The organism is Roseomonas alba (genome assembly GCF_019430885.1).
In the GTDB taxonomy this organism is placed as follows: Bacteria; Pseudomonadota; Alphaproteobacteria; order Acetobacterales; family Acetobacteraceae; genus Neoroseomonas; species Neoroseomonas alba.
Genome location: NZ_JAHYBZ010000008.1, coordinates 279,882 through 336,382 on the forward strand (window position 1 = coordinate 279,882; position 56,501 = coordinate 336,382).

Annotated in this window: 50 protein-coding genes (2 of these 50 cut by a window edge); 17 read left to right on the plus strand and 33 right to left on the minus strand. The window is 69.6% G+C overall.

Annotated features, from left to right (window positions below; translation table 11 throughout):
• The 5 genes in view from KPL78_RS22705 to KPL78_RS22725 are tightly spaced (at most 9 nt apart) and all read left to right on the plus strand, a layout consistent with a single transcriptional unit that may run on beyond the window.
• Positions 1-668, plus strand: the 3' portion of a protein-coding gene (locus KPL78_RS22705) for a F0F1 ATP synthase subunit A (RefSeq protein WP_219765243.1). The gene continues 34 nt to the left of window position 1, outside the view; only the last 668 of its 702 coding nucleotides appear in the window; its start codon lies beyond the left edge, outside the window; it ends in the stop codon at positions 666-668.
• Positions 665-913 carry a F0F1 ATP synthase subunit C gene (locus KPL78_RS22710; RefSeq protein WP_219765244.1) on the plus strand — a complete coding sequence of 83 codons (249 nt, stop codon included), beginning with the start codon at positions 665-667 and terminating at the stop codon, positions 911-913. The genes KPL78_RS22705 and KPL78_RS22710 overlap by 4 nt, the downstream gene beginning before the upstream one ends.
• 9 nt (positions 914-922) lie before the next feature.
• The gene (locus tag KPL78_RS22715) at positions 923-1,663 is read left to right on the plus strand and encodes a F0F1 ATP synthase subunit B (RefSeq protein ID WP_219765245.1); all 741 of its coding nucleotides are present in this window, start codon (positions 923-925) and stop codon (positions 1,661-1,663) included.
• Positions 1,660-3,183 carry a F0F1 ATP synthase subunit alpha gene (locus KPL78_RS22720; RefSeq protein WP_219765246.1) on the plus strand — a complete coding sequence of 508 codons (1,524 nt, stop codon included), beginning with the start codon at positions 1,660-1,662 and terminating at the stop codon, positions 3,181-3,183. The genes KPL78_RS22715 and KPL78_RS22720 overlap by 4 nt, the downstream gene beginning before the upstream one ends.
• The gene (locus KPL78_RS22725; RefSeq protein ID WP_219765247.1) at positions 3,180-4,037 is read left to right on the plus strand and encodes a F0F1 ATP synthase subunit gamma; all 858 of its coding nucleotides are present in this window, start codon (positions 3,180-3,182) and stop codon (positions 4,035-4,037) included. The genes KPL78_RS22720 and KPL78_RS22725 overlap by 4 nt, the downstream gene beginning before the upstream one ends.
• 18 nt (positions 4,038-4,055) lie before the next feature.
• Here KPL78_RS22725 and KPL78_RS22730 read toward each other — a convergent pair whose 3' ends face one another.
• Positions 4,056-5,627, minus strand: a complete 1,572-nt coding sequence (locus KPL78_RS22730; protein ID WP_219765248.1) for an ABC transporter substrate-binding protein — start codon at positions 5,625-5,627, stop codon at positions 4,056-4,058.
• Between the two features lie 104 nt (positions 5,628-5,731).
• Between KPL78_RS22730 and KPL78_RS22735 the strand changes: the two genes are divergently transcribed.
• Positions 5,732-7,165: an amidase gene (locus tag KPL78_RS22735; RefSeq protein ID WP_255569323.1), complete on the plus strand. Its 1,434-nt coding sequence runs from the start codon at positions 5,732-5,734 to the stop codon at positions 7,163-7,165.
• Positions 7,166-7,293: 128 nt separating this feature from the next.
• Here KPL78_RS22735 and KPL78_RS22740 read toward each other — a convergent pair whose 3' ends face one another.
• The 7 genes from KPL78_RS22740 to KPL78_RS22770 all read right to left on the minus strand — a co-directional run bounded on the left by KPL78_RS22740 (position 7,294) and on the right by KPL78_RS22770 (position 11,978).
• Complete coding sequence (locus KPL78_RS22740) at positions 7,294-7,692, minus strand: Zn-ribbon domain-containing OB-fold protein (protein ID WP_219765249.1); 399 nt, start codon at positions 7,690-7,692, stop codon at positions 7,294-7,296.
• Between the two features lie 5 nt (positions 7,693-7,697).
• Positions 7,698-8,870 carry a thiolase family protein gene (locus KPL78_RS22745; RefSeq protein WP_219765250.1) on the minus strand — a complete coding sequence of 391 codons (1,173 nt, stop codon included), beginning with the start codon at positions 8,868-8,870 and terminating at the stop codon, positions 7,698-7,700.
• A gap of 469 nt (positions 8,871-9,339) precedes the next feature.
• Positions 9,340-9,930, minus strand: coding sequence for a GNAT family N-acetyltransferase (locus tag KPL78_RS22750; protein ID WP_219765251.1), 591 nt, complete (start codon positions 9,928-9,930; stop codon positions 9,340-9,342).
• Entirely contained in the window at positions 9,927-10,586 is a 660-nt protein-coding gene (hisH, locus tag KPL78_RS22755) for an imidazole glycerol phosphate synthase subunit HisH (RefSeq protein ID WP_219765252.1), read from the minus strand. Before hisH ends, KPL78_RS22750 begins: the two co-directional genes overlap by 4 nt.
• 13 nt (positions 10,587-10,599) lie before the next feature.
• The gene (locus tag KPL78_RS22760; RefSeq protein ID WP_219765253.1) at positions 10,600-10,917 is read right to left on the minus strand and encodes a DUF2628 domain-containing protein; all 318 of its coding nucleotides are present in this window, start codon (positions 10,915-10,917) and stop codon (positions 10,600-10,602) included.
• A 59-nt stretch (positions 10,918-10,976) separates the two neighbouring features.
• Positions 10,977-11,591, minus strand: a complete 615-nt coding sequence (gene hisB, locus KPL78_RS22765) for an imidazoleglycerol-phosphate dehydratase HisB (protein WP_219765254.1) — start codon at positions 11,589-11,591, stop codon at positions 10,977-10,979.
• A 60-nt stretch (positions 11,592-11,651) separates the two neighbouring features.
• A complete protein-coding gene (locus KPL78_RS22770; protein ID WP_219765255.1) occupies positions 11,652-11,978 on the minus strand; it encodes a PilZ domain-containing protein in 327 nt (108 codons plus the stop codon).
• A 547-nt stretch (positions 11,979-12,525) separates the two neighbouring features.
• Between KPL78_RS22770 and KPL78_RS22775 the strand changes: the two genes are divergently transcribed.
• The 3 genes from KPL78_RS22775 (at position 12,526) to hslU (ending at position 15,211) form a co-directional block, all read left to right on the plus strand.
• Positions 12,526-13,032, plus strand: a complete 507-nt coding sequence (locus KPL78_RS22775) for a hypothetical protein (RefSeq protein WP_219765256.1) — start codon at positions 12,526-12,528, stop codon at positions 13,030-13,032.
• 296 nt (positions 13,033-13,328) lie between these two features.
• Positions 13,329-13,889, plus strand: a complete 561-nt coding sequence (gene hslV, locus KPL78_RS22780) for an ATP-dependent protease subunit HslV (protein ID WP_219765257.1) — start codon at positions 13,329-13,331, stop codon at positions 13,887-13,889.
• Positions 13,886-15,211 (plus strand): ATP-dependent protease ATPase subunit HslU, encoded by a 1,326-nt coding sequence (gene hslU, locus KPL78_RS22785; RefSeq protein ID WP_219765258.1) that lies wholly within the window; start codon positions 13,886-13,888, stop codon positions 15,209-15,211. The genes hslV and hslU overlap by 4 nt, the downstream gene beginning before the upstream one ends.
• 122 nt (positions 15,212-15,333) lie before the next feature.
• On the opposite strand, the gene KPL78_RS22790 is transcribed toward hslU, so the two are convergent.
• On the minus strand, positions 15,334-15,567 hold the full coding sequence (locus KPL78_RS22790; RefSeq protein ID WP_219765259.1) for a hypothetical protein: 234 nt from the start codon (positions 15,565-15,567) through the stop codon (positions 15,334-15,336).
• Positions 15,568-15,747: 180 nt separating this feature from the next.
• On the opposite strand from KPL78_RS22790, the gene KPL78_RS22795 reads away from it, so the two are divergent.
• Positions 15,748-16,194, plus strand: coding sequence for an NUDIX hydrolase (locus KPL78_RS22795; protein WP_369412826.1), 447 nt, complete (start codon positions 15,748-15,750; stop codon positions 16,192-16,194).
• 324 nt (positions 16,195-16,518) lie between these two features.
• Here KPL78_RS22795 and KPL78_RS22800 read toward each other — a convergent pair whose 3' ends face one another.
• The 4 genes from KPL78_RS22800 to KPL78_RS22815 all read right to left on the minus strand — a co-directional run bounded on the left by KPL78_RS22800 (position 16,519) and on the right by KPL78_RS22815 (position 21,074).
• Positions 16,519-17,343, minus strand: coding sequence for an EF-hand domain-containing protein (locus tag KPL78_RS22800; protein WP_219765261.1), 825 nt, complete (start codon positions 17,341-17,343; stop codon positions 16,519-16,521).
• A complete protein-coding gene (locus KPL78_RS22805) occupies positions 17,340-18,791 on the minus strand; it encodes a hypothetical protein (protein WP_219765262.1) in 1,452 nt (483 codons plus the stop codon). Before KPL78_RS22805 ends, KPL78_RS22800 begins: the two co-directional genes overlap by 4 nt.
• 100 nt (positions 18,792-18,891) lie before the next feature.
• Positions 18,892-19,860: an OmpA family protein gene (locus tag KPL78_RS22810; protein ID WP_369412827.1), complete on the minus strand. Its 969-nt coding sequence runs from the start codon at positions 19,858-19,860 to the stop codon at positions 18,892-18,894.
• Complete coding sequence (locus tag KPL78_RS22815) at positions 19,857-21,074, minus strand: cupin domain-containing protein (protein ID WP_219765264.1); 1,218 nt, start codon at positions 21,072-21,074, stop codon at positions 19,857-19,859. Before KPL78_RS22815 ends, KPL78_RS22810 begins: the two co-directional genes overlap by 4 nt.
• A 107-nt stretch (positions 21,075-21,181) precedes the next feature.
• On the opposite strand from KPL78_RS22815, the gene KPL78_RS22820 reads away from it, so the two are divergent.
• Positions 21,182-25,864: an NAD-glutamate dehydrogenase gene (locus tag KPL78_RS22820; RefSeq protein WP_219765265.1), complete on the plus strand. Its 4,683-nt coding sequence runs from the start codon at positions 21,182-21,184 to the stop codon at positions 25,862-25,864.
• Between the two features lie 343 nt (positions 25,865-26,207).
• On the opposite strand, the gene KPL78_RS22825 is transcribed toward KPL78_RS22820, so the two are convergent.
• The 3 genes from KPL78_RS22825 to KPL78_RS22835 form a co-directional block, all read right to left on the minus strand.
• Positions 26,208-27,179, minus strand: coding sequence for a Bug family tripartite tricarboxylate transporter substrate binding protein (locus KPL78_RS22825; RefSeq protein ID WP_219765266.1), 972 nt, complete (start codon positions 27,177-27,179; stop codon positions 26,208-26,210).
• A gap of 34 nt (positions 27,180-27,213) precedes the next feature.
• On the minus strand, positions 27,214-27,783 hold the full coding sequence (locus KPL78_RS22830; protein ID WP_219765267.1) for a carboxymuconolactone decarboxylase family protein: 570 nt from the start codon (positions 27,781-27,783) through the stop codon (positions 27,214-27,216).
• Positions 27,784-27,926: 143 nt separating this feature from the next.
• Positions 27,927-29,369: an alpha/beta hydrolase gene (locus tag KPL78_RS22835; RefSeq protein ID WP_219765268.1), complete on the minus strand. Its 1,443-nt coding sequence runs from the start codon at positions 29,367-29,369 to the stop codon at positions 27,927-27,929.
• 81 nt (positions 29,370-29,450) lie between these two features.
• Here KPL78_RS22835 and KPL78_RS22840 point away from each other — a divergent pair, with 81 nt between their 5' ends.
• Both KPL78_RS22840 and KPL78_RS22845 read left to right on the plus strand, forming a co-directional pair.
• Positions 29,451-30,461: an AI-2E family transporter gene (locus tag KPL78_RS22840; protein ID WP_219765269.1), complete on the plus strand. Its 1,011-nt coding sequence runs from the start codon at positions 29,451-29,453 to the stop codon at positions 30,459-30,461.
• Between the two features lie 14 nt (positions 30,462-30,475).
• Complete coding sequence (locus KPL78_RS22845) at positions 30,476-31,693, plus strand: patatin-like phospholipase family protein (protein WP_219765270.1); 1,218 nt, start codon at positions 30,476-30,478, stop codon at positions 31,691-31,693.
• 450 nt (positions 31,694-32,143) lie between these two features.
• Here the strand turns inward: KPL78_RS22845 and KPL78_RS22850 are convergent, their stop codons facing one another.
• A complete protein-coding gene (locus tag KPL78_RS22850; protein ID WP_219765271.1) occupies positions 32,144-32,614 on the minus strand; it encodes an MmcB family DNA repair protein in 471 nt (156 codons plus the stop codon).
• Between the two features lie 103 nt (positions 32,615-32,717).
• Here KPL78_RS22850 and KPL78_RS22855 point away from each other — a divergent pair, with 103 nt between their 5' ends.
• Complete coding sequence (locus tag KPL78_RS22855; RefSeq protein WP_219765272.1) at positions 32,718-33,833, plus strand: PQQ-dependent sugar dehydrogenase; 1,116 nt, start codon at positions 32,718-32,720, stop codon at positions 33,831-33,833.
• A 131-nt stretch (positions 33,834-33,964) separates the two neighbouring features.
• Here KPL78_RS22855 and KPL78_RS22860 read toward each other — a convergent pair whose 3' ends face one another.
• From KPL78_RS22860 to KPL78_RS22880, 5 genes are all read right to left on the minus strand, one after another.
• On the minus strand, positions 33,965-34,768 hold the full coding sequence (locus KPL78_RS22860; RefSeq protein WP_219765273.1) for a crotonase/enoyl-CoA hydratase family protein: 804 nt from the start codon (positions 34,766-34,768) through the stop codon (positions 33,965-33,967).
• Complete coding sequence (locus KPL78_RS22865) at positions 34,765-35,775, minus strand: acyl-CoA dehydrogenase family protein (RefSeq protein WP_219765274.1); 1,011 nt, start codon at positions 35,773-35,775, stop codon at positions 34,765-34,767. Before KPL78_RS22865 ends, KPL78_RS22860 begins: the two co-directional genes overlap by 4 nt.
• Complete coding sequence (locus KPL78_RS22870) at positions 35,775-36,914, minus strand: acyl-CoA dehydrogenase family protein (RefSeq protein ID WP_219765275.1); 1,140 nt, start codon at positions 36,912-36,914, stop codon at positions 35,775-35,777. The genes KPL78_RS22865 and KPL78_RS22870 overlap by 1 nt, the downstream gene beginning before the upstream one ends.
• Before the next feature lie 43 nt (positions 36,915-36,957).
• On the minus strand, positions 36,958-37,860 hold the full coding sequence (locus KPL78_RS22875; RefSeq protein WP_219765276.1) for a DUF808 domain-containing protein: 903 nt from the start codon (positions 37,858-37,860) through the stop codon (positions 36,958-36,960).
• A 293-nt stretch (positions 37,861-38,153) separates the two neighbouring features.
• Positions 38,154-39,362: a CaiB/BaiF CoA transferase family protein gene (locus KPL78_RS22880; RefSeq protein WP_219765277.1), complete on the minus strand. Its 1,209-nt coding sequence runs from the start codon at positions 39,360-39,362 to the stop codon at positions 38,154-38,156.
• Positions 39,363-39,468: 106 nt separating this feature from the next.
• Between KPL78_RS22880 and KPL78_RS22885 the strand changes: the two genes are divergently transcribed.
• Positions 39,469-40,146: a lysozyme inhibitor LprI family protein gene (locus KPL78_RS22885; protein WP_219765278.1), complete on the plus strand. Its 678-nt coding sequence runs from the start codon at positions 39,469-39,471 to the stop codon at positions 40,144-40,146.
• A 349-nt stretch (positions 40,147-40,495) separates the two neighbouring features.
• Here the strand turns inward: KPL78_RS22885 and KPL78_RS22890 are convergent, their stop codons facing one another.
• The 9 genes from KPL78_RS22890 to KPL78_RS22930 all read right to left on the minus strand — a co-directional run bounded on the left by KPL78_RS22890 (position 40,496) and on the right by KPL78_RS22930 (position 53,343).
• The gene (locus KPL78_RS22890; RefSeq protein ID WP_219765279.1) at positions 40,496-41,578 is read right to left on the minus strand and encodes a DUF1513 domain-containing protein; all 1,083 of its coding nucleotides are present in this window, start codon (positions 41,576-41,578) and stop codon (positions 40,496-40,498) included.
• Entirely contained in the window at positions 41,578-42,615 is a 1,038-nt protein-coding gene (locus KPL78_RS22895) for an imelysin family protein (RefSeq protein ID WP_219765280.1), read from the minus strand. Before KPL78_RS22895 ends, KPL78_RS22890 begins: the two co-directional genes overlap by 1 nt.
• Positions 42,615-43,982 (minus strand): di-heme oxidoreductase family protein, encoded by a 1,368-nt coding sequence (locus tag KPL78_RS22900; RefSeq protein WP_219765281.1) that lies wholly within the window; start codon positions 43,980-43,982, stop codon positions 42,615-42,617. Before KPL78_RS22900 ends, KPL78_RS22895 begins: the two co-directional genes overlap by 1 nt.
• A 4-nt stretch (positions 43,983-43,986) precedes the next feature.
• Positions 43,987-45,261 (minus strand): imelysin family protein, encoded by a 1,275-nt coding sequence (locus KPL78_RS22905; RefSeq protein WP_369412828.1) that lies wholly within the window; start codon positions 45,259-45,261, stop codon positions 43,987-43,989.
• Positions 45,262-45,358: 97 nt separating this feature from the next.
• Positions 45,359-47,617 (minus strand): hybrid sensor histidine kinase/response regulator, encoded by a 2,259-nt coding sequence (locus KPL78_RS30895; RefSeq protein ID WP_219765282.1) that lies wholly within the window; start codon positions 47,615-47,617, stop codon positions 45,359-45,361.
• Positions 47,618-47,741: 124 nt separating this feature from the next.
• Complete coding sequence (locus KPL78_RS22915; protein ID WP_219765283.1) at positions 47,742-48,959, minus strand: MFS transporter; 1,218 nt, start codon at positions 48,957-48,959, stop codon at positions 47,742-47,744.
• Position 48,960: 1 nt separating this feature from the next.
• A complete protein-coding gene (gene polA / locus KPL78_RS22920; protein ID WP_219765323.1) occupies positions 48,961-51,795 on the minus strand; it encodes a DNA polymerase I in 2,835 nt (944 codons plus the stop codon).
• A gap of 43 nt (positions 51,796-51,838) precedes the next feature.
• A complete protein-coding gene (locus tag KPL78_RS22925; RefSeq protein ID WP_219765284.1) occupies positions 51,839-52,066 on the minus strand; it encodes a zinc-finger domain-containing protein in 228 nt (75 codons plus the stop codon).
• Positions 52,067-52,503: 437 nt separating this feature from the next.
• The gene (locus KPL78_RS22930; RefSeq protein WP_219765285.1) at positions 52,504-53,343 is read right to left on the minus strand and encodes an SDR family oxidoreductase; all 840 of its coding nucleotides are present in this window, start codon (positions 53,341-53,343) and stop codon (positions 52,504-52,506) included.
• Between the two features lie 136 nt (positions 53,344-53,479).
• Here KPL78_RS22930 and KPL78_RS22935 point away from each other — a divergent pair, with 136 nt between their 5' ends.
• A complete protein-coding gene (locus tag KPL78_RS22935; protein ID WP_219765286.1) occupies positions 53,480-53,848 on the plus strand; it encodes a winged helix-turn-helix transcriptional regulator in 369 nt (122 codons plus the stop codon).
• Positions 53,849-53,982: 134 nt separating this feature from the next.
• On the opposite strand, the gene KPL78_RS22940 is transcribed toward KPL78_RS22935, so the two are convergent.
• On the minus strand, positions 53,983-54,456 hold the full coding sequence (locus KPL78_RS22940) for a hypothetical protein (protein ID WP_219765287.1): 474 nt from the start codon (positions 54,454-54,456) through the stop codon (positions 53,983-53,985).
• Between the two features lie 83 nt (positions 54,457-54,539).
• Complete coding sequence (locus KPL78_RS22945) at positions 54,540-55,274, minus strand: SDR family NAD(P)-dependent oxidoreductase (protein ID WP_219765288.1); 735 nt, start codon at positions 55,272-55,274, stop codon at positions 54,540-54,542.
• A 128-nt stretch (positions 55,275-55,402) separates the two neighbouring features.
• Here KPL78_RS22945 and KPL78_RS22950 point away from each other — a divergent pair, with 128 nt between their 5' ends.
• Positions 55,403-56,501 carry the 5' portion of a glycosyltransferase family 4 protein gene (locus KPL78_RS22950; protein WP_219765289.1) on the plus strand. 161 nt of this gene lie beyond the right edge of the window, so 1,099 of the gene's 1,260 nt are visible here — the first part of the coding sequence; it begins with the start codon at positions 55,403-55,405; its stop codon lies off the right edge, out of view.

The window sequence follows — 56,501 nt, forward strand, 5'->3', positions numbered from 1 at the left end:
ATATCGGCCCGGTGCCGATCACCGAGCCGGTGCTCGTCACCTGGGCGATCATGGTCGTGCTGTCCCTTGTCGCGCATCTCATGACGCGGCGGCTCTCGCTACATCCCTCGCGCAGCCAGGCGGCGCTCGAAGCGATGGTCAGCGCCGTCGACAGCCAGATCGCCGACACGATGCAGGCCGATCCCGCCCCCTATCGCGCGCTGATCGGCACCATCCTGATCTATGTGCTGCTCGCCAACTGGTCTTCGCTCATCCCCGGCGTCGAGCCGCCGACCGCGCATCTCGAAACCGATGCCGCGCTCGCCGTCATCGTCTTCTGTGCCACGATCTTCTATGGCGTGCGCAGCCTGGGCGCAGCGGGCTACCTGAAGACCTTCGCGGAGCCGAGTTGGGTGATGATCCCGCTCAACCTGGTCGAGCAGATCACCCGCACCTTCTCGCTGATCGTGCGCCTGTTCGGGAACATCATGAGCGGCGTCTTCGTCATCGGCATCATCCTCTCCCTGGCCGGATTCCTGGTGCCGATCCCGCTCATGGCGCTCGACCTGCTGACCGGGGCGGTGCAGGCCTACATCTTCGCCGTGCTGGCCTGCGTCTTCATCGGCGCGGCGATCAGCGAGGGGCGGCCACCCCGCCGCGCCGAGGCAGAGCAACAGGAGACACGATGAACAACCTGATCGAGGCCGTCAGCATCATCGCGGCGGCGATGGCCGTCTCCTTCGGCGCGATCGGCCCGGCGTTGGGCGAAGGGCGCGCCGTCGCGGCCGCGATGGATGCCATCGCGCGGCAGCCGGAATCCGCCGGCACCATCTCGCGCACGCTCTTCGTCGGCCTCGCCATGATCGAGACCATGGCGATCTACTGCCTGGTGATTGCGCTGCTGGTGCTCTTCGCCAACCCCTTCGTGAGGTGAGCGGGGTCGATGCGGATCGACTGGTGGACGCTCGGCCTGCAGACGGTCAATGTCCTCGTCCTCATCTGGATCCTGAGCCGCTTCCTCTTCCGACCGCTGGCCGCGATGATCGAGGCACGGCGCGCCGCGGCGACGAAGCAGCTCGATGAGGCGAACGCCGCGCGGGCTGCCGCGGAGGCCGAGCGGCAGAAGGCGCAGCAGGAGGCGGCGGACATCGCCGCAACGCGCGCCGACGCCCTGAAGCGCGCCGCCGAGGATGCCGAAGCCGCGAAGCGCAGCAGCCTCGCCGCCGCGCGCGAGGAAACGGACCGCCTGCGCGCCGCCGCCGCCGCCGACATCGCGCGGGACCGCCAGCAGGCGGCCGCGGACGCCTCCAACCGCGCAAGCCGGCTGGCCCTCGACATCGCAGCCAGGCTGCTGTCCCGGCTGCCGGAGGAGGCGCGCGTCGCCGGCTTCCTCGACGGCATCGTCACCGGGCTGGCGGACCTGCCGGCGCCGGTGCGCGCGACCCTGGGTGCCGATGGCGCACCGATCCGCCTGAAAGCACCCCGCGCCCTGACGCCCGAAGAAATCGCCACCTGCCGCGCGCGACTGACAGAGGCCCTCGGCCGCCCGATCGACATCGCGCCGGTCGTCGAGCCCGACCTGATCGCCGGCCTTGAGATCGACATGCCGCATGCGGCCGTGCGCAACAGCCTGCGCGCCGATCTCGACCGCATCGCGGCCGGGCTGATGGAACCGGCGCCGTGACCGCCGACCCCGCCGCCGAGGCCTGGCTGGCCCGCAGCCGCGAGAGGTTGGCGCAGACGCCGCTTGCGCCGGAGGCGATGTCCGTCGGGCGCGTCGAACGCATCGCCGATGCCATCGCGAAGATCTCCGGCCTGCCGGAAACGCGCCTCAACGAGCTGCTGCATTTCGAAGGCGGCCAGACCGGCTTCGCCCTGACCCTCGATGCCGAGACCATCAGCGCCGTCATCCTGGACGAGGCCAGCACGATCGAGGCCGGCACGCGCGTCGCGCATACGGGCAAGGTGCTCGAAGTGCCGGTCGGCCCGGGCCTGCTCGGGCGGGTGGTCGATCCGCTCGGCCGGCCGCTCGATGGCGGCAAGCCCATCGTCGCGGAGGCGCATCACCCGGTGGAACGCCCGGCGCCGGCGATCATCGCGCGCGACCTGGTCTCCGAGCAGGTGGATACCGGCATCCTGGTGATCGATGCGCTGTTCACGCTCGGACGCGGGCAACGTGAACTGATCATCGGCGACCGCGCGACGGGCAAGACGGCGATTGCCGTCGACACCATCATCAACCAGAAGCACTCTGACCTGATCTGCATCTATGTCGCGGTCGGCCAGCGCGCGACCGCGGTGGAACGCGTGATCGAGGCGGTGCGCGAGCACGGCGCGCCGGAACGCTGCATCTTCGTCGTCGCCTCCGCGGCGTCGTCGGCGGGGCTGCAATGGATCGCGCCCTTCGCCGGCATGACCATCGCCGAGTATTTCCGCGATCGCGGCGAGCATGCGCTAATCGTCATCGACGACCTGACGAAGCATGCCGCGACGCATCGCGAGCTCGCGCTGCTGACGCGCGAACCGGTCGGCCGCGAGGCCTATCCCGGCGACATCTTCTATCTGCATGCGCGGCTGCTGGAGCGCGCGGCGAAACTGTCATCGCAGCTCGGCGGTGGGTCCCTGACCGCGCTGCCGATCGCAGAGACGGATGCCGGGAATCTCTCCGCCTATATCCCCACCAATCTGATCTCGATCACCGATGGGCAGATCGTGCTCAACACGCAGCTCTTCGCGGCGAATCATCGGCCCGCGGTGGATGTCGGGCTCAGCGTCAGTCGCGTCGGCGGCAAGGCGCAGCATCCGGCGCTGCGCAAGGTGTCCGGGCGGATCCGGCTCGACTACTCGCAGTTTCTCGAACTGGAGATGTTCACCCGCTTCGGCGGCATGACGGACACGCATGTGCAGGCGCAGATGGCGCGCGGCGAGCGCATCCGCGCGCTGCTCTCCCAGCCGCGCTTCGCGACGTTGCGGCCGGCGGGTGAGGTCGCGCTTCTGGCCGCACTCGCCGCGGGCGTCCTCGATACCCTGCCGGTCGACGCCGTGCCGGCCCTGCGCGCCCGCCTGTCTGGCCATCTCGACACGACCGTGCCGGAGCTGGTGAAGAGCCTCAGCGGCGACGCGCCGGTCGATGAGGCGCAAAGCGCGGCCCTCGTCGCCGCGGTACGTGCCCTGGCCGAGAGCCTGAAGGGCGGCAGTGGATGACGGAGCGGCTCAGCGACGTCGCCGTCCGCATTCATTCCGTGCGCCAGCTTTCGGCGGTAATCACGGCCATGCAGGGCATCGCCGGGGCGCGCTCGCGCGAGGCGCGCAGCCGGCTCGCCGGCGTGCGGGCCTATGCGCAGACCATCGCCACGGCCATCGGCCAGGCCCTGGCCTTCCTGCCGGCGCCGCCCGCCGCCGTCGCCGCGCCAGCCGACCGCCATCACGCCATCGTGGCGTTCTGCGCCGAACAGGGCTTCGCCGGGGTCTTCAACGAACGCGTCCTTGATGCCGCCGAGAGGCTGGTCTCGCCAGCGCCGGGTGCGACGCGCCTGCTGATCGTGGGCGATCGCGGCCTGATGGCGGCCGAGACGCGGAAACTCACCGTCGCCTGGTCGTCGCCGATGGTCGCCCATATCGGGCAGGCGACCGCGCTGGCCAGCCGGATCGTTGAGGAGCTCTATGGCCGGATCGACCGGGACGGCGTCTCCCGCGTCACCATCGTCCATGCGGTTCCCGGGTCGTCGGAGGGATTCGACATCCGAGAGAAGATCCTGATCCCCTTTGATTTCCACCGTTTCCCGGCCTCGCGCCGCGCCCAGTCCCCGCTGATCACGCTGCCGCCGGAACGCCTGCTCGCGCGGCTCGCGGAGGAGTACGTCTTCGCCGAATTGTGCGAGGCGGTGATGCTGTCCTTCGCCGCTGAGAACGAGGCGCGCATGCGGGCGATGATCACCGCCAAGAGCAATGTCGCGCGGACGCTCGACGATCTCACGGCCAAGTCCCGGCGGCTGCGCCAGGAGGAGATCACCAACGAGATCCTGGAACTCGCCGGCGGACAGGGGCCGGCGCCGTAGCGCGCGGCCCCTCGCGGATCAGGCCTTCTCGACGTTCCAGAACATCGGGAAGGAGGATTCGATCAGCCCGTTCAGCGACGTCCGATAGGCCGCCGGGATGGTGAACTGCCCCCACATGACGGAGGGCGTCAGCGCATAGGACAGGCGCTGGATCTCCGCGGCGATGCGTTTGCGGTCATCCGCGCTCTCCGTATTCACGAAGTTCCGCATCAGGGCCGGGATGCGCTCGTCGCAGGACCAGCCCGGGTAATCGGCGCAGGTATTGGCCGTGTAGAAATGCGTCAGCGGCGACATCATGTCGACGCCGTTGGAATAGACCGAGAACATGCTCCAGCCGTCCTTGCGGGCACGGCGGGCGAGCACGGTGCCCCAATCCATCACCTGCTCATCCACCGTGAAGCCGGCATCCTTCATGTTCTGGAGCAGCACCGCCCCGGCGATCTGCGAGATCGACCCGCCGACGCCGAGGAAGATCACCGGCTGCCCGCGATAGGAGGTCCGCGCGAGTTCCGCCTTGGCCTGCTCGACCGACAGCCTCGCCACCTCGGCGCCCGCATCGGTGGTCAGCGGCGTGCCGCACATCCAGAAGGAGTCGCAGGCGGTGCGGAAGCGCGGCGGAATGCCGATCGCCTGCAGCGCACCGTCCTGATCCGCGAGCTTCCACAGCACGCGTCGCACCGCCGGATCGTCGAACGGCGGAGAGGCGTGGTTGAGACGGTAATTGCCCTGGAACTGGTGCAACCCACCCAGCGACAGCAGCTTCACGTTCCGCGCGCGTTCGAGCCGGTCGATCATGTCGAACGGCACGTATTGCTGATAGTCCACCTCGCCCGCGATCAGCGCGGTCGCTGCGGTGATCTGGTCGGTCAGGACCCGCAACGCGATGCTGTCCACCTTCACGCGCTTGCCGCCGGCGAGAAAGTCGGGCGCTTCCTCACGCGGCACATAGCCGTCGAACCTGTCGAGCACCATGACATTGCCCGGCCGCCACAAGTCGGGTCGGAAGCGGAAGGGGCCTGAGCCGATGATCTCGGTGATGCGCTGGTCGCCCGGCGTCCGTGCGATGCGTTCGGGCAGGATGAAGGGCACCGGCGCATTGGGCTTGCCGAGGATCTCGAGCACCAGCGGGAAGGGGCGCGTCAGCGTCAGCTCGACCGTGCGTGCATCCTTCGCGACCAGGCCAGCCTTGGCATCGCGCAACATGCGGCCCAGCGCGTCCTTGGGCATCCAGCGTTCGAGCGAGGCGACGACATCGGTCGCCGTCACCGGCTGCCCGTCATGGAACTTCAGCCCTGGCCGCAGCGTGAAGGTCCAAGTCAGGCGATCGGTCGAGACTGTGTGCCCCTCGACCATCTGCGGGCGGATCTGCCCCCCGCTGTCCATGGCGAAGAGCGTATCGAAGATGTGGAAGCCGAAGGTCCGCGTGATCGCGGCGGTCGTCATGTAGGGGTCGAGGATGACGACCTCGGATTCCAGCACGAGCTGAAGCTGCGTCGCGGCGCGCGCCTCGCGCGGGCGGATGATGCCGGCAGCGGCGATCGCAGCACCGCCCGCGAGCATGCCACGACGGCCCAGATGGATCAGGGACATTGTCAGTTCCTCTCCGCGGCGGCGGGTTCGGGGCCTCGCCTTTCGATATATCCTATGCCAGCCTGCACCCGCACGTTGTGACCACGCAAGGAGGAATCGCGACGATGGTGGATACCGAGCTGCTCTTCATGCCGGCCACGCGCGCCGCTGCGCTGATCCGCCGCAAGGCGCTCTCGCCGGTCGAGCTGACGCGCACGGTGCTGGCCGCGATCGACCGCGAGCAGCCACGCCTGAATGCCTTCGTCACCGTGCTGCACGATGCCGCCATGGACGCGGCGCGTCGGGCGGAACAGGCGGTGATGGAGGGCGTGCCGCTCCCGCCGCTGCATGGCGTGCCGGTGCATGTGAAGGACCAGGTGGACACGGCGGGCATCCGCACCACGCATGGCAGCGCCATCTTCGCCGACAACCTCCCCGCCCGCGACGACATCACCGTCACGCGGCTACACGAGGCCGGCACCATCCTGCTCGGCAAGACCACCATGCCGGAGTTCGGCCACAAGGGCCTGACCGACGGGCCGGCCTTCGGGACCACGCGCAATCCGTGGGACCTGTCACGTACCGCGGGCGGGTCGTCGGGCGGCGCGGCAGCCGCGGTGGCGGTGGGGCTCGGGCCGCTGGGGCTGGGCACGGACGGCGCCGGATCGGTGCGCATCCCGGCGGCCTGCTGCGGCATCGTGGGCGTCAAGGCGACGCTTGGCAGCGTGCCCTGGGAAGCCTCGGCGGATACCTTCGCGAACAACGTCTATGCCGGACCGATGACGCGCACCGTGACGGATGCGGCGGTGATGCTCTCGGTCATCGCCGGGCCCAGTCCACGCGACGCGCAGAGTCTGCGTGGCCCCGGCATTGCGCCCGTCTCGCCGGCGCTGATCGGCGGCGACCTGCACGGGCTGCGCATCGGCTACATCCCGCGCGCCTGCAACGCGAAGGTGCAAGCGGAAATGGCCGCCAACACGATCGCCTCGCTCGACGCCTTCGCGGCGCGCGGCGCGCTGATCGAGGAGGTGACGGACGCGATCGACTGGATGGAGTTCCCCGGCCGCATCATGTACCAGGCCGGCTTCGCCGTGAGCTGCGCCCAGTACCTGCCGGACTGGCACAACCGGATGGATCCGGTGCTGCTTGCCTTCATGGAGCGGGGCGGAAAGTTCTCGCTGGCGCAGTTCCGCGAGGCGCAGTTCGCGCGCACGCGCCTGTTCCGCACGATCCAGGATCTCTTCACGCGCTACGACGTGCTGGTGACGCCGACCCTCACGCGCACCGCGCTGCCCGCCGATTTCGACGCCGCGCATGACGAGGTGGAAATCGACGGGGAAAAATGCGGCATCACCCGCCAGGGGTGGAGCAGCTACATGTACCCCTTCAACCTGACCGGCCATCCGGCCGTGACCATCCCATCGGGCTTCGCGCAGGACGGCCTGCCGACCGCGGTGCAGCTCGTCGGGCCCTGGGGTGGCGACATGGATCTGCTACGGCTCGGCGCCATTCTGGAACAGGACCGGCCCTGGGCGCAGCATCGGCCGCCCGCGGGGTGAAACAGAGGGAGCCTCGCCCTCGGACCTGAAGAACGCGGCGAGGGCAGAGCGGGGACGGACACCGCCCTCCCCCGCTCCGCCGTCACCTAACCTCTTTGCGCGATGGGGCTGGCCCCTCCGGCAAGCGCTCAAACCGGCGTAAACATCGGCACCGGGGCGCCGCCTTCCTCGGTCGGCTTGAAGACGAGCTTCACCTTCTGGCCGATCTTCAACGTATCGAGGTCGCAATCCACGATGTTCGTGAACATGCGCGGGCCCTCGTCGAGTTCGACATAGGCCGGCGCATGCGGCTCCTTCGACCGCATGACGGTGAAGGAATAGATGGTCCCCGTCCCCTTCGCCTCGACCAGCTCGACATTGTTCGAGAGGGTGAAGGGTGAGCAGCCGCGCGGATACCAGAAATGCTTCCCGGTATCCTTGCACAGCCCGATCAGGAACTTGCCCTGGCGGGCGGCGTCCCAGAACGGCTTGGTGGTGGGGTCTTCTTTCGGCGCCGGGATGGCGCGGTTGGCAGCTGGGGTCGCCATGATGATCACTCCCGCTCCATGATGAGGGTGGCGCCGCCGTGGCGATGGCCCAGCAGGCCGCCCACGCCGTTCGCCAGGGCCAGCTTGCAGCCCGGTACCTGGACCTTCGGGTGGGCTTCGCCGCGGAGCTGACGCACCGCCTCGATCACCTTGGTCATGCCGCCGCGGTTCGCCGGGTGGTTGTTGCACAGCCCGCCGCCATCGGTGTTGAAGGGCAGCTTGCCGACGCCGCTGATCAGGTTGCCGTCGGCGACGAAGGCACCGCCCTTGCCCTTCTCGGCGAAGCCCAGGTCCTCGATCTGCATCAGCACCGTGATGGTAAAGCTGTCGTAGATCGAGGCGTATTGGATGTCCTTCGGCGTGACCTTGGCCTCGGCGAAGGCCGCCGCGCCGGACTGCTTCACGGCCGAATAGGTCAGGTCGGTCGCGCCGCCGGCCTGGTTCTTGGTGGCCTCGGCGCAGCCGAGCACCTTCACCATCGGGCGCTTCAGTGACTTTGCGATTTCCGGCCGCGCGACGATCAGCGCGCCGCCGCCGTCCGAGATGACGCAGCAATCGAGCCGGTGCAGCGGGTCCGCCACCATCGGCGAATTCACCACGTCCTCGACCGTCACGACCTTCGGCAGCATGGCGTGCGGGTTGTACTGGGCATGGGTGGAGGCGGCGACCTTGATCCAGGCGAGCTGCTCGGAGGTCGTGCCGTATTCATACATGTGGCGCTGCGCGACATTCGCGTAGGAGGTCACGACGGTACGCGCCATCGGGATCTCGAACGGATCGTCCGGGATGTTCGGCGCCCAGGACCGCGGCACGGTGCCGGTCGCCATGCCTTCCGCGCGCGGCCGGCCAGCCAGGGTGATGAGCGCGATGTTGCAGCGCCCTTCCTTGATGGCCTGCGCCGCGTGGCCGACATGCATGACGTAGGAGCAGCCGCCCATGTCGGTGGAATCGACATGGCGCAGCTTGGTCAGCCCCATGTAGTCGGCCTGGTTGATCGGCCCGAGGCCGGGGGCGGCACCGGTGCAGAAGAAGCCGTCGACGTCGTCCTTGGTCAGCCCGGCATCCTGCAGGGCGCCATAGGCGACCTCGGCATGGAGCTGGGCGACGGATTGGCCCTCGGCCTTGCGCGTCGGATGCTCGAAAGCCCCGACGATATAGGCTGCGCCGTTGATGCTCATGGCGGGGGCGGTTCCTCCTGCTGGTTCCAGTCGGCCGGCAGGGAAGCAGCGCAGCGCCCTGCTGTCGAGGGGGCCGGAGCCACTTTCCCAACCGATCGGTCAGCGGAAGGGCGTGAGGCGGAGGGTCATACCAGCGGCCCCGGGGCATGACTGAAGATGGCGCAATTGGAGGGACGCCGCCCCTCCAAACCACCCCGCCATCGCGGTCCCATTGACGTTGCTTCGCAACGCCAATGGGTGCCCCTGGATGCTGGGCATCCTGGACCGCAGTCTCTTGGCGTTGGGCGCCACGGCCATGCCCGGCCCGCACAGCGCCCTTGGTGCGCAAGTGCGGGCTTCGGCGCCGTTCTGCCCGTGGCGCACAGCACCAGGTGAAGGTTTGCAAAGGCCCTTCGGCCTTTGCTGGGGAGAGCCCGAGAGGAGCAAAGCCCCTCTCGGTTCCACAGGTCAGGACATGGGGCCGCCGGTATCAGCCCGCCCCGTCGATCAGCGTGCCCGTGCTGCGCCCGCGTCCCGGTTCCAGCGTCTTCATGTAGTACCGCCCGGCGACCGTCTGCCCGGCCACGCGCGCGTAGAAGGGGTGCGTCCCCCAATGCTGGTAGCCGAGATTCTCGAACAGCGAGATCGCGGTCGTCTGCGTCTCCCGCACATCGAGGTTGATGACGCGGTGCCCCAGCGCCGCCGCCCGCTCCTCGACCTTGCGCACCATCAGCCGCGCCAGGCCATGGCCGCGGGCATAGGGCGCGATATAGGCGTGGGTCAGGGTCGCGGCGAAAGCCTGGGCCTCGTTGTTGCGGGGCGGGCGGACGAGCAAGGCGGACCCCACCACATGCCCGTCCAGCCGCGCGACGAACAGCTCGCGTTCCGGCACCAGCAGCACGCCGCGGAAATGGCGTTCCAGCGCGGCGCGGCCCTGGGGTTCCACCCAGCCGAAGCCGCCGCCCTCGATGATGGCGGCATCGGTCGCCTCGGCCAGGTCGGCGAGGTCGGCCTCGGACAGGCGCTCGACCCGTTCGACCGCGAGCTGGCGGGCATTCTCGACGGCGACGGAGCTGTTCACGGTTCCCACCGCAGGAAATTGGCGAGCATGGTCAGCCCGATCGGGCCGCTCTTCTCGACATGGAATTGCAGCCCGGCGAGGTTGCCCCGCGCAATGATCGCGGTCACCGGCCCGCCATAGTCGGTCGTGGCGATGACATCCTCGGGCTCCTCCGCCTCGAAGGCGTAGGAGTGGACGAAATAGACCTGGTCGCCCGGGCGGATACCGTCGAGGACGGGGTGGAAGCCTTCCTCGAAGGACAATGCGTTCCAGCCCATCTGCGGCAGGGGCAGCGGCTTGCCATCGACCCCGAGCGGGTCCATCGGCGCCACCACGCCCGGGATCCAGCCGAGCCCGGGCGTCTCGCCGTGCTCCAGCCCCTTGTCGCCCATGAGCTGCATGCCGACGCAGATGCCGAGGAAGGGGACGCCCTGCCCGCGCACGCGTTCCTCCAGCGCCTCCACCATGCCGGGCAGGGCATCGAGGCCGCGCCGGCAGGCCGCGAAGGCGCCCTGGCCAGGCAGCACGATGCGATCGGCCAGGCGCAGGTCGGCCGCCGCCGTGACGACCTTCACCACCGCCGCGATGTCATGATCCTCGGCCGCCTTTTCGAAGGCACGGACCACAGAGGCCAGGTTGCCCGACCCCGGGTCGATCACCGCGACGCGCTGCACCATTCCCGCTTCCCCTTCAGGCCGCCAGCCGCGCCAAGTCAGGGCGCCCCGAGGCGAGCGTCAGGAAGGCCGCCTCCGCCGAGCGGCCCATGACCACCGCCTCGGTCCTCCACCCACGCAGGCCGAGCCACCAAGCCCGCAGGGCGCGAGCTTCGAATCCGATGAAAAGCTGCAGACCGAGCGTCAGAATCCCCACCGCCGCCGGCGGCAGCAGCGCGCCCATCGCCACCATGGCCGCCAGGGTCAGCCCGGCGAGCGCGAAGCAGCGATGGAACAGGAACCACAGCACGGGCGCGACGAAGGCCCAGAAGGCGAAGCCATCCCGCAGAATCACCGCCCGGGGCGGCCTTGCGCCAGCGGGGGGCCTGACCTGCACCGTGTAGACGCGCATCTTCAGGCCTCCAGCACCCCTTTGGTGGAGGGGATTGCCCCCGCCGCGCGCGCGTCAGGCTCAACCGCCTCACGCAGGGCGCGGGCGGCAGCCTTGAAACACGCTTCCGCGACATGGTGCGCGTTGGTGCCCGCCTTCAAGGTCATGTGCATCGTGATGCCGGCATTGAAGGCGAGGGCGCGGAAGAACTCCTCGAACAGCTCGGTGTCCATCTCGCCCACCTTGTCGCGGACAAAGGGGACGGACCAGGCGAGGAAGGGGCGGCCGGAGATGTCGATGGCGCATTCGGCCAGCGCCTCATCCATCGGCAGCAGGGACGCGCCGTACCGACGAATGCCGCGCTTGTCCCCGAGCGCCTTTCGGAGCGCCTGGCCGATCACGATGCCGACATCCTCGGCGGTATGGTGGAAGTCGATATGCAGGTCGCCGGTCGCGGCAATGTCCATGTCGATCATCGAATGCCGCGCCAGTGCGGTCAGCATGTGATCGAGAAAGCCGATTCCCGTGGCGATCCCGGCGCGGCCGGTGCCGTCGAGGTGAATGGCAACCCGGATATCCGTCTCGGCGGTCTTGCGGGTGATCTCGGCGCGGCGCGCCGGGGTCGGGGGGACGTCCATGGGGCGCTTCCTACGCCCCTATCGCCCAGTCCCGCAATCATGCCGGGCAGGCGGGCCGCGTCACGCCGCGAGGGCGCGTCCCGCATCCGGCGCCAGCAACCGATTCACGACCGCCGCGGCGCCTGGCGAGAGGGTCTGGAAGGCGAGATGGAAGCACCCATCCTCTGCCGCGACGACTCTGGCCGGCAGCAGGGCGGTATCGAGCATCAGCGCGGCCGGCGTGCCCGGGGCCGCCGCAAGCCCTTCGACCTGCACGGCCGCGCCGCCCTCGGACAGGTCCAGCAGGTTCACGGCGGTCCGGCGCCCGGCGAGTTCCAGCATGGCCGCGCGACGGAGCGGCACACGGTCATGGGCGCGGCGGTCGGAGACCTTGGTCCGTGCCGGCAAGCCGGGCTGCCCTCCAGGCAGCGGTGAAGCGCATTGCTGGGTCATGAATGGGGTCACTCGCTCGACGGATAGACAGAGCGCAAAGCAAACCACGGCAATCCTTTCCCATTCGTCATCGCGGCAATGGGTCTGGGACCGCAACGCCTCGGGGAGCTGCCCATCCCCGTTGCAGGCCTTACGCAATCCGCCGGCCGTCCACACCAAGCGGCAGGTCAAGCCGCCACGAAAGAATTGCTGATGTTGACCGGCCGAGACGTCCAAGCGCGCATTCACGGGACGGCAGGTCTTCAGGCATGCCGGAGGCCGGCGCGCACCGCCTGACCGTGACAATGCGCAGGGTCTCGCAGCGCTCCCAGGATCCGCCTGAATAGATGAATGGCTCCAGCGCCGCAGAAGGGTCGCCTTCTGCGGCACCGGCATGACTTCTGAAGCTCAAGCCGATCGGATGTGAGATGGTTCACAGATGCCTCGAAACGGCACCGCATTTGATTTGCCTGCGTGTCGACCAACCTCATATTTTGATTTAAATCGAATTGGAGAAACAAACATGAGCGGCCTGGATCTTAAAGGTCTGACGGCGGAAAAACTGTCAGCATTCGAAGGAAAGAACATTGCCCTCATCTGCGACAGCGGACTCACCGACGCATCCTTGAATCATTGCGCACATTTTGTATGCCACGCCCTGGATGTCGGAATAGGCATGAAATGTGGAGATATGACTTTTAAGACGCGCGGGAAGGGCGCATCCATTCGCGTCGATGATGTCTTTAATTATTGTATACTTCGCGGAGAGTGGGACGATAAGAACAGCAGCATGGAATCATGCCTTATATTTGTAACCCCGGAAAATAATGTTAAATCGAAGACCGATCATTTGATCATGGGAAATATCAGCAAGAAACACATCGGCATCCATCTCAATGGTAAGGTTTGGCATTACTCAAACGGGAAGGATAAAGTGATTTGTGAAAGTGTCGCCGATTTCAAGAATAGATTCTATCGAAATTACGGATCAGATATCGGTCTATATTATGGGTATCGGCAAGATATATGATTTCATAGACCGAATCATTCATCCCATCCGCAACTGCCAACCGCACAGAAACTGGACGCCGATGGGCCGCAGCGTCTTGATGCCCCTAATCCGGGCTTCCCTTCGCACCACAATCCGGATGTTCTGCCCACGTCCGCTGCCACCTCGAGCGGGTATTTCACTTGGGTCAACGGCCCAGCGAGATTGCCTGCTCCTGCCGCTGCGTTCAAGGAGCCGGCCGGCCAGTGGGTCGGCACCCCTGCGCTCTCCTCCACCCCATTGAGTCCGCGCGCCCCTGAGCCCATTTTCGGGCCACCATGACCTCCTCACAACATGATCCCCTCGGGTGGCACGGCACCACCATCCTGTGCGTGCGCAAGGACGGCCGCGTCGCCATGGCCGGCGACGGCCAGGTTTCGCTCGGCCAGACGGTGGTGAAGGGCAATGCCCGCAAGGTCCGCCGCATCGCCGGCGGCAAGGTGCTCACCGGCTTCGCGGGCGCGACGGCCGATGCCTTCACCCTCCTCGAACGCCTTGAAGCCAAGCTGGAGCGCTTTCCCGACCAGCTCGAACGCGCCTGCGTCGAACTCGCCAAGGATTGGCGCACCGACCGCTACCTCCGCCGCCTCGAAGCCCTGCTGGCCGTGGCCGATTCGAAGCGATCCCTGCTGCTGACCGGCCAGGGCGACGTGCTGGAGCCGGAAGACGCCATCATCGGCATCGGGTCGGGCGGCAACTATGCGCTCGCGGCCGCACGTGCACTTCTCCCCGTCGAAGGCATCGACGCGGAAGAGATCTGCCGCCGTGCGATGAAGATCGCCGGTGACATCTGCGTCTACACCAACGGCAATATCGTTCTCGAAAGTCTCGACTCGTGAGTGAAGCCATCAACCTGAGCCCGCGCGAGATCGTCAGCGAGCTCGACCGTCACATCGTCGGCCAGCAGGACGCGAAGCGCGCCGTCGCCATCGCCCTGCGCAACCGCTGGCGCCGCCAGCAGCTCCCCGAGGGGCTGCGCGAAGAAGTCGTGCCGAAGAACATCCTGATGATCGGCCCGACCGGCGTCGGCAAGACGGAGATCGCGCGCCGCCTGGCGAAGCTCGCCAACGCGCCCTTCCTCAAGGTCGAGGCGACGAAGTTCACCGAGGTCGGCTATGTCGGCCGCGACGTGGAATCCATCGTGCGCGACCTGGTCGAGGCCGCCATCACCATGGGCCGCGAACAGGCCCGCCGCACCGTGCAGGCCAAGGCGGAACTGAGTGCCGAGGAACGCCTGATCGCCGCCCTCGTGGGTGAGGCCGCCTCGGGCGAGACCAAGATGAAGTTCCGCCGCATGCTGCGCGACGGCGAACTGGAATCGCGCGAGGTGGAGGTACAGATCGCCGACGCCGCCGGCGGCATGCCGATCGGCATGATCGACCTGCCCGGCAACCAGGGCCTGCAGATGCAGAACATGCAGGACATGCTCGGCAAGATGTTTGGCGGCCGCCAGAAGCCGCGAAAGATGTCCGTCGCCGAGGCCCGCATCGCCCTGACGAAGGAAGAGGCCGACAAGCTGCTCGACCAGGATGCGCTGGTGCGCGACGCGGTGTCGCATGCCGAGAACAACGGCATCGTCTTCCTCGACGAGATCGACAAGGTCTGCGCCCGCACCGGCGAGGGCGGCTTCCGCGGCGGCGACGTCTCCCGCGAGGGCGTGCAGCGCGACCTGCTGCCGCTGATCGAGGGCACCACCGTCACGACGAAGCACGGGCCGGTGAAGACGGACCACATCCTCTTCATCGCCTCCGGCGCCTTCCACCTGGCGAAGCCGTCCGACCTGCTGCCCGAATTGCAGGGTCGTCTGCCGATCCGCGTGGAACTCGCCGCCCTGACCCGCGACGATTTCCGCCAGATCCTGACCGAGCCGGAGCATTCGCTGCTGAAGCAGTACACCGCGCTGCTCGGCACCGAAGGCGTGACGCTGGACTTCACCGCCGATGCGGTGGATGCGCTGGCCGACCTCGCGGCGGAGATCAACGCGACGGTGGAGAACATCGGCGCGCGGCGCCTGGCCACGGTGCTGGAACGGCTGCTGGAGGAAATCTCCTTTACCGCCTCCGACCGCGGCGGGGAGACGATGCGCGTCGATGGCGACATGGTGCGCGGGAAGGTGGCGCCACTCGCGGGCAATGCCGACCTGTCGCGCTTCATTCTGTAGATCCCGGCAGCCGGCGCGCCTCGCGCCGGCCAGCCCCCCGGTTGGTTCGGCACTAGGGAGCGCGACTGCGCGCCCAGGCACCGCGTTCCTTGCCGGTGAGGTATCACCGGCAAGGCCGGGCATCAGGGCAGTTCGGTCATGCCGACGTCCCGGTGCAGGCGCCGATCGATGCGCTCCCGCGCTTCAGCCAGCAATTCCTCGAGGCCGTTCGGCACGTGATTCCGCAACACCTCAGGTCGGGCGTCGCTGCCCGGCGCATGGACGAGGAGGCGCCAACCGCCGCCGATCTCGTCGAAGACCTCGATCCGGTAGTGCCGGTGGTTCACCACCCTGACCCGTAGCGATCGCCGTCCCACGAAAGGCCCTCGTGCCAGCACCGTTCGCTGCATCACAGCGCGGCCTCGCGCACCATGCCACAATATGAGGCAACTCGCCCAGCCTGAATGCGTCCTTGCTCTGGACTTGCGAAGGTGGAAGCTGCGATTCTGCTGGCGGGGGATGGTCGATTCGCGGCCATGGAATAGGGGAAAATTCGCGTGTCACGTCCGAGATCTGCGGATTGGGGACGCAGACGTCGCCAGCAATGCGCCGCCTTGCCCATCAGGGAGCGTGACGGCGAAATCCATGTCATGCTCATCACCACGCGCGGGCGTGGCCACTGGGTCATCCCGAAGGGCTGGGCCGAGAAGGGCGTTGCGCCGCACGACCTCGCCGCGCGCGAGGCCTATGAGGAAGCGGGACTGCTGGGCCGCGCGCAGGAAGAGCCACTCGGCGTCTATTGCTCGCGCAAGCGCCTGCCGAATGGGCGCCGCGTTACCTGCCAAGTCGAAGTCTACGCGCTTGCGGTGGAAGCACGCGCCGAGGACTGGCCCGAGCGTGGCCAGCGGCGCAAGCGCTGGGTCCCGGCAGAGGAAGCCGCCGAGTTGGTCTTCGATCCGGGCCTTGCCGATTTCCTGCAGGGGTTGCGCCTGACGGCGGTCTGATCGCTCCGCCCGGCCGTGCGCCCTTACGCGAGCGGCCCCAATTCATGTCCTGTGGAACCGAGAGCGGCTATGCCCCTCTCGGGCGCACCCCAGCAAATGCCGAAGGGCCTTTGCAAACCTCAACCTGACATCGTGCGCCGTTGCCAGAATACTGCGCCGAGACCCGCACCTGTGCACGGAGCGCGCCTGAGGGGCACAGCATGCCCATGCTGCCCGGCGCCAAACGACTGCATTCCAAGTGCGCCAGGCGCTTGGCGGAGTGGTTTGGAGGGGCGCCGCCCCTCCTATTCCGCCCGCATCGGTCATCTCCAAGGGCCGCTCGGATCATTCCGACGCGACCCGTTCGATCAGGCTCCGCAACAGGCCAGCGCCCTCCGCCAGGGCCTCGATCGTACCTGGCTGCCCGTCCGGGCTGCCGGCAGCGGGCGGGAAGACCAGCCGGTCCTGCCCCAATTCCCCCACCGACAGCACGCCGTCCCCGTCATAGTCGAGGCTCGAGACGATCAGCCGCGCCGCCGCCAGCGCCACGCCGCCACCGAGGCCAGTCGCGGCCGCAATGCCCTCCGGCGCGGCGCCTTCCTGCGCTGCCAGCGCCCAGGCGGCACCCCGCAACAGCCGCGCAATCTCCGCCACACTCAGCTTGCCGTCGCCCGATATATCCGCCGCCGAGATCAGGCCGGCAATGCAGGCCGGCATCGTCCCCGGCTGGCAGGCGGCTTCCAGCCGTTCCAATGTGCCCAGGAAGGCGAGCCCCTCGCCATGCAGCAGTGCCAACATGGGACCGCCTGTCTCGCAGCGCAGCCAGCGCGTGACGGGGGTCGCGCCCGGCAGTCGGTCGTCCCGCACCTTGGCATCCGGCTCGGCCAGTTCGAGCGCATCGCCATCCGCGCGCAGCATCACCCGCGGCGCCTCGGCCCCCGATCCGGTGCCAAGCGTCCAGCCCGACAGCGCGCGCACGGACCGGAAACGGACCAGCCGGGCGGCCCCATCCGCCGGCAACCGCACCGCGGCGCGGGCCGTGACATGCAGCAGCGCCTCGGGCGCGGTGCAGGACCCGGCAGCCCAGGTGCCGCGCAGCGCTTCCGGCACGCCCTGCGCCATGGCCGGCGCCGCCGCCATCAGCAGCAGCGCCAGCAGCGGAACCCTCATTGCAGGACCAGCTCCTCGCCGGCGCAGAGGTCGAGGCCGGTCAGCAGGATCTCCCGCCCGTCGCGGAACACCACGGCGAGTTCCGCCAGGCAGCCGACGCCGTCGGGCGGGGCGAAGTCCAGCGTCTCCCCCACCCCGAGCACGGTGCGGCCGAGCCGGTCCGGCCCGCGCTCGCCACCGGCCGGATAGGCGTAGAGCTCGGCGATCGGCGTGTCCCCGCCGTTGCGCAGCCGCACGCTGCCAGCGCGCGGGCCGGTATCCGCGCTCTCGCCCTCATCCAGCCGGTCAGCGAGCGTCCATCCCGGGCGCAGCACGATCACCGGCGTCTCGCAGAAATTGATCGCGGCGCGTTCCTCGGCGCCACGGCGGTCCTCGAAGACGATGCGCAGATCGGCCTCGCAGTCGCGCAGCCGGGCGGCGACCTCGATGCGCCCACCGCGCGCCAGCACGTCCTCGCCAAGGCGATCGGGGCCCCAATCCTCCTCGGCGCTGCCGGAGATGTAGACCTCCTGCACCGCGGCGCCGTGGCGGTTGACCAACGTCACGCGCCGCTCCGGCGGCCGCGGCGCGCCGGATCCGTCAAAGCTGACCTCCCGCTGCCGGCAGAGATCGACGCCCTGCTTCACCTCCTCCGCATCGTCCTCATAGACCGCGCGGAGATCCCACAGGCAGGCCGCGCCGCGCACACGCAGCGAGAAGGCAGACCCGGCGGGCAGAAGATCGCTGCCGAGGCGATCCGGACCCCAGGCGGTCGGCGCACGGGTGCTCGCGTAGAATTCGCGCATGGCACGATCGGAGGCATTGGCGATGCGCGCCTCGCGCCGCGGCGCATTGGGATCGCCGAAGGTCACACGGGCATCGCGGCAGAGATTCAGCGCCGGGCGCGTCTCCTCCTCGCCATCCTCGAACACTGCGGTGACGTCAAAGACGCAGTCCCGCGTGCGACCGAGGCGCACGCGCCACTCGCGCCCGGCGGGGATGATGTTCTCGCCCAGCCGGTCCGGTCCGCGGCCGGGCGCATTGGGCGGTGCTGCGAAGACCTGCAGCAGGATGGCGTCGGTCTCGTTGCGCACCGTCACCTCACGCAGCGGGATCGAGGGATCGCCGAACTGAACACGACGATTCTGGCAGATGTTCTGCCGCCGGCGTTCCTCGGTGCCGTCCTGGTAGACGGCGCGGAATTCCAGGTCGCAGGGCGCGGTGCCCAGGCGCGCGCGGAACGTGCCGCGATCCGGCACGGTGTCCGACCCCAGCAGGTCAGGCCCGAATTCGGCGGCACCCGGTGGCGCGGCGTAGAGCTCGCGCAGCGTCTGGCCGGACTGGTTCGTGATGGTGGCTTCGCGTTCGCGCGGCTGGGCCTGGGGGGCATTGCGCGGCGCCGGCTGCGCCAGGGCCGCAAGGGGAGCGAAGGCGAGACAGACAGCGATCGCCAGGGAAGGCAGGCGCATGAAGGGTCATCCGGGGGTCAAGACACCCGCCAGGATGCTGGTTGCGCGGCGCCCTCCGCAAGCGCCGCCAGGACACGGTCGCCAGAAAAAATGCCGCGCTTCAGGGGGTTTGCGTGTCCCGCGACGCCTCGGCCGGCGCGGCGGCCGGCAGCACGATCACCGTCACCGTGCGCGACGGCGGCAGCGCCGCCCGCACACGCGGGCTGAAATGGGCGCTGCGCGCCTCCGACCGCAGCCGCGCCGCCGCCACGCCCCGCGAGACGAGCGCCTGGCTGACGGCGCGGGCACGCTCGGCGGCAAGGCGGATGGAGGTGGTTGCGCCGCCCTCCTGTCCCGCATGACCCAGGACGCAGGCGGGGCGGTCGGGGTTGGCGCTCATCACCTCCAGGATCGAATCCATCGGTGTGCGCGCAGCATCGCCGAGGCGCGCCGAACCGCGGGCGAAGGGGACGGAATAGACGTCATCCTCGATCTGCTCGGCACCGACGCAGTTGAAGGCGGGGGGTTCAGCATGGGCAGGGAGGGCGAGCGACAGGGCGAGGGTCAGGCCGAGGAGGGGCTTTGCCGCTCCCCGGCCCCCTCCCCACCAAAGGCCACAAGGCCTTTGGAAACCGTCACTTGGTACTTGGCAATGCGGATGAAGCCAACGTCGGAACGCATCGATCTGCGCGAAGGTGGCCAGGATGGACTGCCGCGACGATCGCCAGATATCGGCAATCCAATGGGCATGGGCCTTTCCGATGACCCCGCTGTCTCCACTGCGGGACTCTGCCGCGCCAAGCCGCCCCACCGAAGGCTGCAAGGCGTTGGGAAGCCTCCACCTGGTGCCGTGCGTCGCGGACGGAATGGTGCCAAAACCCGGACGGGCGCACGAAGGGCGCCTGGCGGGCATGGCATTTTCGTCGTGCCCAGCGCCAAGTGATTGCGATCCAGGATGCCCAACATCCAGGGGCACCCATGGACGGGGTGGTTCGAAAGGGCAGAGCCCCTCCGATTGCCACTGTGGAGCGTCTACCCGCACCATCGCATCTGGCCGGCTCGCCCCTTCGGTCGCCATTGCCACGCTCATGCTCCCGCCAACACGCCGGCCTGCTTCAACCGGCCGATCAGGGCGCCCGCATCGATCGCCGGCGATGCGGCGCTGAGTTCAGCCTCCGTCAGCATCGGACGGGCCAACACCCAGGCGCAGGCTTCGACTTCGGCGTAGCTCATCGGGATCACTCCGCTGGCTGTCTTCAGGCCGAATTCGTTGCCGCGCCGCACAGGCTTGGCGCCCGGCTCCGCAACGCGGAAGCGTGGACCCGAGGGTGCCGGCTCCGCCGCCGCCGGCGCTGCCCCGCGTGCGGCGAGCAGGTCGTAGCCACCGCGCTGGAAGCGGTAGTCGCGGATGAAGCCTTCCAGCACTTCGAGCACCTTCGGGTCCTTGGCGAGTTCCGTCAGCCTGGCGCCCAGCGAGGCCAGGGTCTGCGACAGCGCGAACTTCGCGGCGGCCGAACCGTCCTGGCGCGGCAGCGGCTTGCGGAACTCGGTGTCGTAGAGGATGCGCTCGGACAGGATGTTCATCACGTCCATCCCGAGCGGCGCGTGCACGCCATAGGCGATGTGGACGGAATTCGGCGCCTCGGCCAGCGCGTCGTGATACCAGCCGCGCGGCAGGTAGAGGATGTCGCCCTTCTTCACCACGATCTGGCGCAGCAGCTTGCCCTTGGCGCGGTCGTGATGGTCCTGCTTCTGGCCGCGGAAGATCGGGTGCGGGATGGGGTAGTCGGCGCGGCCCTCCCAGATGTTCCAGGTCTTCTCCCCTTCCACCTGCACCGCCCAGACATCGTGGGTGTCGTAGTGGGAGTGGAACGCCTTGTGCTGCTGGAAGGAGATGTAGACATTGGCCTGCGCCTTCCCCAGCCCCGCCCCTTCCAGCGCGGCGGAGACGGCGGCGAGACCCGGCGTCAGGCTGTCCACATCGTTCATCACGACCGAGGCGCCACGCGCCACCCAGTCCTGCACCTTCGCTGCGACCGGTTGCTGCACCTGCGCGCCGTCGCGGGACGTCGCCTTCACGCTGTACTGCTCCGCCGGCACGGTGACGGAATCGAGCACCAGCTTCAGGCTCGTCTGGGTCCAGATGTGGGACATGTCGAGCAGGCGGTTGATCCCCGCCCAGTCGAGCACGTCGGCGAAGCGCGCCGGATGGCCTTCGATGTGCAGCGGCTGCCGGTCGTGGAACTCGGCGAAGAACCGTTCCGGGGTGATCGGCGCCAGCAGGTCGTGCAAAGACATCGTCATGACACCAACTCTAGCCTCAATCGGCCGATCGCGTCAGCGTCGCGCTGGACGCGGCAAGCACCCCGGGGGCAGGCTCCCCGCCGGGGGAAGGAAACGGAGGACCAGCCATGGCGGATGATTCGCGCGCCCTGCCCGACACGATGCGGGAGGAAGTGCTGCGCGCCGCGACCGAGGCGTTGACCGCGCTGGCCCCGGGGCTTCCGACGGATGCGGCGCTGCTGCTGCGCGCCCTGCATGCCGCGGTGCCCACGGCCGAGCTGGCCGCCACCCCGCCCGAGACCCTCGCCGCCGCGGCAGCCAGCCTCTACGGCTTCGCGACCGAGCGGAAGCCCGGCATCGCCAAGGTGCGCATCCTGCCCGCGGGCCCCGGGACGGGGCCACGCCCCGTCGCCGAGATCGTCACCGACGACATGCCATTCCTGGTCGATTCCGTGCTCGCGGCGCTGGCTCTGCATGGGCGGGCAGTGGCGTCGCTGTTGCATCCCGTGGTGCGGGTGGAACGTGACCCCTCTGGGCATCTGACCGCGATTGCCCCTGCTGCGACGCAGCGGGAGAGCATGATGCGCGTCGCCCTCGGCACCGCGGGTCCGGTGCTGTCGAGCCCGCTCGGTCGCCCGCCGGAGCCGCTGGTCGCGCTGGAACAGGCGATTGCGCGGGCGCTGGTCGATGTGCGCGCCGCCACCTCGGCCTTCCCGGCCATGCTGAAGCTGCTCCAGCGGGCCGAGACCGAGGTCGTGGCCGGCGGCGGCGCGGAGGGCGAGGAGGCCGCCGCCTTCCTGCGCTGGCTCGCCGAGGACAATTTCGTCCTGATCGGCCATCGCCGCTTCGCGGTCGGCGAGGGCGGCGGGCTCGTCATCGTGCCCGAGGAGAATCTTGGCCTGCTGGCCGACCCGTTGCTTCCCGTCTTCGATGCGCTGCGCGACCTCGATGCCATCCCGCCTGCGGTGGTTTCGGCGCTGTCGCATCCGACGCCGGTTACCGTCGCCAAGGCCAACATGCGATCGACGGTGCATCGCCCACAGCATGCCGATGTGGTCGCGACGCGCATCTTCGACGATCAGGGCCGGGTCATCGGTGGGCGGCTGTTCCTCGGGCTGTTCGCCGCGGCGGCGTACAACCGCAATCCGCGCTCCATCCCGCTGCTGCGGCACAAGGTCGATCACATCCTGGCGCTGGCCGGCATCGAGGCCGACAGCCATGACGGGCGCGCCCTGCGCAACATCATCGACACCTGGCCGCGCGACGAGCTGTTCCAGGCGCCCGAGACGGTGATCCTGGACGGCGCGCGACGCGCGTTGGACCTGACGATCCGCCCGCGCGCCGCGCTGGTGCTGCGCCATGATCCCTTCGAACGGTTCGTGTCCGCCATCGCCTGGCTGCCGCGCGACACCTTCGACACACGGCTGCGCGAGCGCGTCGGCGACGTGATCGCGCGCGCCTTCGGCGGGCGGCTGTCGGCCTTCTACATCGCGCTGGGCGACGCGCCGCTCGCCCGCATCCACTACATCATCGCGACCAAGCCGGGCGAGGTGCCCGATATCGATGTCGCGGTGCTCGAAGCCGCCATTGCCCAGGCCGCGCGCGGCTTCGGCGAGAGGCTGTCCGAAGCCTTTGCCGCTGCCGAAGGCGAGGCGGAAGCCGCCTCCCGCCTCGTCCGCTGGCGGGAGGCCTTCCCGGCGGCCTATCGCGAGACGGCGACTGCCGCGCAGGGCGTCGCCGACATCCTGCTGGCCGAGGACGCGCTGGCCGCGAACCGCCCGCGCGCCGACCTGCTGCGGTCCCCCGGTGAAGGCGCGAGGTCGCTGACCCTCCGCCTGGTCAATCCAGGCGGGCCACTGCCGCTCGCCGATGCGCTGCCGCTGTTCGAAAGCCTCGATCTGCGGGCGATCGAGGAACAGCCCTACCACCTGCATCCGGCGGATGCCTCGCCGATCGTGCTGCATGTCTACCGCCTCGAAGCCGGCGCCGATTGCCCCGAGGACCGTTTCGACGAGATCCTCGGCGCGCTGGCCGCGCTGCTGGACGGCGCGACGGAGGCGGATGGCTTCAACCGCCTGGTGCTGCGCGCGGGGCTCGACTGGCGCGAATGCTGGCTGCTGCGCGCGATGTTCCGCTGGGCCAAGCAGGTCGGCTTCCCCTTCGCCCAGGCGAGCGTCGAGGCCGCCCTGTCGGCGCAGCCCGACGCCGCGCGCCTGCTGATCGACATCTTCCACCGCCGCTTCGACCCCGCCGTGGCGGATCGCGACACGACCCAGGCGGAAGCGGCCTGGGCGGTGCTGCTCGACAGCATCCAGAACCCGGATGAGGACCGCATCCTGTCGCGGCTGCGCGTGCTGCTGGATGCGATGCTACGCACCAATTTCTACCAGCAGAAGGCCTATCTCGCCTTCAAGCTGGACAGCGCGGCGGCGGGCGAGATGCCCCTGCCCCGCCCCTGGCGCGAGATCTTCGTCCATTCCGTGCGCATGGAAGGCTGCCATCTGCGCGCCGGGCCGGTCGCGCGCGGCGGCATCCGCTGGTCCGACCGGCGGGAGGATTTCCGCACCGAGATCCTCGGCCTGATGAAGGCGCAGCGGCTGAAGAACGTCATCATCGTGCCGACCGGCGCGAAGGGCGGCTTCGTGCTGAAGCATCCGCCGCCGGCGACCGACCGCGAGGCCTTCCAGGCCGAGGGCATCGCCTGCTACCGCATGCTGGTCCGCGCCATGCTCGACCTGGCCGACAACTACCAGGGCACGGCGGTCGTCACACCGCCCGGCATCGTCCGGCGCGACGGCGACGATCCCTACATCGTCGCCGCGGCGGACAAGGGCACCGCGACCTTCTCGGACATCGCCAACGCGTTGTCGGCCGAATACGGCTTCTGGCTGGGCGATGCCTTCGCCTCGGGTGGTAGCGCGGGATACGACCACAAGGGCATGGGCATCACCGCGCGCGGCGCCTGGGTGATGATCGATCGCCACTTCCAGGAGACGCTGCACCGGTCCGTGCAGGATGCGCCCTTCACCACGGTCGGCGTGGGCGACATGTCGGGCGACGTGTTCGGCAACGGGCTGCTGGTGTCGAAGCAGACGAAGCTGCGCGCGGCCTTCGACCATCGCCACATCTTCCTCGACCCCGATCCGGATCCCGCCACGTCCTATGCGGAACGCGAGCGCCTGTTCGCCCTGCCGCGGTCCTCCTGGGCCGATTACGACGCGCGGCTGATCAGCGCGGGCGGCGGCGTCTTCCCACGCAATGCGAAGACCCTGCCGCTGTCGCCGCAGGCTCAGGCCATGCTGGGCATTGCCGCTGACCGCGCCGAACCCGCCGCCATCATGCAGGCCATTCTGCGCATGGAAGTGGACCTTCTCTACTTCGGCGGCATCGGCACCTATGTGAAGGCCAGCACGGAATCCCAGGGCGATGCCGGCGACCGCGCCAATGACGCGATCCGCGTGAACGGCCACGACATCCGCGCGAAGGTGGTGGGCGAGGGCGCCAATCTCGGCGTCACCCAGGCCGGTCGCATCGAGATCGCGCGCCAGGGCATCCGCATCAACACCGATGCGCTCGACAATTCCGCCGGCGTGTCCACCTCGGACCATGAGGTGAACATCAAGATCCTGCTCGCCGACGCGGAATCCGAAGGCATGCTGACGCGCCGCAATCGCGACGAGCTGCTGCGCGCCATGACCGACGAGGTCGCCCACCTCGTCCTGCGCGACAACGCGATGCAGTCGCTCGCCATCACGCTGGAACAGATGGGCGGCGCCGACGATATCGCCGCCCATGCGGCGCTGATGGAGAAGCTCGAACATGTCGGGCTGCTTGATCGCGCCGTGGCCGGCTTGCCGGACGCGGCGGCCATGGCGCGGCGCATGGGCGCCGGCGACGCGTTGACGCGCCCCGAGCTCGCCGCCCTGCTGCCCTTCGCGAAGCTATGGCTGACCGAGGAGATCGAGGCCTCTGCCCTGCCCGACGATCCGGCGCTGCTGCCGGCGCTCATCGCCTATTTCCCGCATCCGCTGCGGGAAGCCTATGCCCGATACATCGAGCGCCATCGGCTGCGCCGCGACCTGGTCGCGACGATCATGGCCAATGCCGTTGCGAACCGTCTGGGCTGCGCGGCGCTCGCGCGGCTGACCATGGCCGCGGGGCCGGTCGAGGCGAGCCGCGCGGCGTTGCTCGCGGCCGAGGCCTTCGGGTTGGAGGCGGCCTGCGACGCCATCGATGCGGCGACAGCGCCGGCGGAAACGCGGCTGTCGGCGCTGCTCTCCCTGCGTCGCCTGCAGGAAGCTGCGGCGCAGCAGCTGCTGAACGCCCCTGTCCAGCCGCTGGATGAGGCGCTCGCGACGCTACGGCCGGGAATCGCGGCCCTCGCCGCTGCGGCGGCAGATCGCGGCCACGCCTTGCCGGACGGCCTGCCGGCCGATGCTGCGGCGCTGGCCGCCGCCGCGCCGCGTCTCGCCGCCGCGCCGGCCGTGGTGCGTCTGGCGGGACAGACAGGGGTGGATGCCACGGCGGCCGCTTCGGCCTGGGCCGCGATCGGCGAGGCCTTCGCCCTTGACGCGCTGCGGGCCGGCATCGCCGCCGCGCCGGCGCCGGGCGCCTTCGGGCCACGCGCCCGGGCCGCACTGGCGGAGGAGGTGGGAGCGAGCCAGATGCGCCTCGCCGCGCAACGCCTGGCCGGTGGCGCACCGGATGCCGGCCGGACCGAAGCCGCTGCCGCACTGGTGCGGGAAGCTGCGGTGGCGCGGGATCTGGCAGCCGTGACGGTGGCGGCGCGGGCCTTGTCGGCGCTGGCCTGACGGCGGGAGAAAGACCATCCTCGCACCCGGCGCACCTCACGCCGTTTCCTGACACGCGGAGCCGAGAACGGCGCCGCAGCCTTGGCGCGAAGAGCGGTTGGGGGCGGCTATGGAGAGGGGCTTTGCCCCTTTCCAAACCTCACTCCGCCCAAGGGCCAAGGCCTTTGGAAACCGTCACCTGGCGCTGTGCGCCGCTGGCAGGAAGAGCGCCAAAACCCGTCATCGCGCATGAAGCGCGCTTCGAGGGGGGCAGTGTGACCCTTCTGCCCAATACCAAGTTCCTGCGCTCCAAGTGCTCCAAGCACTTGGCGGGGCGGTTCGGAGGGGCAGAGCCCCTCCGACATCACTCTGCCGAGATGTTGTTCCGTCGGATCACCTCACCCCATTTCTGTCCTTCGCTGGCGATGAATGCGCCGAAGGCTTCGGGGCTATTGCCGCCCGGGATGGCGCCCTGCTGGTTCAGCCTGTGACGCACTTCGGCGTCCTGCAGCGCGGCGATGGCAGCGCGGCGCAGCATCGCAAGAGGCTCTGCCTGGATCCGCCCAGGCGCGACCAGCCCGTGCCAGTTGCTGGCGTCGACGCCCGGCAGGCCGAGTTCAACGAAGGTCGGGACATTCGGCAGCCAGGACAGGCGTTCGGGGGTGCCGACTGCGAGTGCGCGCATCGTCCCGGCATCGATGTTCGGCAGCAGCACGGGCAGGTCGGCGAAGCCGAGCTGCACCTCGTTGCGCAGAATCGCTGTCGCGAGTTGTCTGCCGGAATTGTAGGCGATGTTCACGATGTCGATGTTCGCCGCGGCGCGGAGCTGCTCGGCGGCGAGATGCGGCATGGAGCCGCTGCCGGTGGAACCGAAATTCAGCGCCCCCGGCCGTGCCCGCGCATCGGCAATCAGATCCTGAAGGCTGCGGAAGGGCGAGGCACCGGGCACCACCAGCGGCTCGGGCACCAGCGCGGCCAGGGTCATCGGCGCGAGGTCGGTGACCGGGTTATAGGGCGTCCCGCGGCCGAGATGCGGGGAGATGGCGAGTGCCCCGGCGCTGCCAATCCCGAAGGCGTAGCCATCGCCCGCGGCCTTGGCGATCACGTCCACGCCAGTCACGCCGCCGGCGCCGGCGCGGTTCTCGACCACCACGGGCTGGCCGAGGCTCGCTGCCATGTGCGGGGACAGGATGCGCGCGATGATGTCGCTCGGCCCGCCGGCGGCGAAGGGCACAACGAAACGGATGGCGCGGGATGGGTAGCGGTCCTGCGCAGTGGCGGGCAGGGCAGCGGCGCAGAGGCCGATCAGGGCCGCCAGGGTCGCGGTCAGCTTCATTCTTGGGTCCTCCTTGCGTCGACGTCGCGGCGCCTCAGGGCGCCGGGTGGTCCGGGTCCTCGAGCTCCGGCGCGATGCTGCCGGGGATGCCGAGTTCGAAGGTGTTCAGCGTGAGCGCGACCAGGCAGTAGTAACCGAGGATGCCCACCAGCTCGACCATGCCCGCCTGGCCCAACGCCGCGACGCCGCTGTCGTAGAGCGGCTGCGGCACGCGGCCCGTCTTCAGCAGGGTCGTCGAGACGTCGTAGACCGCCTGCTCGCGCGCATCGCGCAGGGTCGGGGTGCGGCGGGCGGCGATGGCGGCGATGACCTCAGGGTCCATGCCGGCTTTCAGGCCCTCGCGCTTGTGCGCCGTCCATTCATGGTGGGAGGTCCAGTGCCGGCCGCAGACCAGGATGGCGAGTTCCGACAGGCGCGGTTCCAGCGAGGTCTGGTAGCGCAGCAGCTCGCCAAGCTTCTGGGCGCGGCTGGCGAGCGCAGCGTTCTGGATCCAGGCGACCATGGGGGCGGGGACGCGGCCGCGGATGCCGGACACGGCTTCGGCACAGGCGGCCTTCTGCTCGGGTGTCATCGCCTCTTCGGGCGGCAGGTCGAGGCGGGGCATGGCGGCGTTCCTCAGCGTGGCGGGAACGCGGCAGCCAGTCGCCGCAACGGGGCGCGGCGGGACTTTCCCGTGTTCCTCACCCCGCCCCTATAGGCGGGAATTCCATACCCTGGAAGTGCCTTCCATGATGCGGAGGCGCCGGGTCAGGGCATGCCCCCGCGCAGCCGCTCCAGCAGATAGGGAAAGAAGGGGTTCCAGGTGATGCGGGCGAAGTGGTTCGCATCCAACACCAGCACGCCGCGTTCCCCGCGCACGGCGACGGCGCCGAGGGCGACGCCCATCGCATCGGCCGGATCGGGATCCCCACCATAAAGACCATCCCAGGCCGGGAAGGGCAGCGCGACATGCGACAGCGAATAGACCGTGCGCGGCCAGTCGAGGTCGAGCGGCTGCGCTTGCTCGATCGTCGCGCCCGCTGGCGTGCGGCGGGCGACGGCCGCCAGGCCATCCCCGTCATTGCCCACCACCGTCACGGCGAAGCGCCGCGGGGCGGCCGGCAGGATGCGCGACAGCGCCGCATCGGCGCCCTGGGTGAACAGTGGCCCGAACTTCAGGCTGCGATTGAGGTCGAACAGCACCACCTCGCTGCCGTTCTCCGGCAACAGCGCATAGAGGCGCGACAGGATGGCCGGCGTGGACACGGTCGCATCGACCACCGACTGGAAGGTGAGCACCGGCGGCAACGCCCCGAGCCGCCCGGCACGGGATAAAGCCTCAAGCTGCGCCTGGAGCGCCGCGGTCAGCCGATGCGTCTGCCGCGCGGCGTTCACGGGGAAGGAGTTGAACTTGAAGGGGTTGAACTCCGGCAGGATGTCGAGCCAGGCGGCCTTGGCGAAACGCGGCAGGAAGGCCGGCAGGCCCGCGAGTCCGGCGAAGCGCGCAAAGGCCGTCACGCCGACCATGGGCGAGACCAGCACCACGCGATCCGCCCGTGGCAGGCGCGAATCCTCGGTGGCATCGAGCGCATGCTTCAGCGCGAGCGCCCCGCCATTGGAATAGCCGACCAGGTGCAGCGGCCCGGCCGGCACGCGCGCCCGCGCCGTGCGCACGGCCAAGCGCGTCGCCGCCATCCAGTCTTCCCAGACCGCCTCGGTGAGACCTCCCGGCACCGTGCCATGGCCCGGCATGCGCATGCCGATGGCGAGGAAGCCGCGCGCGCGATAGGCCTCGGCCAGGTGCCGCAGGCTGTAGGGCGCATCGGTCAGCCCATGCAGGAAGACCGCCGCGCCGACCGGCGGGCCGTCCGGTTCCAGGATGAAGGACCGATTCCAGTCATGGGCGAGGCGCCCCGGGTTCACCGGGCTGCCCGCGAACCAGCGATTGGCGGGCACGCGATCCCCGGGCGGAAGCCGGTCCGTCACCGCGGCGCGAATGGCGGCGAAGGCGACCTCCTCGGCCCCGATCCAGGCTGGCCAGTCGGCCGCGTCCATCTGCGCGACGGACAGCTCCGGCGGGACGAATTCGTGCCAGGGGCCAAGCGGCGGGCCGCTCTGCACATCCCAGGCGCGGAAGACCGCGATAAGCAGGATCAACCCGGCCACGCCCAACGCGGCGCGCTTCAGGCTGCGAGAAACGAACCCGATCATGACAGCTCCGTGCAACCCTTGCGCCATGCTTCGCCGGCATGGAGGCTGCATGCAACACCACGACCCCAGGCATGGAACGGTATGACCAAGGACAATGCGCTCCGCACACTCGCCGGCATCACCACAGCGATCCTCGTCGCCGCGGCCTTGTCGCTCGCGGAATCGGTGCTGGCACCGATCGCCTTCGCGCTGTTCCTGATCGCGCTGGCCTGGCCGCTGCAGCGTGGATTGGAACCGGTCATCGGCGGTGCCGCGGCGATGGTGGTCACGCTGCTGGTCACGCTCGCGGTGGTGGCGGTGATGGTGCTGCTCGTCGCCTGGGGATTCGGGCGGGTCGGGGGCTGGGTCATCACCAATGCCGCCATGCTGCAGGAGATGTACGTCCGCAAGCTCGACTGGGCGGCGCAGCAGGGGGTGGAGATCGCACCGATCCTCGCAGAACACCTTAACGCCCGGTCCCTGGTGCGGCTGGCACAGGGGATGCTCGGCCAGTTCCAGGGCATGCTGACCTTCGTCGCGATCACGCTGGTCTACATGATCCTCGGCCTGCTCGAGACCGGCGGCGCGGCGCGACGCCTGCACGCGATGGGCGGGACCGCCGGGCAGGTGCTCGATGCGCTGTGCGAGACGGGATCGAAGCTGCGCACCTACATGGCGGTGCGCACGGTGATGTCGGTGCTGACGGGCATCGCCGTCGGTCTCTTCGCCTATGCCATGGGCCTGGAACTCGCGGTCGAATGGGGCGTGATCGCCTTCGTGCTGAACTACATCCCGTTCATCGGCTCCTTCCTCGCCACCCTGTTCCCGACGGTGTTCGCCATCCTGCAATTCGGATCCTGGCAATCGGCGATCACCGTTTTCGCCTGCCTGCAGATCATCCAGTTCCTGTCAGGCAGCTATATCGAACCGCGGCTCGCCGGGTCGCGGCTGGCGATCTCGGCCTTCATGGTGCTGGTCGCGGTCTTCGTGGGCGCCTTCCTCTGGGGTATCCCTGGAGCCTTCATCGGCGTGCCGGCGCTGATCGCCGGACTGACCCTATGCGAACGCTTCGAGGGCAGCCGCTGGCTCGCCGCGCTGCTGTCCGGGAAATGACGGGGAGATCCGCCGTGACGTCATCGCCTTCGCGGCGCCTGCTCGCCGGGCTGCTGCTCGCGCTCTTCGCGCTCACCGGCTGCGGGACGATCAACCGACTCGATCCGCCGCCGCTCGCGGCGACGCAGACCCTGCCCATCCTCGGCATCGACAATGCCCGCTTCTGGCCCGATTCCGACACCGCGCCGCTGATCCGCGAGATCGACCAGCTGCGTGCCCGCCAAACGCAGGTTGCGGGGCCGCGACAGCCGTTGCCGGCACGCAACTTCCTCGCCCTGTCCGGCGGCGGCGACAACGGCGCCTTCGGCGCGGGACTGCTGGTCGGTTGGACCGCATCCGGCCGGCGCCCGACCTTCGACGTGGTGACGGGCATTTCTGCCGGCGCCCTGATCGCGCCCTTCGCTTTCCTCGGCCCCGACTACGACCCGCAGCTCCGCGAAGTCTTCACCGAGGTCGCGCCACATGACGTGATCCAGATGGGCAGCATGATCCGCGCCGTGCTCTTCGGCGAGGCGCTGGCCGATACCTCGCCGCTCTACCGCCTGATCGCGACGCATGTGAACGCGGCGATGATGGCCGCCATCGCCGCCGAATACCAACGCGGACGGCTGCTGCTGATTGGAACCACCAATCTCGACCTCGGCCGGCCCGTGCTGTGGAACATCGGCGCCATCGCCGCGAGCGGCCATCCCCAGGCGCTCGAGCTGTTCCGCCGCATCCTGCTCGCCTCCGCCTCCATCCCCGGTGCCTTCCCGCCGGTGCTGGTGGATGTGGATGTCGCCGGGCGCGGCTACCAGGAAATGCATGTCGATGGCGGGGCGTCGATCCAGATGTTCCTCTATCCGCCGACGCTGACGTTGCGGGATCAGGCACGCGCCCGGCAACCCCAGCGCGAACGCACGGCCTGGGTGGTGCGCAACGGGCGGCTCGACACGGAGTGGGCGTCAACCACCCGGTCGATCCTCGGCATCGCGTCGCGCTCGGCTTCCACCCTGCTGCACTTCAGCGCGGTGAACGATATCACCCGCATCTTCCTCACCACACAGCGCGACGGGGTGAATTTCCGCCTGGCCTATATCGGGCCGGAATTCGACGCGCCGCGGTCGGAACCCTTCGACACGGCCTATATGCGCGCGCTGTTCGAGTACGGGTACCGGCACGGGCTGGAAGGACGCTGGACCGATTCGCTGCGGCCCATCGGGTCGATCGAGCGGAACGATCCGGCGCGGTGAATTCCGGGAGTGGCGCTGCCCCAGACACGCGAAGACGAGGCTCGTGACGCAACGGGGGAGAGGCTTCGCCCCTCCCCGGACTCCGCCCCAGCAACCACGATGGGGCCTGTGGATGCCAAGACCTCGCACTTGGCAGGAAGCCCGTTTCGAGATGTCGCGGTGCGTACACCGCATGACGCCCGGTGATGCCTCTCGGTGCCGAGCGCGAAGCCCGCGCATTAGCGTGGCCGGACCGTTGCGCAGGGCACGAGGTCCAGGCTTCCGAAAGTCCTGTGGCCATGACTCGCCATGGACGTTGCAACGCCAGGTCAAGAGCATCCCGTAACGGGATGACGTTTGGAGCGAGGCAGCATCCATCTCCGCCCGCCGTCACGCACCATGCGCTCGGGCGGATGGGGCGAAGCCCCTCGCATCCGCAGATGAGCGCCAAGCCTGTCTTCGGCCCCGCCGCTATTCCAACCGCAGCGCTGCCCGCATCTCCGCCGCCCCGGCCGGATCGGCCAGCGCGGCGAGCCGTCCGGCCGCCAGCATCGCCATGCGCTGCATCAGCGCCCGCCGGCGTGCCGAGGCGAGCCGGTGTTCCGCTGCCTCGCGAATCAGCGCGGCCTCGCGGTCCTCGGCGACCACGAGGCCGACATCCTCAGGCAGCAGGTCCTGCGGGAAGTCGAGATCGACGGCGAAGTAGAGGCGGTCGCACCAGGCGCGATAGTCGGGCCATTTGCCGTCGGTGAGGAAATCCCGCGCGCAGGATTTCACCTCCAGGATCACGAAGTCGCCATCCGGGCGCAGCGCGAGGATATCGGCCCGGCGGCCATCGGGCAGCGGGACCTGCTCGACCGGCGCCCAGCCGCGCAGGGCGCAGAAGCGCGCAGCGGCGCGGGTGACGGCGAGCGTCCGGGCGGGGATGGTCAACGGCTCCATGGCACCGATGTTCTTCCTTCGTTCGACACGGCGCAAGCCTCGGCGGCCGAGTCTCACGGTCACGATGGTTGCGGGCGACCGGCGCCGGGACCACCTGCCAGCCATGTTCCGCCGCGCCCTGATCGCCGTCCTGACCCTGGTCGCCGCGCCGGCCCTCGCGCAGGACCGCATCGCCACGGAGCGCGCGACCTTCCGGGTCACGACCTTCGCCTCGGGCCTGGAGCATCCCTGGGGCGCGGCCTTTCTGCCGGATGCCTCCCTGCTGGTCACCGAACGCCCCGGGCGGCTGCGGCGCGTGACGCCGGATGGGCGCGTCTCGGCGCCGCTCGCCGGGGTGCCACGGGTAGAGGCAGCGGGCCAGGGCGGGCTGCTCGACATCGCGCTGGCGCCGGATTTCGCGCAGACGCGGGAAGTCTTCCTGTGCCACGCCGCAGCGGTGGAGGGCGGAGTTCTGACGCGACTGATCAGCGCACGGCTATCACCTGCGAACGACGCGCTGACGGGGGTGCGGCGGCTGCTCGACGCCGTGCCGGCGCAGTCGGGCGGCAGGCTGCATTTCGGCTGCCGCATCGCCTTCGACCGCGACGGCTACCTCTACCTCTCGACAGGCGAGCGGAACGAACGCGCCCGCGCCCAGCGCCTGGACGATCTCGGCGGCAAGGTGTTGCGGCTGACCCGCGACGGAAGGGTGCCGCCGGACAATCCCTTCATCGGCCAGCAGGGCGCGCGGCCGGAGATCTGGTCCTTCGGTCATCGGAACCCGCAGGGCCTGGCGCTGAACCCCTGGACCGGCAGCCTGTTCGAGGCCGAGCACGGCCCGCGCGGCGGCGACGAGATCAACATCATCCGGCGCGGCGCGAATTACGGTTGGCCGATCGTCAGCCATGGCCGGGAATATTGGGGGCCGCAGATCTCCAGCGACACCAGCGCCCCGGGGATCACCGATCCCGCCCGGGTCTGGGTGCCCTCCGTCAGCCCATCCGGCATTGCCTTCTATGACGGAGCGGCCTTTCCGGGCTGGCGTGGCAGCCTCTTCCTCGCGACGCTGAGCACGCCGGGACTCGTGCGGCTGACACTGGACGGCGACGCCATCATCGGGGAGGAGCGGCTGCTGTGGGACCGGCAGCGCCTGCGCGACGTCGTGGTGGGGCCCGACGGGCGCCTTTACCTGCTGGTGGATGCGCCCGATGGTGGGATCCTGCGGCTGGATCCCGTCTGATACCGGCCAGCCTTACGGCTGACCCGGCATTGGAGTCTTGGCGTCGCGCACGGCCGCCCCACCAGACCCGCGCGCCATGCCGGCGAGCCTTGTCGCTGTCGAGATCACCAGCAAGGCTCGGCGGAATGAGATCAGCGGCCTTCGAAGTGGGGCACACGCTTTTCCAGCATCGAATCCACCGCCTCGCGATGGTCGCGCGTGCCATGGGCCAGCGCCTGGTAGGCGGCTGACATCTCCAGCAGCGTGGACAGGCGCATGTGCTGGCTCTCGCGCAGCAGGCGCTTGGTCAGGCGCACGGCCTGGGGCGGGTTCACCGCGATGCGCTCGGCCATGGCGTGCGCGGCCTGCATCAGCTCGCCGGGTGGCACGACCTTGTTGACCAGGCCGCAGGCCAGCGCCTCGGCCGGGTTGAGCGGGTCGCCGGTGAGCGACATCTCGAGCGCCTTCGGCATCCCCACCACCTTCGGCAGCAGATAGGCCCCGCCATCGCCGGGCACGATGCCGACCTTGACGAAGGATTCCGCGAAGCGCGCGGCTTCCGACGCGATGCGGATGTCGCACATGCAGGCGAGATCGAGCCCGGCCCCGATCGCCGGCCCGTTCACCGCGGCGATGGTGGGAATGTCCATCTCGTACAGCGCGAGGGGGATCATCTGGATGCCGCGGCGGTAGGATTCGCGGATCTCCGCCCCGGAATGCCCGCCGGTGATGCCGGTGCGGTCGCGCATCCCCTTGAGGTCGCCGCCGGCGCAGAAGGAGGAGCCTTCGCCGGTCACGATCACCACGCGCACATGGTCGTCGCGGTTCAGGGCGCGGCAGGTGTCGGCGACCTCGGCGCATTCCTCGGCGGTGGAGATGGCGTTGCGCTTCTCCGGCCGGTTCAGGGTGAGAGTGACGACGTGGCCGTCGCGCTCGATCTTCAGAAAGCCAGTCATGCGGCGGACTCCTCGTCGCGGGATGTCAGGAAGGGCCAGAGCGCACCGCCCTGTTGCGCTGCCTGGCCGATGCGTGCGGACCAGAACCGTTCGGACCCGCCCTCGTCGCGCCAGGCCCAGAGACGGCGAGTATAATGGTGCAGCGCGTGTTCCTCGGTGATGCCCATGGCGGCAAGCACCTGATGCGCGATGGCGGCACCGCGCGCGGCGGCCTCGCCAGCGGTGATCTTGGCGCAGCCGATCTCGAAAGCGGCATTGGCGAGGCCGCGCTGGTCGGCGGCCCGCGCGGCCGCCGCGGCGGCGACCGAAACGGCGGAGGATTCGGCCGCGAACACAGCAAGCTGCTGCTGGATGGCCTGGAACCGACCGATCGGTCGGCCGAACTGCTTGCGGGTGTTGGCGTGTTCCACCGCCAAGGCCAGTGCCGCCTGCATGGCACCGGCGATCTGCGCGGCGCGGATCAGCGCGGTCAGCAGCAGGGCGGCCTCGCTGCCCCAGGCATTGGGCAATGTGCCCTGGGCGACCGGCGCGCCCGTGACAGCGACAGTATCACGTGGCTCGCGCCCGATATTGGTGCCGGGTTCGATGCGCAGCGCGCCGGCGGCATACAGCGCTACGGTCGCACCATCGGCCAGCGCGACATGCAGGGCATGGCGGGCACAGGGCACGCGCGCGCCGGCCGCCGCAAAGGTCAGGGTTCCCTCGGGTGGCGTGATGCCGGCGGCGGCCAACAATGCAGAAGCGGCGATGGCTTCCGCCAGCGGCACCGGCGCGCCGGCACGGCCCAGCGCCTCGATCAGCGGCATCGCATCCTGGAAGCCGAGGCCCGCGCCGCCATGGTCTTCCGCCACCAGCGCCGCGGCAAGGCCAAGGCCATCGAGCGCAGCCCAGGCCTCGGCGGGGAAGGCGCCGGATTCCACCGCGCGCAGCGTCGCCACATCCGTCGCATCCGCCAGCGCGCGCGTAACCTGTTCCGCGAGCTCCGCGGCAATCGTCATCCCAGTCATCAGCGCAGCCCCAGCTCGCGGGCAATGATGCCGCGCATGATCTCCCGCGTGCCGCCGCGCAGCGAGAAGGTCGGCGTGATCTGCGTCAGGTAGTCGTGCAGGCGGCGCATCGTCTCCGGCATGGCATCCACATCCATCAGGCCGCGCATGGCATGCGGCAGCGCCTGTTCGAAATCATTGCCGAGATCCTTCACCAGCGCCGCCTGGCGCACCGGATCGGCACCGTCCTGCAGCATGCCGGCGACCGCGGTGGACATGGCGCGCAGCGTCCATAGCCGCGCCACCTGCCGACCCAGCGCGGGCGCGGCGGAAGCATCGTTGCGCAGAGCGTCCAGCGACGCCTCCAGCAGCGGGTGCGACGACAGATACCGATCGGGGCCGGAGCGTTCGAAGGCGAGCTCGCTCGTCGCCTGCGCCCAGCCCGCGCCCTCCTGCCCGACCAGCGCGTCGTCGGGCAGCATCACGTCGTCGAAGGTGATTTCGTTGAAGCCTTCCTCGCCGACCAGGTCGCGGATTGGGCGGATGGTGACACCGGGCGCCTTCAGATCCACCAGCATCTGGGACAGGCCCTGATGCTTCGAACCGCCCTCGGGCGGTGCCGAGGTCCGAACCAGCGCGATCATCCAGTCACACAGGTGGCCGAAGGTGGTCCAGATCTTCCGCCCGTTGAGCTTCCAGCCACCCTCCACGCGATCCGCCCGCGTGCGCAGGGAGGCGAGATCCGACCCGGAATCCGGCTCCGACAGCCCGATGCAGAAGGCGTAGTCGCCGGTCACGATCTTCGGCAGGAACTTCGCGCGCTGCGCCTCGGTCCCCAGCCGCAGGATCAGTGGGCCGGATTGCCGGTCGCCGATCCAATGCGCCCCCACGGGCGCGCCGGCCGCGAGCATCTCCTCCAGCACGATCAGGCGTTCGAGGAAAGACCGTTCGCCGCCGCCATAGGCCTTCGGCCAGCACATGCCGATCCAGCCCCTCGCCCCGACCGCGCGCGTGAAATCGCGGTCGAAGCCCATCCAGGACCGTGCCCGCACCTCGGGTGTCCAGCGAGATTCCTGTTCGGTGATGAAGGCGCGCACCTCCGCCCGCAGGGCGGCCGCGCCCGGGGGCGGGTCGCGAAGATCGAAGCGCAGTCCGGTCATGGCGTTTTCTCCCGCCGCGATCCTCCCTGGACTGCGCGCCGCGTCAATGCCCCAGCACGCGGGACAGCACCGGCGCCACCGCCACGCCGACCGCCAGCCCGGCCACGCCGGACAGGCCGGCTTCCACCACCCAGCCGATGAGGCCACCACCCACCGCCGTGCCCAGACCATGGACGACATGCTGCGGTCCACCGAGTCCGAAAGCCTCCAGCCCATGCAGGATGATGCCGCCGCCGACCCAGACCATGGCGACGGTGCCGACGATGGACAGCACCTTCAGCACCACCGGCATGCCGCGGACCAGCAGCGCGCCCGTATCCATGCCCCGCCGGACCATGGCCGCGCCGACATCGTCCGCCTTCACGATGATCGCCACCACGCCATAGACCGCGACGGTGATGCCGAACCCCACCACGGCCAGCGCGATGGCCTGGGTCCAGACATTCGACTCCGGCATGGTGGCGAGCGCGATGGCCATGATCTCGGCCGAGAGGATGAAGTCGGTCTTGATCGCGCCTTTGACGCGGGCGTTTTCCAGATGCCCCGCATCCGCCACGGTCGGCGCCGTGACATGGGCCTCGGGCGAATGAGGACGAATCCACTCCATCACCTTCTCCGCGCCTTCGAAGCAGAGATAGAGGCCCCCCAGCATGAGCAGCGGCGTGATGACCCAGGGCGCGAAAGCCGAGAGCAGCAGCGCCGCCGGCAGCAGGATGACGAACTTGTTGAACAGCGAGCCCAGCGCGATACGCCCGATGATCGGCAATTCGCGCGACGCATCGAACCCCACCACATAGCGTGGCGTGACCGCCGCATCGTCGATGACGACGCCGGCGGCCTTCGCGCCCGCCTTGCTTGCCTGCGCGGCGACGTCGTCGAGCGACGCGGCCGCCACCTTGGCGATGGCCGCAACGTCGTCCAGCAGCGCGAGTAGCCCTGTGCTCATGCGATGGTTCCCGGCTCATTGTGCGTGAGTCGAGCCATCATGGCACAGCCTTGCGGCCGCCGCGGAGTGTCGCGGCGCACGGAGCGCGGAACCAGGGAACTTTTGCAGGCGCCGGTGGCCGACATGGCGATGATGGCGCCGGCAGCTCGGGAGAGGGCTCCGCCCTTCCCCGGCCGACCCCATCCACGGAAGGCCGGGTGGCTTTCGGCGGCGAAAGGCCTGGGGAGGGAACTAAAGCCCGCCTCGATCTCAGCCCTCGCCCGATCGTCGCGCGCGCCCGGGCACTTCCGCCATCACACGATCCCCGCCTTGCGCGCCGCTGCGATCTCTGCCGCGTCCATGCCGGCGAATTCCGCCAGAACCGCATCCGTATCCCCGCCCGGCGCCGGGATTCCGTACCGGATCTCCGGCGGCGTTGCCGAGAGATGCAGCGGCGAGCCCACCACCCGCACCGTGCCCGCCGCATGGTGCGTGATGTCCCGGATCATCCCGCGGGCCGCGATATGCGGATCGGTCTCGACATCCTCCGCGGTATTGATGGGACCGGACGTGATCTTCGCCTCTTCCAGCTTCGCCAGCCATTCGGCGCGCGGGCGAGTCTTCAGCAGGGTGCGCATGCGATCGAGCAGCGCGTCGCGGTGTTCCACCCGGTCGCGGGCGCGGCGGAAGCGCGGATCCTCCGACCATTCGGGATGGCCCAGCGCCTCGGCCAGGCGGACGAATTCCCGGTCGTTCAGGACGCCGATAACGAAGCGCGCATCGGATCCCTCAAAGACGCCGTAGGGCACGGCAACGGGACTGTCATTGCCGGATCGCGGGAAGATGCGCCCGGCATTCAGCCAGGACGACATCGGCGCCTGCATCAGCGACGTCATGGTCTCGAACAGGTTCACGTCGATCGCCTGACCCTCGCCGGTCGCATCGCGATGGCGCAGGGCAGCGAGGATCGACACCGTTGCCGCGAAGCCCGTGAACATGTCGGCGACGGGCACGCCGACACGCTGCGGGCCGCCGCCCGGCATGCCGTCGGCCTCGCCGGTGACCTCCATCAGCCCGGCCATGGCCTGGGCGACGAAATCGTAGCCCGACCGGCCGGCATAGGGCCCGGACTGCCCGAACCCCGTGACCGAGCAATAGATCAGACGCGGATTGACCGCCCGCAGATCCTCATACCCCAGCCCGTAGCGGGCGAGCGTGCCAGGGCGGAAATTCTCGATCAGCACATCGGCCTGCGCGGCCATGCGCCTCAGGATTGCCGCGCCCTCCGGCTTCGCGAAATCGACCGACACCGACCGCTTGTTGCGGTTCAGCGAGACGAAATAGGTGCTGTCCTCCGACCCCTTCACGAAGGGCGGCCCCAGCGCCCGCAGGTCGTCCCCGTCGCCGCGCCGTTCCACCTTGGCGACATCCGCGCCGAGATCGCCCAGCATCTGCGCGCAGAGCGGCCCCGCCACCACCCGGGTCAGGTCGATCACACGCAGGCCATCGAGGGCACCGGCCATGTTTCCTCCACTTGGTTTCCGGCCGCAGGGTGGCGCAGGACGCGCGGCGCGGATAGGGCACCGGCGCGATGGACGCGCGGACCCGGCCCGTGCTGGTCTGCGCGCCATGAAGCGCGCCCTGATCCTCGCCGCCCTGGCCCTGCTGCCCCTGCCCGCATTGGCGCAGTCCGGGCCGTCCTTCGACTGCCGCCAGGCCCGCGCCTGGGACGAACGGCAGATTTGCGCCCAGGCAGACCTCGCGGAGCTTGACCGCCGGATCGCCGCAGCCTGGCGGGCGGCGACGGCGACGGCAGCGCCCGACCAGCGCGCCCAGCTCCAGGCCGATCAGCGCACCTGGCTGGCCGATCGCCGCCGCTGCGAAGGCCCCCAGGCGCGGGAGGCGCAATCCTGCCTGCGCCGCGTCATGCGCATCCGCGCCCGCGACCTGGAGGCGATGACCCAGACCGCCGCCCTGCCCGACGCCAAGCCCGCCCCGGCCGCGCCGCCGGCGCCCACGACCCTGCGCCCGATCGCCTGCCCCGGCACGCCGGGCTGGGTCGCGGCGCAGGTTTGCGCCACGCCCGGCATGCGCGACCTCGATGCCGCGGTCATCCGCGATGCCGAAGCCGCGCGGAGCAGGTTGGCGCGCAACCCGGCAGCCCTCGCCGAACTCGAAACGCTTCTGTCCCGCTACATCGCGGCACGGGACGCCTGCGCGCGGAGCCCCGGGCGCCTGCCGCTCGATTGCTTGCAGGAGACGATGGAGGACGCTCAGGCGGAAATCCGGCGCCGGGCGGCGGGGTGAACCGGAGAGGGGCCTTGGAACCCGCTTCAGCAAAGGCCGTAAGGCCTTCCTGATGGTCCCCCTGACTCTGCTGCCGGAAATCGGAGGGGCGCCGCCCCTCCGAACCACCCCGCCAGGGGCTTGGAGCCCCTGGACCGCAATCTATTGGTGCTGGGCAGAACGGACATACTCCATCCGCTGAGCGCGCTTCGTGCGCAAATGTCGTTTCGGCACGCATTCCGCCAGTCGCGCGCAGCGCCAAGTGGAGGTTTGCAAAGGCCTTTCGGCCTTTGCTGGAGTGGCTTGGAGGGGCAAAGCCCCTCCAACGGCCACATCAGACGTATCGGGGCAGCCCTTCTCCAGGCCTCGCTCAGCCAAGCGGCACGAGGTGATTGTCCCACCGCAGCCGTGACAGCCACGCCGCACCGAGATCCGCCGGCGCTGCCGTTACGCCCACGAGTGCCACCTGACCGAGACCCGACGTCACCACGAACCCGCCCGGCGCCGCCGCCACGCCGCAGCCGTCGCGCATGGCGAATTCCGAGAGCACGCGGCGCGATTGCGCCTCGATCAGCACGCCGCGGCCGCCGCGCGGGCTGGTCACGGCAATGACCTCGCCGCCCTGGCCGGCCGCCGCGCTGCCCGTGTAGTGATCCAGGCCCCGCCACAGCGCATCCGACCCGTCCAGCGGCGTGATGTCGTCCGCGGTCGTCGCGGCGATCAGCGCGGGGCGCTCGAAGCGCGGCCCTTCATGCTGCATGGCGACGAACAGCACACCCGTCGCATCCAGGGCCAGGTGGCGGAGGGACAGCGCATTCTCCTCTCCTTCCAACACCCGGCGCGACAGCTTCCGGCCGCTCGCGGCGTCCAGCAGGGTGACATCGCTGTCGAAGGTCTCCAGATCCAGCCGCGCCCGCGGCACGGAGGGATCGGTGCGGATGCCGCCATTCGCAACCCACAGCGCACGCCCATCCGGCGTCAGGCGGATGTCGTGCGGATCGGCGCCGCCCGTGGGGAACTCGCCGATGCGCGCGAAGCCGCGCGTCGCGGCATAAATGCCGACCACCCCGTCCCCAGCCTCGTCCAGCTCGGTCGCATACAGCAGGTCGCCATCGGCCGAGAAGCAGCCATGGCCGCAGAACCAGCGCCCCGTCGCGCGGGGGATGGTCTCGCCGACGCGCCCGCTCGCCGGATGCAGCAGCAGGGCGAAGCTGCCCGGCCGCCGCGCGAACAGGACCGCCACGCCGCCATCCGGCGACACCGCCGCGCCATGCCCCCGCGCCGGCAGCGGCACGTCGAAGCGTGGCGCGCCGTCCAGCCCGAAGGCCACGGCGCGCCATCGGCCGTCCTCATCCGCGGCCGCCGAGAGATAGGCGGGACTCGCGGCCATTGCCGGTGCGGCGGCCGCGAAGCCGATCAGGCCGAAGACGGCCCGGCGTCCGAAGCGTGCCATCAGTCGCCATCCATGGAGTTGAAGCCCACGGGCAGATCCAGCGCCGCCGAGACGCGATCCGCGATCAGCCGCCGCAGCGGGCCGAGGATGCGCAGCAGCTCCTCGACCGGCGCGCGGTTCTGCACCACGGCGACTTCCAGCGACGGCGTGATGCGCGCGGCGGCCGCCTCGGCCTGGGCGAAGCCGTCGGTCACCTCGCGCGCCAGGGCCGCCTGGCCGCCGATCAGCATCGGCGCAAAACCCGTCGCCCAGTAGTTCTGCTGCGCCGCCAGGGAAGCCCGCACCAGCGCGAGCGATTCCCCGCTGCGCCAGGCCTCGGCGCGGCGCGGGAAAGCCTCGCGCGCCGAGGGCCCCAGCACCCGCGCCACCTGGCGCTCGGCGAGGAATTCCAGCCCGCCCACCAGCGTCTTGAACAGCACCAGCATGCCGTCCTGCGGGATGCGATAGCCGCCGGTCGGCGTGCCTTCCAGGATCGGGCCGTAGCTCTGCCACTCGGTCCGCATCGCGTCGCCCATGGTGGCGAGGTTCACCCCGATCGCCGCCAGCAGCACACGGCGGAAAGGCTGATCCGGCGCGGCGAGGCGCGGTGCGTCGTCGCCGAACAGCAGGCGCTCGGCCGCCGGCAGGCCCTGCGCGGCAACTCGGCCGTGCTGGAAGGCCTCGGGCGTGACCTGGGCCGGGTCGGCGGCGCGCAGCAGCTCGCCCATCTCGCGCCCGATGCTGTTGCGCACATCGGGGAAGAAGTCGATGCGCAGCCCGCGATCGAACTCGTCGAGCGGCCCGAAGCGCAGATGCCGGATGCGCTGGAAGGCAAGCGAGACCGCCACCCAGGCGGCCCGGGCGCCATCCGGTGGCACAGGGTTCGCGGTCGCCGTGGCGAAGCCCTGCGCGGCCTCCGCGAAGGCATTCGCGCCGGGAATGATGTGCTCGGCCATGACGCGGCGGATGGTCCGGCGCAGCGCGTCATCCGAGGGCTGCGCGCGTGCCGCGGCCGGCGCGGCGAGCATGGCGGCGAATAGGGCGCGGCGTGTTGTCATCAGAGACTGTCCAGGAAGGCGAGCAGGGCGGCGCGGTCGGCAGGGGACAGCGCGGCCACGCGGTCGCGCGCCGCCTGTGCCTCGCCACCGTGCCACAGGATGGCCTCGAGCGCGTTGCGGGCGCGGCCGTCATGCAGCATCTGCGTGTGACCGCTGACGATGCGCGTGAAGCCCAGGCCCCAGAGCGGCGCGGTGCGCCATTCGCGGCCATTGGCATCGCCCTCGGCACGGTCGTCGGCGAGGCCGTCGCCCATGTCGTGCAGCAGCATGTCGGTATAGGGCCAGATGCGCTGCCCGGAATGCTCCGGCCGGCCTTCGACATGGCCCGTGGTGAAGGACGGGCGATGGCAGGAGGAACAGCCGACCTCGCGGAAGAGCACCCGGCCGCGCAGCGCCTCCGGCGATGGCGCGGACCGCATCGGGACGCCGAGGTTGCGGGCATAGAAGGCGGTCAGGGTGAAGAGGCGCGGCTCGACCTCGGGCTCGCCGCCATTGGGCGCTTCGCGGCAGGCGGTCTGGGCTTCGGTGCATTCGCCGAAGCCTTCGGGATGCAGCGTCGTGGACAAGCCCATATCGGCGCGAAAGGCGTCCGCGATCTGGTCTTCCATGGTCGGTGCCAGCGCTTTCCAGCCGAAGCGACCGAGCATCGGGCGGCCGCCATGGAAGTTGCTCGTCACATAGGCCGGGCGGCCATGGATGCCGTCACGGTTGCCATCCTCCGGATCGGCGCCCGCAACGATTTCCGCCTCCGGCACTGCTTCCAGCAGGCCGAGCCCGATCATCGGCGGCGCGATGCGCGCGGACAGGCGCAGCCCCGGCATCGGATCGCCATAGCCCCAGGAATCGATGCGCCAATGCGGGCGGCGCAGATGCGCGACCTCGCCGCCGGCGAGCGGCACCTCCTCCTCGGTCCAGTCGGGATGCACCCGACCCTCGGCCGGATGACCCTGGACGCCGAAGGTCTGCAACTGCCCGCCATAGACCGGGTCGGGTGAGCCATCCGCCCCCCCGATACGCACCAGCAGGGAGGATGCGGCCTCATTAACCTCCGGCGGCCGGCCGCGCCCGTCGCGCAGGTGGCAGGACTGGCAGCCCCGCGCATTGTAGAGCGGCCCGAGACCGTCCGAGCTGGTGGTGGAAGACGGTGCCGACACCCACAGCTTGCGGAATACCCCGTCGCCGACGCGGAAATCGAGCTGCCGGTCGAAGGGCAGCGTCGCCGAGTTCTGGGAGAAAGCCCGCGCATCCCGCGACACGCGTACCGATGCCGCGCCGCCGGGCATCAGCTCCGACGGGTCGGCCCCGTCCTGCGCCGCCAGCGCGCCGGCGCACAGCGCGGCGCCCGCCAGCAGCATCAACCGTCGCATGGCGTCAGCGCCGCCGCACCGCCGCGGGGTTGTCGAGGCTCTCCGACCCTTCGAAGGCCGCGCGCAGGCGCAGGGCGGCCATGATGCGCTCGACCGTGCGGGTCTGCTCCAGCAGCTTGTCGATCGCGGCCTGGACCAGCGCGTTGCCCTCGGAGTTGCCCTCGCCGATCATCTGGTCATAGGCCTCGACCGTCTCGGCGCGCGTCTTGATGGCCTGGAAGGCCGCGACTGTCGCATCCAGCCGCTGGCGCATCTCGCGATCCAGCGCCGGGGCCGCGTGGCGCACGAAGTCGGACAGCGACGGCCCGCGCACGACCGACCCGTCGATGCGGTGGTATTCGCCGAGATAGACGTTGCGCATGCCCACCACGTCGTAGAAGTGGCTGTTATGCGTGTTGTCGGAGAAGCAGTCATGCTCCTCCTCCGGGTCATGCAGCATCAGGCCGAGCTTCATGCGCTCGCCGGCCAGTTCGCCATAGGCCAGGCTGCCGATGCCGGTGAACATCGCGACCAGCCCGGCATCCGACCCGCGCGCGGTCAGCGCGCGTCGCGCGGCGCCGTTCGGGGCCCAGTTGGCGGCCATGGTCTCAAGCTCATTCACCAGCATGCCGGTGACGGTGGTCAGATAGGCGGCGCGGCGGTCCTGGTTGCCGCCGGTCCCACCCTCGCCCCGGACGTAGTCGGTATAGGGGCGGTTTCCCGCCCCCGGGCCGGTGCCGTTCAGGTCCTGGCCCCAGAGCAGGAACTCGATGGCGTGGTAGCCGATGGTGACATTGGCCTCGACGCCGCCGACCTCGTGCAGGCGGGTCAGCACCTCGGGCGTGATGGTGCTGACGTCGATCATCTCGCCGGCATGGGTGATTTGGCGCGAGGCGATGATGTTCGCGGTGAAGAGCGGGTTCTCGTCGCTGGTGTCGCCGTAGCGCTCGGTGTCGACATAGTCGATCAGCCCCTCGTCGAGCGGCCAGGAATTCACATGGCCTTCCCATTCATCGACGATGGGATTGCCGAAGCGATAGACCTCGGATTGCTGATAGGCGGGGCGGGAGGCGATCCATGCCCGGCGCGCCGCCGCCATGGTCTCCTCGGACGGCGCTTCCACCAGGCGGGCAACGGCCTGCTGCAGGGCCTTGGCGCCGGTCAGGGCATCGGCATAGGTCGCCGCGGCGATATCGGCATAGGTGGCGAGGATGGCCCGCTTCGCGGGCTGGGCCTGCGCAAAGGCAGGCGGCGCCGCGCCGACCAGGGCGGTGGCCAGAAGGGCACGACGGATGATCACGGTGCTGCTCCGTGGAAGCGGGCGACGAGGGCGGCAAACTAGCGCAAATGACACTCAGTCGCAAACATGACAGCGGCTTCAGGAACGTGTGCAGGCGTCACCGCCGCCGCGCCAGCGCCGTCTGCAGCCCCACCATCTGTGCCGCGCCGCGCCCGCGGCGCGCCAGGGCGTTGATGCGCGTCAACACGACATCGAAGTCATAGGGCTTGCTGATGAGGTCGAAACCGCCCGCGCCGCCATGCTTGTCCAGCGCCTCGGCCGCATAGCCGGAGGCCAGCAGTACGCCGATACCCGGCCGCAGCTTGCGGGATTCGCGCGCGAGGTCCACGCCGCTCATCCCGCCCGGCATCACGACGTCCGAGAAGAGGATGTCGACGGCCACGCCTTCGCGAAGCAGTTGCAGCGCCGTCGGACCGTCCGGCGCGGCGAGGACGGAGAAGCCGGCATCCATCAGCATCTCCACCGCCACGGCACGCACGGCGGGCTCGTCCTCCACCACCAGCACGGAGACGCCTTCGCCCGACACCTGCGCCGCACCGGCCGCGGCGGCGGCGGCGGCGGCGCGATTGGCCGCGGCCTCGATCTCCGACCCCAGCGGCAGGTACAGCGTGACGGTGGTGCCGCGCCGCGGGGTCGACTGGATCGCGACATGCCCGCCGATCTGGCGCACGAAGCCGAAGACTTGCGACAGGCCGAGCCCCGTGCCGTGCCCGTCCTTCTTCGTGGTGAAGAAGGGCTCGAAGGCCCGATCGCGGACGTCGGCCGGCATACCCTCACCGGTGTCGCGCACCTCGATGGCGACATAGGGGCCGGGCTGCGCTTCCAGATTGCCCGCCAGCGCCTGTTCCTGCAGCCAGGCGCGGCGGGTCACGATGCGGATGGCGCCGCCGCGCGGCATGGCATCCCGCGCGTTGATGGCGAGGTTCAGCAGGGCCGCTTCGAGCTGCGCGGCATCGGCGCGGCAGGGCGGCAGGCGATGGTCCAGCGACAGTTCCAGTGAGACGGATTCGTCAAGGGCCCGGCGCAGCAGTGGTCGGAAATCCTGCACCAGCGCATTGGCGTCGACGGTTGCCAGCACCAGGGGCTGGCGACGCGCAAAAGCCAGCAGGCTGGCGTTGAGCCGCGCCCCGCGATCTACAGCCGCGACCGCCGCGCTCAGCAGGCGCCGCGTGCGTTCATCCGTGCGTGCCCCGAGATGGCGTTCGAGCGCCCGCACCGTGCCGAGGATGGCCGTCAGCAGGTTGTTGAAGTCGTGCGCGACGCCGCCGGTCAGCCGGCCGAGGCCCTCCATGCGCTGAGCGGCGCGCAGCCCTTCCTCGGCAGCCTCGCGCCGCGCGATCTCGGCCCGCAGATCCGCCGCATTGGCCTCCAGCCGCGCCAGGGTCTGCTGGTCGCGCAGCACGCGGCGCCGGCCGGTGACCGCGAGCAACGCCAGCAGCAATCCCGCGCCGAGGCAGATGATCCCGCTCACCGCCAGGGAGGCGAGGGCCATCCGCTGCTCGATCCGCGCCGGCACCGTATAGACGATGCGTAGCGGCAGATCGCCCACCCGGCGCCAGAGGATGAGCTGCGCTTGCCCGTCATGGAACGGGTCGCCGGTCAGGGGCCGCGCCTGGCGGTCGCGGCTGCCGAAGGCGCGCAGCAGTGGATCGCCCGGCTCCAACGCCGCCGGCATCGCCGGGCTGGCATCCTGGCGCAGCAGGACGGCGCCGTCGTCGCGCAGAAGGGCGAAGCGGCCGCCCGGCTGGTTGGCGGCGCGCTGCCAGGCTTCGAGCAGAGCATCAGCGCGTAGCGTAACGAGCAGGGCGCCGTCGAAGGGCCGGCCATCCGCCGCGCGGCTGCGGCCGATCAGGATGTTGCCCTCCTGACCGCGCAGCTCGGCCGGAGCGGGTTCGAAGCTGATCCCGCGTCGGCCTTCCCGCGCGACGCGCAGGGCGTCGAGCGCGCCGGTATCGAGGCCTGGTGGCGGATCGGCCCCGCTCGCCACGGCGATGCGCCCATCCGGGCGTACCAGGGCAAGGCTGGCGACAGCGGCGGCCTGGGAGGCCTTGATGTGGTTCAGATCGGCCTGCACGGCCGCCCGCCGGGACTGGATCTGCGCCCAAGTCAGGCTGCCCGTGGCGTCCTCCGCCCGGTCAAGCGCGAGGAGACCGCTGTCGAACAGGCGCAGCGTCTGCTCGCGCGCCAGCATGGTGGCGATCGCGCCCTGTTCCTGCAGATTCTCGCGGCGCGTCTCGGTGTCCTGGCGGATCAGGAAAATGAAGAGCAGCGCAGGCAGGACGACGGCCGCGATCAACACGACGCCAGGCCGCGTCGACCGTTCACCCAATCGCGTCGTGATGGGTCGGTTGACCACCCCAACCTGTTCCTCAGCCCCTGCCCGGCATGGCCCGATGCCATGCCGCGCTGCGCCCCTGCGCTCCCCTGAAAGCGGTTCAGTATGACACGAAACTGCATCAAGAGCAGGTGAAGGCGGCGGACTATTCCGCGGGCAGCGCCTCGAGCTGGCGCTGACGGCGCAGGCGCCATTCCTGTGCCAGCGCCATTGCTACCGTGACGAGCATGACGGCGGCACTGACTGTAAAAACCAGGCTGGTCCGGCCACTGTCCAACAACCATCCAAAGAGCGGAGGCGCGATCATCCCGCCAAGGTTGAGACCTGTCGAGACGATGCCGAAGGCGGCGCCCGCCTGGCCCGGCGGCGCGGCGGCACGCACAAGCATGTCACGGGACGGCATGATCATGCCCGAGAGGAACCCGGATGCCGCCATGACCGTCATGAGGGCGACCCCCGGCAGCCCGCCATGCCCCGCCAGCAGCAGGAGCATCGCCGAGGAGCCGAATCCGACCGCCGCGACCAGCCCGTGATTGCGCGTGCGATCGGCGATCGCCCCGCCGGCGAGCACCCCCATGGCACTCGCGAACAGGAAGGCAGTCAGCGCCGCATTGGCGAGGGTCAGCGACAGGCCGCGCCCATCCACCCAGGCGGCGACGGCGAAGCTCTGGATGCCGCTGTTCGAGATGGCGAGGGTGAGGAAGAAGGCCGCCATGGCCAGCACCGCGGGCGACAGCACCGAGCGCGGGGCCGAACCCCCCGCCGCGGCGGGACGCGCGACAGGCCTCGGGGCGGTCTCCGTGGCGCGGGAGACCAGCAGGGGCAGCGCGGCGATGGGCCCGAGCACCCCCGCCGCGACCAGTGCCGCCCCGGTACCGAGCCACGCCGCCATGCCGAGCATCAGGCCCGGCGCGATGGCCCCACCCAGGAAGCCCGCGAAGGTATGGATGGAAAAAGCGCGGCCGACGCGCTGTTCCGCCATCGTCGAACCCAGGATGGCGTAGTCGGCCGGGTGATAGACGCTGTTGGCGAGCCCGGCCATGACCGCGGCGGCGATCAGCCAGGCATAGGTTCCGGTCAGCCCCGCCAGCACGAAGGCGCAACCGCCGAGCAGCAGCGCCGCGATCAGCATCCGTCGCGGCCCCGCGCGATCGACGACGAAGCCCATCGGCGCCTGGGTCAGGGCCGAGACCACGTTGAAGACGGTCAGCACCAGGCCGAGCTCGACATAGCCGACCTGCATCTGGTCCCGCAGCAGCGGAAACAGCGGCGCCAGGGTCAGGACATGGACGTGGCTGACGAAATGCGCACCGCAGATCTGGGCAAGCGTCGCCCGCTCGCCGGCCGTCCAGCCCGCAGCCATGTCAGTGCGCCTCGGCCCAGGACTGCCCGGTGCCGACTTCGACCGAGAGCGGCACGCGGAGCTTGGCGACGGATTCCATGATGTCCTTCACCAGGGCTGAGGTCGCCTCGACCTCGGCCGCCGGCACCTCGAAGACCAGTTCGTCATGTACCTGCAGCAGCATGCGCGCCGTGAGGCCGGAGTGCTTCAGCGCGCGCGGCAGGCGGACCATGGCGCGCTTGATGATCTCGGCAGCACCCCCCTGGAAGGGAGCGTTGATGGCGGCGCGCTCGGCACCGGCACGCCGCACCGGGTCCTTGGCCGCGATGTCCGGGATCCACAGCTTGCGGCCGAAGGGGGTGCGGACGAAGCCGTTGGTCCGGGCTTCCTCCTTGCAGCGTTCCATCTCCTGCCGGATGCCGGGGTATTGGGCGAAATAGGCCTCGATGATCGACCGGCCCTCGGCGGGCGGGATGCCGAGCCGGCCGGCGAGGCCGAAGGCAGACATGCCGTAGATGATGCCGAAATTGATGGTTTTGGCGCGGCGCCGCGCCTCCTTGTCCACCTTGCCGGGGTCGAGGTGGAAGATCTCCGCGGCCGTCCGGGCGTGGATGTCCTCGCCATGCGCGAAGGCCTCGCGCAGGGTGGGGACCTCGGCGAGATGGGCCAGCAGCCGCAGTTCGATCTGGCTGTAGTCGGCCGAGAGGATGACATTGCCGGGTTCGGCGACGAAGGCGCGGCGGATGCGCAGGCCCTCTTCCGACCGCACCGGAATGTTCTGCAGGTTCGGGTCGTTCGAGGACAGCCGGCCCGTGCTGGTCCCCGCCATGCCGTAGGAGGTGTGCACGCGCCGATCGACCGGATCGATCTGCGCGGCGAGCGCCTCGACATAAGTCGATTTCAGCTTGGCCAATTGCCGCCAGTCGAGCACGCGGGCGGCGAGTTCCACGCCCTGCCCCGACAGATCCTCCAGCACCGAGGCATCGGTCGAATAGGCGCCGGTCTTGCCCTTGCGCCCACCCGTCAGCTTCATCTCGTCGAACAGGATCTCACCGAGCTGCTTCGGCGAGCCGACATTGAACTCGCGCCCGGCCAGGGCATGGATCTGCTTCTCCAGCACCGCGAGGCGGGTCGCGAAATCCTCGCCGATGCGGGCGAGTTCCGCGCCGTCCACCTTGATGCCGGCGGACTCCATGTCGCGCAGGACGGCGACCATGCGGCGCTCGACCTGTTCATAGAGCGCGAGGGCAGTCTCCTCGCGCAGCCGCGGCTTCAGCAGCAGCCACAGGCGGAGCGTGACGTCGGCGTCCTCCGCCGCATAGGCGGTCGCCTTGTCGAGCGGCACCTGGCCGAACGGGATGCGCGCCTTGCCGGTGCCGGTGACCGTGTCGAACTTGATGGGCGCGTGGTTGAGGTAAAGGACGGACAGCTCATCCATGCCCTGCCCGTGCTTCCCCGCCGTCATGGCGTAGGAGATCATCATCGTGTCGTCGACCGGCGCGACGGCGGTGAAGCCGCCATTCTCCTCCCGCGCGAAGACCTCCAGGTCGTATTTCGCGTGCTGGAACACCTTCAGCACGGTGGGGTCTTCCAGCAGTGGCCGCAACAGGGCGAAGGCACGTTCGGGGGCGATCTGCTCAGGCGCCGGGCCGGTCAGCATGTCGACCTCCCCGCCATGGCGGATCGGGACATAGCAGGCCCTGCCCGGGGCGGTGGCGAGCGAGAAGCCCACCATCTTTGCGCGCCGCGCATCGAGGCTGTCGGTCTCGGTATCGATGCCGATCACGCCGGCGGCCAGGCAATCCGCGATCCAGCGGGCCAGGGCTTCTTCCGTGGTGACGGTCTCATAACCCTCGAAGGGCACGGCGAGGTCGGGCGCCGCCGGGCCGGGGGCCGGAGCATGCGTTACGGCATGATGGGTCCCGCCGCGGCGCGAGGGCTCGGCGCCGTCCCCCAGCTTGCCCATGCGGGCGAGGATGGAGCGGAAGCCCATCGCCCTGAGGAAGGCTTCCAGCCGGCCATCGGCCGGCGGCCGCGCGGCCATGTCCGCGATCGGGCAGGGCAGCGGCGCGGCATCGTCCAGCGTCACCAGCCGCTTCGAGATGCGCGCCTTCTCGGCATTCTCGATCAGCGCCTCGCGGCGCTTGGGCTGCTTGATCTTCTCCGCATTGGCGAGCAGCGATTCCAGGTCGCCATATTCGGTGATGAGCTGCGCCGCGGTCTTGATCCCGATGCCCGGCACGCCGGGGACATTGTCCGTGGAATCGCCGGCGAGAGCCTGGACCTCGATCACCTTGTCCGGGGTGACGCCGAACTTCTCCATCACCTCGGGCTCGCGGATCGGCTTCTGCTTGATCGGGTCGAGAAGCTGCACCCCCGGCCGGACCAACTGCATCAGGTCCTTGTCCGAGGAGACGATGGTCACCTGGCCCGGCCCCTCCGCCAGGTAGGCCTTGGCATAGGCCGCGATCAGGTCATCCGCCTCGAAGCCTTCGAGCTGCGCGCGGCACACGCCCAGTGCATCCGTCGCGTCGCGGATCAGCGCGAATTGCGGGATCAGGTCCTCGGGCGGGTCGGGGCGGTGCGCCTTGTATTCGGGGTAGATCTCGTTGCGGAAATTCAGCCGCGCGGCATCGAAGACCACGGCAATGTGGCTCGCCGCATGCCGGGTGAGGAACTGGGACAGCATGGTGGTGAAGCCATAGACGGCATTCACCGGCACGCCTTCCGGGTTCGTCATCGGCGGCAGCGCGTGATAGGCGCGGAAGATGTAGCCCGAGCCATCCACCAGGATCAGGTGGCGCTCGCCCGGCTTCACCTCGGGCAAGGCTTCCGAGGCGGCGGTCGCCTCGGCCATCGCGGCACCCCTCGGCCGGCCGGCCTCGGGGGCGCGGGATTCGTCAGTGCCCATGGTCCTCGCCTGCGCCCTCAGCGAGGACGTAGGTGATCGAGCAATAAGGGCAAGTCACCTCACGATCCGTGATGGTCAGCCAGATACGCGGATGGCCGAGCGCGCCGGCGACATCCCCGTCGCAGGGCACCTTGCGGGCATGCACTTCGACACGCTGCTCGGGCGTCACGCCCTCCACGAGGTGGGGGGTATATCCGGTCATCAGGGGATCGCGCATGACTGGCCTCAGTTTCTTCGGCGGCCAGCATAGGCGGGACGGCAGCGGGGGGCCAGAGAGGGGGTTCGGCCCTGTCTGGACCACAGGCCGCGACGCCCGCTGGTGGCCCCGGTGTTTCGACTGTCGCAGTTGGAGGGGTTCAGCCCCTCCAAACCACCCAGCCACCTGGACCGCAGTCTTTTGGCGCTGGGCAAGGACAGCCGCACTGCCCCCGCCAAACGCCCTGCGTGCGCGGCAGCGGGTTTCGGCGTGGTGCCGGCAATGGACACGGGCCGAAGCAACGCCGTGGCCCGCCTTGGCGCACAGACCGCGCCATGAGGGCTGCGACGTCCCGTAGCGCCCGGTGCCAATGGCCTGCGGTCCAGGATGCCCAGCATCCTGGCGGGGAGAGGCTTGGAGAGGGGCGGCGCCCCTCTCCAACGCAACCACCCCGAACGTCAGCCCTTCAAATCCACGGCATGGTCAGCGGCATAGGTCGCCAGCGACCGCGGCGCGTGGTCGGTGAGCGTTTCGACGTCGCCCGTCACCGCCGCCGTCCAGCCTTCCCGCACCGGGTGGAAGATCGTCGCCAGGAACCGTGCATAGACCTCCGGCACGCCGGCGCCGGTCAGCATGGCGACGAAGGCGGCGTCGTCCGTGGCTTCATAGTCCACGGGACGCCCGACGACCTTGGCCAGGATCTTCGCTGCATCGGCGTAGCCGAGCGCCTCCGGCCCCGTCAGGTTGAAGGCGCGGCCGTCGAAACGGTCGGTTGTCAGCGCCGCCGCGGCGCTCTCGGCGATATCGCGCGCGTCGATGAAGCTCGACTTGCCCTCGCCCGCGGGCAAAGCGATGCGGCCATGGTCCAGGCCCGGCTTCCAGAAGGTGTGGAAATTGTCGGCGAACCAGTTGGGGCGGAGGATGACGAAGGGCGTGCCCGATGTTTCCAGGGCGATCTCCACCTGGCGATAGGGGATAGCGTCGTCCGCATCGGCGCCAAGCACACTCTGCAGCACCACCTTCACCTTGCGGGCCGCAGCGGCGGCAATGACGGGCAGCAGCAGGTCGGTGATCGCCACATTGCCGGTGGGCAGCAGGACGAAGGCGCGGTCCACGCCGTCGAAGGCCGGGCCGAAGGTGGCCGGGTCGGCATAGTCGAATACCACGCCTTCGGCGCCATCCACCGGCCTGCCGGATCGCGAGGCGGCCTTCACCGCCGCCCCCTTCGCCAGAAGTGCCTGCACCAGTGGGCGCCCGACATGGCCCGTGGCGCCCAGGACCAGGATCTTGCCTGCCATTTCCGTTCTCCTTAGTTTCCGATGGAAACCTTGTTTCCCACGGACAGATACGCGCCGTTGCGGCGACGCAGAAGAGAGCACTTGCAGGTCACATGGTTCCCTCGGGGAAACCGGCGGCCACGGAGAACGGCACAGGATGGACCAGCCCTACGACGTCTATGAGGAGCGTTGCCCGACCCGAATGGTGCTCGACCGCCTGGCCGACAAATGGGCGGTGCTGATTCTCGACCGGCTCGATGCCGGGCCGGTGCGCTTCAACCATCTGCGGCGCGACATCAGCGGCATCTCGCAGAAGGTGCTGTCGCAGACGCTGAAGAAACTCGAGCGCGACGGACTGGTCTCGCGCGCGGCCTTCGCCACGGTGCCGGTCACGGTGGAATATGCGCTGACGCCCCTCGGGCAGACGCTGACCGAGACGGTCTCCGCCCTGGCCCATTGGGCGGAGCGCAACATGGCGGCCGTGCTGGCGGCGCAGCGCGCCTATGACGCCGCGCCGCGCGGATAGCCTTCAATTGGATCTTCCGGCAGCGGGCCGCACCCGGCCACCCAATACCGCATACGGTCGTTGGGTGGGCGGTGGGGGTGCGGACCGGTGTCGGGCGCGGAAACGCGCCGCATGGCGCGTTTCCAGACAGACCCCTAGCGCCGCAGCGTCTCCATGAACCGCTGGTGCTGGATGTCGTTCTGGCGCTGCTGCTGCTGATATTGCTGCTGTTGTTGCTGGAACAGCATCTGCTGCTGCTGCATCCGCTGCTGATGGTCCCAGGCCTGCTGCTGCGGCGAATAGGGCTGGGTCGCTTGCGGCATGGCGTTGCCGCCGAAATTCTGCTGCCAGACCATCATCACCTGCTGCGCGCCGGCCTGGAACATCTGGCAGGCCTGCGGATTGCCCTGTTGGCAGCCGAACTGCGCCTGCATCAGCTCGTTCCCCGCCTGTTGAAGCTGCGGCACCAGGGCGCAGGCCTGCTGGTTGCCCATCTGGCACTGCGCACCCGCCGCCTGGATCAACTGCATCAGCGGCATGGCGACTTGCGGATCGAGCTGCTGCGCCACCACCGGCCGCGCCAGCACTCCGAGAAGGCCCATCGCCACGATTGCACCGATCCGCCTCACGGCCATTCTCCTTGTCCCGACCCGGACATCCTAGGGTCGGGGGGAGCCTCCCGCAGCAGAAACGTTTCGCAAGCCGTACAGGATCAGGTCAGCATCTGCCCGCCATCGACCACGATGGTCTGGCCCGTCACCCAGCGTGCCAGCGGCGAGGCGAGGAACATCGCGACATCCGCCACCTCCTCCGGCTCGCCCAGCCGGCCGAAGGGAATGCCCGCCAGGATGCGGTTGTAGAGCGTCGGATCGTCGGTCTTGCGCTTCTCCCACGACCCGCCGGGGAATTCGATCGACCCCGGCGCGACGGCATTCACCCGGATGCCGTCCTTGGCATACATCGCGGCCTGGGAGGCGGTGTAGTTGATGACCAGCGCCTTCACCGCCGCGTAGGCCGGCGAGCGCGTGGACGGCGCATAGCCCGAGATCGAGGTCGTGTTCACCACGCAGCCGCGCGACGCCTTGAGGTGATCGAGCGCGGCATGCGTCGCGCGCACGATCGCCATCACGTCGATGTCGAGGCCGCGCTTCCAGGCTTCCTCGGTATCCGGCGCGCCGAAGCCGGACGCGTTGTTCACCAGCACGTCGACGCCGCCGAAACTCGCCGCGGCCTCCGCGACCCAGGCGCCGATCTGCGCGACATCGGCAAGGTCGGTCGGCTTCACATGGGCCACGCCCTCCGCCTGCAAGGCTGCGAGGTCCGCGGCGCCCCGCGCGCAGGCCGAGACCTTCGCCCCGGCCTTCGCGAAACCGAGCGCGATCGACCGCCCGATCCCGCGGCTCCCGCCCGCCACCAGAACGCGCTTGCCCGTGAAGTCAAAATTCATGCCGGTCTCTCCAGTCTGAAGCGGGCGCATCCTGGCCCGCGACGGCCTCCACGGCCAGGGCCCGCGGTTGCTCCTCCGCGCAATTGACGGCATCAAGCAACAGGGGCGCGGCAAGGGGAGTCTCGCGGGTGGTCCAGGCGCTGTTTCTTCACCAGAACTTCCCGGGGCAATATCGGCATCTCGCGCCCATCATCGCTCGGCGGAAGGGCGCGCGGGTCGTCGGCCTCGGCGAACGCGCCAACCAGTCCCCGCCTGGCCCGACGCATCTGCGCTATCCCGCGCCGGAAGGGGCCGGGGAGAAGACCCATCGCTACCTGCGTCCCGTCGAATCCGCCGTGCGCCGCGGTCAGGCTGTCGCCCGTGCCCTGGTCGGGCTGAAGCAGAAGGGCTTCGTGCCCGACATCATCTGCTGTCATCCGGGATGGGGCGAAGGCCTTTTCCTGCGCGACGTCTTTCCCGATGCGAAGCTGCTTCAATATTGCGAATTCTATTACCAATCCACCGGAGGCGATGTCGGCTTCGACCCGTCGCAGGAGGTGACGCTGGACGAGATGGCCCGCGTCCGCACGCTGAACATGACGCAGTTGACGTCGCTCGAAGCGACCGATTGGAGCGTGTCGCCGACGCTGTGGCAGCGCAGCCGCTATCCGGCCTTCATCCGCGCCAAGACCTCGGTGGTGCATGAGGGGGTGGATGCGAATTTCGCGACGCCCGACGGCGCCTCCAACGTCAAGCTGCCGGATGGCTTCGTCGCGTCGAAGGAGGAGGAGGTCATCACCTTCGTCTCGCGCAACCTCGAACCCTATCGCGGCTTCGACATCTTCATGCGCGCGCTGCCCGAGATCCTCGCCCGCCGCCCCAAAGCCCATGCCGTGATCGTGGGTGGCGAGGAGCGCGGCTATGGCCGCCTGCCCGCCGACGGCAGGTCGTGGAAACAGGTGATCATGGAAGAGGTCGGCGCGAAGCTCGACATGCCGCGCGTCCACTTCACCGGCCGCATCCCGCATGAGGGCCTTGTCGCGCTGTTCCGCCTGACGCGCGCGCATGTCTACTACACCTATCCCTTTGTGCTCTCCTGGTCGCTGGTCGAGGCGATGGGCTGCGAGGCGCCGATCATCGGATCGGACACGCCGCCCCTGGCCGAGGTGATGCGCCACGAGGAGAACGGCATCCTGCTGCCCTTCTTCGACCATGCCCGCCTGGCCGACACGGTGGTCGATGCACTCG

Excerpts from the sequence above, each read along its gene's own strand:
- KPL78_RS22840 (WP_219765269.1), top strand. The coding sequence starts at position 29,451 with ATGACCAAGGACAATGCGCTCCGCACACTCGCCGGCATCACCACAGCG.
- KPL78_RS22730 (WP_219765248.1), bottom strand. The coding sequence starts at position 5,627 with ATGTCCCTGATCCATCTGGGCCGTCGTGGCATGCTCGCGGGCGGTGCT.
- KPL78_RS22885 (WP_219765278.1), top strand. The coding sequence starts at position 39,469 with ATGAAGCGCGCCCTGATCCTCGCCGCCCTGGCCCTGCTGCCCCTGCCC.
- KPL78_RS22870 (WP_219765275.1), bottom strand. The coding sequence starts at position 36,914 with ATGACCGGACTGCGCTTCGATCTTCGCGACCCGCCCCCGGGCGCGGCC.
- hisH (WP_219765252.1), bottom strand. The coding sequence starts at position 10,586 with ATGGTGCAGCGCGTCGCGGTGATCGACCCGGGGTCGGGCAACCTGGCC.
- KPL78_RS22715 (WP_219765245.1), top strand. The coding sequence starts at position 923 with ATGCGGATCGACTGGTGGACGCTCGGCCTGCAGACGGTCAATGTCCTC.
- KPL78_RS22735 (WP_255569323.1), top strand. The coding sequence starts at position 5,732 with ATGGTGGATACCGAGCTGCTCTTCATGCCGGCCACGCGCGCCGCTGCG.
- KPL78_RS22805 (WP_219765262.1), bottom strand. The coding sequence starts at position 18,791 with ATGCGCCTGCCTTCCCTGGCGATCGCTGTCTGTCTCGCCTTCGCTCCC.
- KPL78_RS22875 (WP_219765276.1), bottom strand. The coding sequence starts at position 37,860 with ATGAGCACAGGGCTACTCGCGCTGCTGGACGACGTTGCGGCCATCGCC.
- KPL78_RS22835 (WP_219765268.1), bottom strand. The coding sequence starts at position 29,369 with ATGATCGGGTTCGTTTCTCGCAGCCTGAAGCGCGCCGCGTTGGGCGTG.
- KPL78_RS22935 (WP_219765286.1), top strand. The coding sequence starts at position 53,480 with ATGGACCAGCCCTACGACGTCTATGAGGAGCGTTGCCCGACCCGAATG.
- KPL78_RS22800 (WP_219765261.1), bottom strand. The coding sequence starts at position 17,343 with ATGAGGGTTCCGCTGCTGGCGCTGCTGCTGATGGCGGCGGCGCCGGCC.
- KPL78_RS22710 (WP_219765244.1), top strand. The coding sequence starts at position 665 with ATGAACAACCTGATCGAGGCCGTCAGCATCATCGCGGCGGCGATGGCC.
- KPL78_RS22820 (WP_219765265.1), top strand. The coding sequence starts at position 21,182 with ATGGCGGATGATTCGCGCGCCCTGCCCGACACGATGCGGGAGGAAGTG.
- KPL78_RS22895 (WP_219765280.1), bottom strand. The coding sequence starts at position 42,615 with ATGACAACACGCCGCGCCCTATTCGCCGCCATGCTCGCCGCGCCGGCC.
- KPL78_RS22945 (WP_219765288.1), bottom strand. The coding sequence starts at position 55,274 with ATGAATTTTGACTTCACGGGCAAGCGCGTTCTGGTGGCGGGCGGGAGC.
- KPL78_RS22825 (WP_219765266.1), bottom strand. The coding sequence starts at position 27,179 with ATGAAGCTGACCGCGACCCTGGCGGCCCTGATCGGCCTCTGCGCCGCT.
- KPL78_RS22740 (WP_219765249.1), bottom strand. The coding sequence starts at position 7,692 with ATGGCGACCCCAGCTGCCAACCGCGCCATCCCGGCGCCGAAAGAAGAC.
- hisB (WP_219765254.1), bottom strand. The coding sequence starts at position 11,591 with ATGGACGTCCCCCCGACCCCGGCGCGCCGCGCCGAGATCACCCGCAAG.
- KPL78_RS22900 (WP_219765281.1), bottom strand. The coding sequence starts at position 43,982 with ATGCGACGGTTGATGCTGCTGGCGGGCGCCGCGCTGTGCGCCGGCGCG.
- KPL78_RS22890 (WP_219765279.1), bottom strand. The coding sequence starts at position 41,578 with ATGGCACGCTTCGGACGCCGGGCCGTCTTCGGCCTGATCGGCTTCGCG.
- KPL78_RS22925 (WP_219765284.1), bottom strand. The coding sequence starts at position 52,066 with ATGCGCGATCCCCTGATGACCGGATATACCCCCCACCTCGTGGAGGGC.
- polA (WP_219765323.1), bottom strand. The coding sequence starts at position 51,795 with ATGGCCGAGGCGACCGCCGCCTCGGAAGCCTTGCCCGAGGTGAAGCCG.
- KPL78_RS22745 (WP_219765250.1), bottom strand. The coding sequence starts at position 8,870 with ATGAGCATCAACGGCGCAGCCTATATCGTCGGGGCTTTCGAGCATCCG.
- KPL78_RS22815 (WP_219765264.1), bottom strand. The coding sequence starts at position 21,074 with ATGACGATGTCTTTGCACGACCTGCTGGCGCCGATCACCCCGGAACGG.
- hslV (WP_219765257.1), top strand. The coding sequence starts at position 13,329 with ATGACCTCCTCACAACATGATCCCCTCGGGTGGCACGGCACCACCATC.
- KPL78_RS22915 (WP_219765283.1), bottom strand. The coding sequence starts at position 48,959 with ATGGCTGCGGGCTGGACGGCCGGCGAGCGGGCGACGCTTGCCCAGATC.
- KPL78_RS22860 (WP_219765273.1), bottom strand. The coding sequence starts at position 34,768 with ATGACTGGCTTTCTGAAGATCGAGCGCGACGGCCACGTCGTCACTCTC.
- KPL78_RS22810 (WP_369412827.1), bottom strand. The coding sequence starts at position 19,860 with ATGAGCGTGGCAATGGCGACCGAAGGGGCGAGCCGGCCAGATGCGATG.
- KPL78_RS22855 (WP_219765272.1), top strand. The coding sequence starts at position 32,718 with ATGTTCCGCCGCGCCCTGATCGCCGTCCTGACCCTGGTCGCCGCGCCG.
- KPL78_RS22725 (WP_219765247.1), top strand. The coding sequence starts at position 3,180 with ATGACGGAGCGGCTCAGCGACGTCGCCGTCCGCATTCATTCCGTGCGC.
- KPL78_RS22850 (WP_219765271.1), bottom strand. The coding sequence starts at position 32,614 with ATGGAGCCGTTGACCATCCCCGCCCGGACGCTCGCCGTCACCCGCGCC.
- KPL78_RS22775 (WP_219765256.1), top strand. The coding sequence starts at position 12,526 with ATGAGCGGCCTGGATCTTAAAGGTCTGACGGCGGAAAAACTGTCAGCA.
- KPL78_RS22880 (WP_219765277.1), bottom strand. The coding sequence starts at position 39,362 with ATGGCCGGTGCCCTCGATGGCCTGCGTGTGATCGACCTGACCCGGGTG.
- KPL78_RS22930 (WP_219765285.1), bottom strand. The coding sequence starts at position 53,343 with ATGGCAGGCAAGATCCTGGTCCTGGGCGCCACGGGCCATGTCGGGCGC.
- KPL78_RS22830 (WP_219765267.1), bottom strand. The coding sequence starts at position 27,783 with ATGCCCCGCCTCGACCTGCCGCCCGAAGAGGCGATGACACCCGAGCAG.
- KPL78_RS22865 (WP_219765274.1), bottom strand. The coding sequence starts at position 35,775 with ATGACTGGGATGACGATTGCCGCGGAGCTCGCGGAACAGGTTACGCGC.